At 38.0% G+C, this 51,597-nt stretch carries 47 protein-coding genes, 3 tRNA genes and 1 pseudogene; 34 read left to right on the top strand and 17 right to left on the bottom strand.

Going from position 1 to position 51,597, the window contains the following annotated elements; all coding sequences use genetic code 11:
* The 13 genes and pseudogenes from ACFILT_RS09585 to ACFILT_RS09525 form a co-directional block, all read left to right on the top strand.
* On the top strand, positions 1–618 hold a 618-nt coding region (locus tag ACFILT_RS09585), incomplete at its 5' end, for a transglycosylase SLT domain-containing protein (protein ID WP_375679993.1).
* Between the two features lie 12 nt (positions 619–630).
* Positions 631–1,635 carry a phage tail protein gene (locus ACFILT_RS09580; RefSeq protein WP_375679992.1) on the top strand — a complete coding sequence of 335 codons (1,005 nt, stop codon included), beginning with the start codon at positions 631–633 and terminating at the stop codon, positions 1,633–1,635.
* 8 nt (positions 1,636–1,643) lie between these two features.
* Entirely contained in the window at positions 1,644–2,657 is a 1,014-nt protein-coding gene (locus ACFILT_RS09575) for a phage tail protein (protein WP_375679991.1), read from the top strand.
* 7 nt (positions 2,658–2,664) lie between these two features.
* A complete protein-coding gene (locus ACFILT_RS09570) occupies positions 2,665–3,798 on the top strand; it encodes a phage tail protein (protein WP_375678330.1) in 1,134 nt (377 codons plus the stop codon).
* Positions 3,799–3,807: 9 nt separating this feature from the next.
* Positions 3,808–4,029, top strand: coding sequence for a hypothetical protein (locus tag ACFILT_RS09565; RefSeq protein ID WP_375679990.1), 222 nt, complete (start codon positions 3,808–3,810; stop codon positions 4,027–4,029).
* Between the two features lie 9 nt (positions 4,030–4,038).
* Positions 4,039–4,272 (top strand): hypothetical protein, encoded by a 234-nt coding sequence (locus ACFILT_RS09560; protein ID WP_375678331.1) that lies wholly within the window; start codon positions 4,039–4,041, stop codon positions 4,270–4,272.
* Positions 4,273–4,289: 17 nt separating this feature from the next.
* Positions 4,290–8,321, top strand: a complete 4,032-nt coding sequence (locus tag ACFILT_RS09555) for a hypothetical protein (RefSeq protein ID WP_375679989.1) — start codon at positions 4,290–4,292, stop codon at positions 8,319–8,321.
* A gap of 10 nt (positions 8,322–8,331) precedes the next feature.
* Positions 8,332–8,661, top strand: a complete 330-nt coding sequence (locus tag ACFILT_RS09550; RefSeq protein WP_375613937.1) for a hypothetical protein — start codon at positions 8,332–8,334, stop codon at positions 8,659–8,661.
* A gap of 63 nt (positions 8,662–8,724) precedes the next feature.
* Complete coding sequence (locus ACFILT_RS09545; RefSeq protein ID WP_375679988.1) at positions 8,725–9,387, top strand: lysozyme; 663 nt, start codon at positions 8,725–8,727, stop codon at positions 9,385–9,387.
* Positions 9,384–9,611, top strand: a complete 228-nt coding sequence (locus tag ACFILT_RS09540; RefSeq protein WP_375630758.1) for a hypothetical protein — start codon at positions 9,384–9,386, stop codon at positions 9,609–9,611. The genes ACFILT_RS09545 and ACFILT_RS09540 overlap by 4 nt, the downstream gene beginning before the upstream one ends.
* Positions 9,612–9,739: 128 nt before the next feature.
* Entirely contained in the window at positions 9,740–9,925 is a 186-nt protein-coding gene (locus ACFILT_RS09535) for a hypothetical protein (RefSeq protein WP_375679995.1), read from the top strand.
* The gene (locus ACFILT_RS09530) at positions 9,885–10,115 is read left to right on the top strand and encodes a hypothetical protein (protein ID WP_375679987.1); all 231 of its coding nucleotides are present in this window, start codon (positions 9,885–9,887) and stop codon (positions 10,113–10,115) included. Before ACFILT_RS09535 ends, ACFILT_RS09530 begins: the two co-directional genes overlap by 41 nt.
* Positions 10,030–10,305 (top strand): annotated as a pseudogene (locus ACFILT_RS09525) (XRE family transcriptional regulator); the annotation flags it as partial. The gene ACFILT_RS09530 and the pseudogene ACFILT_RS09525, both read left to right, overlap by 86 nt.
* 100 nt (positions 10,306–10,405) lie before the next feature.
* On the opposite strand, the gene ACFILT_RS09520 reads toward ACFILT_RS09525, so the two are convergent.
* The 3 genes from ACFILT_RS09520 to ACFILT_RS09510 form a co-directional block, all read right to left on the bottom strand.
* Positions 10,406–10,480: transfer RNA gene (locus tag ACFILT_RS09520), tRNA-Val, on the bottom strand.
* Positions 10,481–10,577: 97 nt separating this feature from the next.
* Positions 10,578–10,940 carry a cell cycle two-component system response regulator CpdR gene (gene cpdR / locus ACFILT_RS09515; RefSeq protein WP_375613077.1) on the bottom strand — a complete coding sequence of 121 codons (363 nt, stop codon included), beginning with the start codon at positions 10,938–10,940 and terminating at the stop codon, positions 10,578–10,580.
* Positions 10,941–11,777: 837 nt separating this feature from the next.
* Positions 11,778–12,695 carry a serine aminopeptidase domain-containing protein gene (locus tag ACFILT_RS09510; RefSeq protein WP_375679319.1) on the bottom strand — a complete coding sequence of 306 codons (918 nt, stop codon included), beginning with the start codon at positions 12,693–12,695 and terminating at the stop codon, positions 11,778–11,780.
* Between the two features lie 258 nt (positions 12,696–12,953).
* Here ACFILT_RS09510 and ACFILT_RS09505 point away from each other — a divergent pair, with 258 nt between their 5' ends.
* A complete protein-coding gene (locus tag ACFILT_RS09505) occupies positions 12,954–13,421 on the top strand; it encodes an Hsp20 family protein (protein WP_375613075.1) in 468 nt (155 codons plus the stop codon).
* Positions 13,422–13,672: 251 nt separating this feature from the next.
* Here ACFILT_RS09505 and ACFILT_RS09500 read toward each other — a convergent pair.
* Positions 13,673–13,749: transfer RNA gene (locus ACFILT_RS09500), tRNA-Pro, on the bottom strand.
* Positions 13,750–14,354: 605 nt separating this feature from the next.
* On the opposite strand from ACFILT_RS09500, the gene ACFILT_RS09495 reads away from it, so the two are divergent.
* The gene (locus tag ACFILT_RS09495) at positions 14,355–14,720 is read left to right on the top strand and encodes an iron-sulfur cluster assembly accessory protein (protein ID WP_273791397.1); all 366 of its coding nucleotides are present in this window, start codon (positions 14,355–14,357) and stop codon (positions 14,718–14,720) included.
* Between the two features lie 70 nt (positions 14,721–14,790).
* Here the strand turns inward: ACFILT_RS09495 and mazG are convergent, their stop codons facing one another.
* The 8 genes from mazG to ACFILT_RS09455 all read right to left on the bottom strand — a co-directional run bounded on the left by mazG (position 14,791) and on the right by ACFILT_RS09455 (position 28,386).
* A complete protein-coding gene (gene mazG, locus ACFILT_RS09490) occupies positions 14,791–15,606 on the bottom strand; it encodes a nucleoside triphosphate pyrophosphohydrolase (protein WP_375679986.1) in 816 nt (271 codons plus the stop codon).
* Between the two features lie 33 nt (positions 15,607–15,639).
* Complete coding sequence (locus ACFILT_RS09485; protein ID WP_375679994.1) at positions 15,640–16,569, bottom strand: lipid A biosynthesis lauroyl acyltransferase; 930 nt, start codon at positions 16,567–16,569, stop codon at positions 15,640–15,642.
* A 6-nt stretch (positions 16,570–16,575) separates the two neighbouring features.
* Complete coding sequence (locus ACFILT_RS09480) at positions 16,576–17,604, bottom strand: zinc-binding dehydrogenase (protein WP_375679985.1); 1,029 nt, start codon at positions 17,602–17,604, stop codon at positions 16,576–16,578.
* A gap of 57 nt (positions 17,605–17,661) precedes the next feature.
* The gene (locus tag ACFILT_RS09475) at positions 17,662–18,936 is read right to left on the bottom strand and encodes a beta-ketoacyl-ACP synthase (protein ID WP_375679315.1); all 1,275 of its coding nucleotides are present in this window, start codon (positions 18,934–18,936) and stop codon (positions 17,662–17,664) included.
* Positions 18,937–18,951: 15 nt separating this feature from the next.
* On the bottom strand, positions 18,952–20,127 hold the full coding sequence (locus ACFILT_RS09470) for a beta-ketoacyl-ACP synthase (protein WP_375679313.1): 1,176 nt from the start codon (positions 20,125–20,127) through the stop codon (positions 18,952–18,954).
* 10 nt (positions 20,128–20,137) lie between these two features.
* A complete protein-coding gene (locus ACFILT_RS09465; RefSeq protein WP_005773457.1) occupies positions 20,138–20,422 on the bottom strand; it encodes an acyl carrier protein in 285 nt (94 codons plus the stop codon).
* 189 nt (positions 20,423–20,611) lie between these two features.
* Positions 20,612–22,930, bottom strand: a complete 2,319-nt coding sequence (locus tag ACFILT_RS09460) for an NADP-dependent malic enzyme (RefSeq protein ID WP_375679984.1) — start codon at positions 22,928–22,930, stop codon at positions 20,612–20,614.
* Positions 22,931–23,826: 896 nt separating this feature from the next.
* Positions 23,827–28,386: a hypothetical protein gene (locus ACFILT_RS09455; protein ID WP_375679311.1), complete on the bottom strand. Its 4,560-nt coding sequence runs from the start codon at positions 28,384–28,386 to the stop codon at positions 23,827–23,829.
* Between the two features lie 654 nt (positions 28,387–29,040).
* Here ACFILT_RS09455 and hfq point away from each other — a divergent pair.
* From hfq to ACFILT_RS09435, 4 genes are all read left to right on the top strand, one after another.
* Positions 29,041–29,280, top strand: coding sequence for an RNA chaperone Hfq (hfq, locus tag ACFILT_RS09450; RefSeq protein WP_375677158.1), 240 nt, complete (start codon positions 29,041–29,043; stop codon positions 29,278–29,280).
* A gap of 53 nt (positions 29,281–29,333) precedes the next feature.
* Positions 29,334–30,677, top strand: a complete 1,344-nt coding sequence (gene hflX, locus ACFILT_RS09445) for a GTPase HflX (protein ID WP_375679982.1) — start codon at positions 29,334–29,336, stop codon at positions 30,675–30,677.
* Positions 30,678–30,821: 144 nt separating this feature from the next.
* Positions 30,822–32,648 carry a hypothetical protein gene (locus ACFILT_RS09440; RefSeq protein ID WP_375679981.1) on the top strand — a complete coding sequence of 609 codons (1,827 nt, stop codon included), beginning with the start codon at positions 30,822–30,824 and terminating at the stop codon, positions 32,646–32,648.
* A gap of 146 nt (positions 32,649–32,794) precedes the next feature.
* The gene (locus tag ACFILT_RS09435; RefSeq protein WP_375679320.1) at positions 32,795–33,871 is read left to right on the top strand and encodes a COX15/CtaA family protein; all 1,077 of its coding nucleotides are present in this window, start codon (positions 32,795–32,797) and stop codon (positions 33,869–33,871) included.
* Positions 33,872–33,891: 20 nt separating this feature from the next.
* Here the strand turns inward: ACFILT_RS09435 and argC are convergent, their stop codons facing one another.
* Positions 33,892–34,824 carry an N-acetyl-gamma-glutamyl-phosphate reductase gene (argC, locus tag ACFILT_RS09430; RefSeq protein WP_375679308.1) on the bottom strand — a complete coding sequence of 311 codons (933 nt, stop codon included), beginning with the start codon at positions 34,822–34,824 and terminating at the stop codon, positions 33,892–33,894.
* Between the two features lie 322 nt (positions 34,825–35,146).
* Between argC and glyA the strand changes: the two genes are divergently transcribed.
* From glyA to nusB, 6 genes are all read left to right on the top strand, one after another.
* A complete protein-coding gene (glyA, locus tag ACFILT_RS09425) occupies positions 35,147–36,460 on the top strand; it encodes a serine hydroxymethyltransferase (protein ID WP_375611569.1) in 1,314 nt (437 codons plus the stop codon).
* An 11-nt stretch (positions 36,461–36,471) separates the two neighbouring features.
* On the top strand, positions 36,472–36,954 hold the full coding sequence (nrdR, locus tag ACFILT_RS09420; RefSeq protein ID WP_375611570.1) for a transcriptional regulator NrdR: 483 nt from the start codon (positions 36,472–36,474) through the stop codon (positions 36,952–36,954).
* The gene (ribD, locus tag ACFILT_RS09415; protein WP_375679307.1) at positions 36,947–38,077 is read left to right on the top strand and encodes a bifunctional diaminohydroxyphosphoribosylaminopyrimidine deaminase/5-amino-6-(5-phosphoribosylamino)uracil reductase RibD; all 1,131 of its coding nucleotides are present in this window, start codon (positions 36,947–36,949) and stop codon (positions 38,075–38,077) included. Before nrdR ends, ribD begins: the two co-directional genes overlap by 8 nt.
* The gene (locus ACFILT_RS09410) at positions 38,059–38,676 is read left to right on the top strand and encodes a riboflavin synthase (protein WP_375613061.1); all 618 of its coding nucleotides are present in this window, start codon (positions 38,059–38,061) and stop codon (positions 38,674–38,676) included. The genes ribD and ACFILT_RS09410 overlap by 19 nt, the downstream gene beginning before the upstream one ends.
* 81 nt (positions 38,677–38,757) lie before the next feature.
* Complete coding sequence (locus ACFILT_RS09405; RefSeq protein WP_375679306.1) at positions 38,758–39,213, top strand: 6,7-dimethyl-8-ribityllumazine synthase; 456 nt, start codon at positions 38,758–38,760, stop codon at positions 39,211–39,213.
* Between the two features lie 2 nt (positions 39,214–39,215).
* On the top strand, positions 39,216–39,686 hold the full coding sequence (gene nusB, locus ACFILT_RS09400; protein WP_015856452.1) for a transcription antitermination factor NusB: 471 nt from the start codon (positions 39,216–39,218) through the stop codon (positions 39,684–39,686).
* A gap of 76 nt (positions 39,687–39,762) precedes the next feature.
* On the opposite strand, the gene ACFILT_RS09395 is transcribed toward nusB, so the two are convergent.
* The gene (locus ACFILT_RS09395; RefSeq protein WP_375613146.1) at positions 39,763–40,242 is read right to left on the bottom strand and encodes an outer membrane protein assembly factor BamE; all 480 of its coding nucleotides are present in this window, start codon (positions 40,240–40,242) and stop codon (positions 39,763–39,765) included.
* 221 nt (positions 40,243–40,463) lie between these two features.
* Between ACFILT_RS09395 and ACFILT_RS09390 the strand changes: the two genes are divergently transcribed.
* From ACFILT_RS09390 to ACFILT_RS09370, 5 genes are all read left to right on the top strand, one after another.
* Complete coding sequence (locus ACFILT_RS09390) at positions 40,464–41,021, top strand: DUF177 domain-containing protein (protein WP_375679305.1); 558 nt, start codon at positions 40,464–40,466, stop codon at positions 41,019–41,021.
* A 149-nt stretch (positions 41,022–41,170) separates the two neighbouring features.
* Positions 41,171–42,241, top strand: coding sequence for a phosphate acyltransferase PlsX (gene plsX / locus ACFILT_RS09385; protein ID WP_375613059.1), 1,071 nt, complete (start codon positions 41,171–41,173; stop codon positions 42,239–42,241).
* Positions 42,242–42,290: 49 nt separating this feature from the next.
* On the top strand, positions 42,291–43,268 hold the full coding sequence (locus ACFILT_RS09380; RefSeq protein WP_375679304.1) for a beta-ketoacyl-ACP synthase III: 978 nt from the start codon (positions 42,291–42,293) through the stop codon (positions 43,266–43,268).
* 77 nt (positions 43,269–43,345) lie between these two features.
* Entirely contained in the window at positions 43,346–43,660 is a 315-nt protein-coding gene (locus tag ACFILT_RS09375) for an integration host factor subunit alpha (protein ID WP_273791377.1), read from the top strand.
* Positions 43,661–43,856: 196 nt separating this feature from the next.
* Positions 43,857–44,360 carry a MerR family transcriptional regulator gene (locus ACFILT_RS09370; protein ID WP_375679980.1) on the top strand — a complete coding sequence of 168 codons (504 nt, stop codon included), beginning with the start codon at positions 43,857–43,859 and terminating at the stop codon, positions 44,358–44,360.
* 1,051 nt (positions 44,361–45,411) lie between these two features.
* Here the strand turns inward: ACFILT_RS09370 and thrS are convergent.
* From thrS to ACFILT_RS09355, 3 genes are all read right to left on the bottom strand, one after another.
* Positions 45,412–47,388 carry a threonine--tRNA ligase gene (gene thrS, locus ACFILT_RS09365; protein ID WP_375679303.1) on the bottom strand — a complete coding sequence of 659 codons (1,977 nt, stop codon included), beginning with the start codon at positions 47,386–47,388 and terminating at the stop codon, positions 45,412–45,414.
* 111 nt (positions 47,389–47,499) lie between these two features.
* Complete coding sequence (gene yidD, locus ACFILT_RS09360; protein WP_375607118.1) at positions 47,500–47,850, bottom strand: membrane protein insertion efficiency factor YidD; 351 nt, start codon at positions 47,848–47,850, stop codon at positions 47,500–47,502.
* Positions 47,851–48,279: an iron-sulfur cluster assembly scaffold protein gene (locus tag ACFILT_RS09355; protein ID WP_375679302.1), complete on the bottom strand. Its 429-nt coding sequence runs from the start codon at positions 48,277–48,279 to the stop codon at positions 47,851–47,853. It lies immediately after the preceding gene.
* A 125-nt stretch (positions 48,280–48,404) separates the two neighbouring features.
* Between ACFILT_RS09355 and folE the strand changes: the two genes are divergently transcribed.
* The 4 genes from folE to ACFILT_RS09335 all read left to right on the top strand — a co-directional run bounded on the left by folE (position 48,405) and on the right by ACFILT_RS09335 (position 51,248).
* Entirely contained in the window at positions 48,405–49,016 is a 612-nt protein-coding gene (gene folE / locus ACFILT_RS09350; RefSeq protein ID WP_375679301.1) for a GTP cyclohydrolase I FolE, read from the top strand.
* A 137-nt stretch (positions 49,017–49,153) separates the two neighbouring features.
* Positions 49,154–49,238, top strand: a tRNA-Leu gene (locus ACFILT_RS09345).
* A gap of 193 nt (positions 49,239–49,431) precedes the next feature.
* The gene (locus tag ACFILT_RS09340; protein ID WP_375679300.1) at positions 49,432–50,604 is read left to right on the top strand and encodes an alpha/beta hydrolase; all 1,173 of its coding nucleotides are present in this window, start codon (positions 49,432–49,434) and stop codon (positions 50,602–50,604) included.
* Positions 50,605–50,741: 137 nt separating this feature from the next.
* Positions 50,742–51,248, top strand: coding sequence for a hypothetical protein (locus ACFILT_RS09335; protein ID WP_375679299.1), 507 nt, complete (start codon positions 50,742–50,744; stop codon positions 51,246–51,248).
* Positions 51,249–51,597 lie beyond the last annotated feature (349 nt).

Here is a 51,597-nt window from a genome sequence, read left to right as displayed (position 1 = left end):
GCAGCGCGTTATGGTTTGCCAGAGAGTTATTTGTACCGTGTTGCGCAAGTGGAAAGTGGAGGCAATCCGAATGCAAGGAATCCCCGTTCTTCTGCTGGTGGGTTGTATCAATTTATAGACAGCACCGCCAAACAATATGGTTTGCAGGATAGGTTTGATCCCATGCAAGCGGCAGATGCCATGGGGCGGTTGACGCTTGATAATCGCAATCATTTAAGCCGCCTTTTGGGAAGAGCGCCTAATGAAGCGGAGTTGTATTTAGCACATCAACAAGGAGCAAGAGGAGCCGCGCGGCTTCTTCAAAATCCCCATGCCAATGCGGCGCAAATTGTTGGGAGCAATGCGGTTGGCTTGAATGGTGGAAACAACGCTATGCGTGCAAGTGATTTTGTCAACCGTGTATTACAGATGTATGGGGGGCAGCCTCATAGAGCAAGTCCTACAGCGCATGGTGGCATTAGAAATAGAGACAACATGTTAGAGGTTTTACGGGCATTATTAGCATCACAATTAGCATCCCAAGAAGAGCCTTCGGAAGAAGAAGAGAGTGATGAAGATGATAATCCTTTGATGATGCCCTTCATGCGGGCGTTTTACGGACCATTTTACAGAAGCTAGGATTCACGAGAAATGTCAACGATTTATGATTGGTCGCTTAGAGCGTCGGATAATACGCGTTGTGATGCTTTAATTGATTGGTCAGAAGGGCAGCATCCTAGCAGTGTGAATAAGAGCGCCCGTGTGATGATGCAACGCGTGCGTGAATATTTATCAGATACGGGTGGCACGCTTGAAGGGATTGTTACAAATGATCATGCACAACAAACGAGTACGATACGTCTTCAAAGCCAATCGCAATTTTTAGAGTATAAGAATGGGATTGTTTTGCGCTTTATGGCGACAGGTAGGAATGTTGGAGCGACCACGATTGTCTTAAATGCTTTAGATGGCAAGCCGGTTTATAAAGCAACAGAATTAGGGGTTGGTCCTTTAAAGGGAGGGGAAATCCAAGAAGGGTGCATTTATACATTGTTTTATAATGGAGATCATTGGCATCTTGTTAATCCTACCCCACTCCCTTTAGAAGAAGAAGAAAGCAGTCTTTATCCCACGGGTTTTATAGGAACGTTTGGAATGCGCTGGATTCCAAAGGATTGGTTAATTTGCGATGGGAAGGCTTATTTGCGTCGTGATTATCGTGATTTATTTGAGACGATAGGAACGGTTTGGGGAGAGGGTGATGGCGCCACGACATTTAATGTTCCCGATTTTCGAGGGATGTTTTTACGGGGGCTTGATGGAGGGCGCAATATTGATGAGGGGCGTTCTTTTGCAAGTGTGCAAACAGATTTAATCGAGTCGCATCAACATCAAGGACAGAGCCTTTCGATGTCTCATTTTACCAGCAACGAAAACTTTTGGGATGGGAATACGACGGATGTGTTGGGCTATCGTCTAGGCTTGTTTGGGGGGAGCTCTCTAGCGAATTTTATGGGCATAGAGCGTGAGAATTTAGGGGGCTACATTGTAAGTTCTCTTACTCTTGATGAGAACCAAGAGGTTGTTTTGGAGAGCACTGGTGAAGGCGAGACGCGTCCAGTTAATGTGAGTGTTCTGTTTGCGATTAAGACATGAGGTGTAAGATGTCGACGATCTATGATTGGTCTTTCAATGCCTCCTTGAATGCCTATTGTGATGATTTGATTGATTGGTCAAAAGGACAACGTCCTAGTAGTCTGAATAATAGTGCTCGTGTGATGATGCAACGTGTGCGTGAGTATTTATCGGATACGAGTGGTGTGATTGAAAGCACTTTTACGGTTGATGCTGAACACCAGACGACGTTGATAAGACTTCAAAGCCAATCGCAATTTTTAGAGTATAAGAATGGGATATCAATTTGTTTTAAAGCGAAGAGCAAGAATGTTGGGGAAACCGCAATTGCCTTGAATGATTTGGCGGCTAAACCTGTTTACAAGGCGACGGAATTAGGCATTCGTGTTTTATCTGGGGGCGAGCTTCAAAGGGGATGCATTTATAGCTTGGTTTATAGGGATCATGCTTGGCAAGTTTTAAATCCTACGCCTCTCTCTTTATCGCAAGAGCCGGTTATCCCTGTTGATCCACCAGGGACGATAGGGATTTTTGGGATGCAAGTTTTGCCAGATGGCTGGTTACCATGTGATGGGAAGGCTTATTTGCGTAGTGATTATCCTGCTCTTTATGAAGCGATAGGGATCAGGTGGGGAGGCGCTGATAGTTGGACGAAGTTTAATGTTCCCGATTTGCGTGGTGTTTTTTTACGAGGTGTTGATGATGAGCGCGAGATAGACCGCTTTCGTTATCTTGGCACTTTACAAAATGACGCAATGAGAAAGCATGATCATAGTGGTCAATCCTTTACGATTTTGAATGATGAAAATCAGGAAGAGAGTTGGCATGGTGATATGACGATCATCTGGGGATATGTGTTGAATGACCAGCAAAGATTGAAGCTTGCTGAACGTTTGGGCGTGAGAGCAGAGGATATACGCGTGCACCATAAGCTCGCCTTTCCCCATTCCCACCTTCATATGCGTGATGTTGTTTGGGCTCGTTCAGGTATAAGTGAGACGCGCCCGATTAATATGAGTGTTGTGTTTGGAATCAAGACGTGAGGTTTAGATGTCCACGATTTATGATTGGTCTTTAACGGCATCTGAGAATGGTGGTGCTGATGCTTTAATTAATTGGTCAGAGGGACAGCACCCTAACACGGTTAATAATAGCGCTCGTTTTATGATGCAACGGGTAAGTGAGTATTTATCGGATACGGGGGGTGTTCTTGAAGGGATTGTGACGGTTGATAATAACCAAAAGACGAGCGTGATAAGGCTTCTAAGCCAATCGGCATTTTTAGAGTATAAGAATGGCATATCGGTTTGTTTTAAAGCGAAGGGCAAGAATGTTGGGGCGACAACAATTGCTTTAAATAATTTAGCCGGTAAGCCCGTTTATAAGGCGACAGAAACCGGTTTATTAGCCTTATCGGGAGGAGAGATACAAGATGGCTGTCTTTATACGCTTGTGTATGATGAAGAGCTTACGGGTTGGCAAGTTCTCAACCCGACAAGGGGCAAAGTTTCTTCCTTAAAACGTTTACCTTCCGGTCTGATAGGACCGTTTGCAATGGAGCGCTTGCCGGATGGTTGGTTGCCATGTGATGGAAGTGCTTATTCACGGTATGTTTATTGGGATTTATTTTCTGCGATAGGAACGACGTGGGGAGAAGGAGATGGCGCCACGACGTTTAATGTTCCCGATTTTCGGGGGCTATTTTTACGGGGACTTGATAATGAACGCAATTTAGACCCTTGGCGTTCTTTTGCAAGTATACAATCCTGTTCTTTAAAAGCGCACGAACATTTTATAGGTCCAGCGTCATCAGAAGGTCTTTCTTCTCGAAAGAAACGGAATGTTTCTTCTACTGAAGCGCCCGTGACAAGGCGCAAGAGATCTGTAGACGAAGAGTGTGTAGGTTTGAGTGGGGATGCTTTGGACAAGTGTAATCAAGAATTTGACCAAATAGCAGGAAGTCCACAGGTAGAGACTCCCTTTTGGTTTACAGAAAAAGACAAGCCGCCGCGTTTACCTTGGTTTATCAGGAGCCCCTTTGCTAATTTTTTATATTATTCAATGCCTATAACAGAAGGTCTGAATGACAGAGAGCATCATGAACATCATCTCATGGCAGAGAGGGTTGGTGGTGTTGAAACGCGCCCCGTTAATGTGAGTGTAATTTATGGGATCAAGACATGAGGAGTTGAAATGTCATTAAAACCGTTTGCGATATCAGAGATTAGCGACCCGTCTCAAGTACGGGTCGTTTTGTATTCTGGGGGAGGTTTTGTACATGCGCCGCTTACTGGCGTTTTTGATTTACTGAAAGCAGCATTGAAAACAGAGCTTGATGGTTCACTGAAAGATTTAGAGAAGCGCTTAGAGGCGTTAAGCGAAGAGCTTGAAGATTTGAAAGAGTGTTCATTTTAGGTTTAATGGNTGTCATTAAAACCGTTTGCGATATCAGAGATTAGCGACCCGTCTCAAGTACGGGTCGTTTTGTATTCTGGGGGAGGTTTTGTGCATGCGCCGCTTACTGGCGTTTTTGATTTACTGAAAGCCGCTTTGAAAACGGAGCTTGATGGATCTGTGAAAGATTTAGAGAAGCGCTTAGAGGCATTAAGAGAAGAGCTTGAAGATTTGAAAGAGTGTTCATTGGATGAAGCCCTCTGAATGAAGGAATAAAGCAGATGAAAATACCTGATCATAGTCATGAGTATCTGATACCAATAGCCACGAAAGAGGAAATCAGAGAAGGAACTTCGCAAGATAGCGTTGTTGTTCCGAAGCTTTTAGGGACGGCATCTTTGTATTCGTATGAAACCTTTGCGCCGTTAGAGCAGGTTGTTAATGCAAGACAAGAAGCAGAAAAAGCCATGTCGCGTGCGAATGGTGCGCAACAGGTTGCAGAAGAGGCGAAAAAAGTATCGGAAAGAGCGCTTACAGAAGTTACCAAAACGGGTGAAGCGGTTACAGCAGTAACAACAACGGCTAATCTTGCAAAAGATACAGCAGATACAGCCAAGGGATTAGCCGAAGAAGCCAAGAGTGCCTCTGATGCCGCCAAGCAAATGGCAGAAGAGGCGAAGGCAGGATTTGATAGAGCTACAGGGGAAATAAGTAGTACGAAAGGTTCATTGTCTACGGCATTGCAAAGTTTTGTAGAGGTCAAGCAGGCAAGTGAGAACGCCGTCCATGTCTCGACAGAAGCAAAGAGATTAGCCGATGAATCGAAATCCATTGCTGAACGTGCAGAACAAACAGCGAGAGATGCTTCCCAAACAGCAACAGAGACGACGCAAGTAGCCGCAACAGCGGTAGCAACGTGTCATGAAGTTAAGACAGTAGCGACACAAGCAAGTATGAAGGCAGATGGAGCCAAACAGACAGCCGCTGATGCGAAGGATATTGCCGAAGAAGCAAAAGGTTTATCGGAACGGGCGACATCTTCTGTTACAGAACTTACAAAAACAGCGTCTCAAGTACAAACGGCAGTAGAGAAGGCATTAACGGAGTCAAGAGAATCCAAACAGATAGCAGAGTCATCTAAGACACTCTCAGAAGAAGCCAAACAACTTGCAACAGAAGCCCAAAATTCCTCTACCAATGCGCTTACAGAAGCGAATGCAGCGAAGGATAAAGCATCTACAGCGCTTACCTTAGTCAATGATGTCAAGAATATTTCTGAAGAAGTGAAAGGTATTGCAGAAACGGCATTATCGACCGCTACCACAGCTAAACAGGCTGGTGATGAGATCGGGCAAAAAGCTTTAGAAGCGTTAACGAAGTCGAGTGAAGCTAAGAGCACAGCAGAGACGGCAGAAGAGAAAGCCGCAAGAGCCGAAAAGAAGGCGGATGATGCGACAGTTACAGCTTCTGAAGCCAAGACTATGGTGCAAGAAGCAAAACAGGCGTTAGAGACATCAACAGCGCAACAAGATGCTTCAGAAGCACTGTCTAAAGCCGCTGAAGCGAAGAAAGTAGCAGATCAGGCAGCAACGTTAGCCAATGAAAGTAAAACGACAGCTGTTGAGGCAAAAGGTTTAGTGGAGGAAGTAAAACAATCGGTAGCGACAGCGACAGAAACAGCAGAGAGCGTAGCTAAGGAAGCCAAAGTAGCATCAGAAAGCGCTGTTACAGTTGCGAATGCAGCGAAGAGCACAGCAGAAGAAGCCAAGAGTGCAGCGGATAGTGCAACAGAGAAAGTAGAGCAAGCTGTAAGAGAGGCTAGCGATGCGAAATCTAAAGCGGAAAGTTTAAAGACTGTTGCGACTGAAGCGAAATCCACGAGTGAACAAGCAAGTCAAACAGCCTCTAATGCTAAAAGTTTATCAGAAGAAGCAAAGGTTAAAGCAGAAAGTGTAGAGAGAGTTGCGAATGAAGCAAATCAAACAGCGACTTCTTCGAAGATCGTATCAGAAGAAGCAAAAGAAGAGGCAAGTAATGCCAAAGCGATAGCCTTAGAAGCGAAAAGTGCAGCAGATAGTGCAATAGCGAAAGCGGAGCAAGCCCAACAGAGCACAACAGAAGCCTCTAGAATAGCTTTGGAAGCGAAAGCGGTAGCAGAGTCTGCGGTGCGTTCAGGAGAGACGGCAGGGCAGGTGAGTGGGGAAGCGGTGAAGGGCATAGCACAAGAGGCGAAGCGTAAAGCGGAAGAAGCCGAGAAAATAGCACAAGAAGCCAAACAGACAGCAGGTTATGCCAAGCATGATGCGGAGCAAGCGCGTAGTGAGGTGGAAAATGCAAAAAGCACAGCGAATGCAGCGTGGAATAAAGCCCACAAAGCGAATGAAACAGCAGATAGTGCTAAGCTTACAGCAAGTTTAGCAGAAACGGCAGGCGAAGAAGCCAAGAAAATAGCGGAGAAAGCCAATAACTACGCGTATGAAGCAAAAGATGAAGCCGAAAAAGCCAAGGAAATAGCTAATAGTGCAAAATATGCAGCAGGAGAGGCGCAAAAGGCAGCTGAAACAGCGGGTAAAAAAGCCGCGTCTTTAGAAGCAGCCGCAGAAGAAGCACAAAAAATAGCACAAGAAGCCAAACAGACAGCAGGTTATGCCAAGCATGATGCGGAGCAAGCGCGTAGTGAGGTGGAAAAAGTAAAAAGCACAGCGAATGAAGCGTGGAGTAAAGCTTACGACGCGAATGAAGCAGCCAATAACGCTAAGACTATAGCAAGATTAGCAGAAATGGCAGGTGAAGAAGCCAAGAAAATAGCAGAGAAAGCCGATGACCGAGCGTATGAAGCCAAGAATGAAGTAGAAAAAGCCAAGGAAATAGCCAATAATGCAAAATATATAGCAGGAGAGGCGCAGAGGGCAGCCGAAACAGCGGGTAAGAAAGCCGCGTCTTTAGAAGAAGAAGCGGAAGAGGCACAAAAAATAGCCAAGGAAGCCAAGGAGTCTGCTGGTTATGCAAGACATGATGCGACGCAAGCGCGCAATCAGGCAGAAAATGCAGAGAAAATAGCCTCGTCTGCGAGGAGTAGGGTTATCGATATCAACCAAGTGGTTGAGAATTTTAAAGCTCCCGTAAGTTTAGCGCGGATGTACTCAGACGAAGCCAAGAAAAAAGCCGAGTCGGCAGATTCACAAGCCTATCAAGCCAAGAGCGAAGCTGAAAAAGCCAAGGAAGTAGCTGATAGAGCGAAAAGGACAGCAGAAGAAGCCAAAAAAACAGCCGATACGACGAAGCAAGAGCTTGGAGGGATCAAGAGTTCCCTAGCAACGGCAACAACAGCCCATACAGTAGCTTCACAGGCAAAAGCGCTAGCGGAAGAGGTAAACAATTCACTGAAACAGTCCAATTTAACGGTTCTTTCAATTTCCACACCGTTTCTTGTAGCGACAGGCAAAGCGCAATTAACCTTGAAAAAAGGAACACGCATAACTTTGGCATTAGGCAATGATACTTTGGTTGCAAGTTATACGGCAGATACAAGAATAAGCATGCCGTCTCTTTCTGCGGGCAAGGATTATTATCTTTATTTGGTACCGGAGGGAGATTCTCATAAAATTGTTGTATCAGAAAACTCTACGTATCCAAACGGTTACAGCGTCAATAATTCGCGCAAGATAGGAGGTGTTCATACGCTTTGTGCGGATGTTGGTACGATTTCTGGTCATCCATTGTCTGGTTATAGAGCAGGGGATATTTTACCCAATTCAGTTTGGTGTTTAAATCACCGTCCGCATAGTTCACCAGAAGGTATGGTTTATGACCCCTCTACAGATCTTTGGGTTGATATTTATCTTCAGTCAGGCACCGGTGAAAATACGCGCTCGGCATATGGTGTTCCGATCACAACAGGTCGTACCTATACAGATCATGTAACGGATATGATGCGTGTCAAGAAATCCTTACTGAGTGATGTGGAATTTGCTTCAACCATGTATGGAAGTAATGACAAAACAAGTATTAAAGGTAAGTCTCCCCCCTCTCCTAAGACTTCAGGAGGTCACGTTGATACAGCAAATCGTCGTATGATCTCGCATATCGGTTGTGAGGAAGGTTGCGGTTATGTTTGGCAGTTTTTAGCAGGAACGTTTCCTATGCAAATAACGAATAGGGGGCAGGCTAGGTTAGAAATGAGATGGTTATCAGGAGGAGGAGGGTGGAGTCATGGTGTAGATAGCGGATGTTTTGCACGCTCCACGGTATCTTCTTCTAGAGGTAATGAACAATTATGTGCGCGTGGGTGTAGCCATTCCCGTGATTTGTGAGGAGGGGTAGATGATAGATTATCCAGAACATTTAAATAGCAAGCAAGATTATCTGAACATGCTTTCTTTTGACAAAGTTGAAACGGTAAGAAGGCTAGAGATGCTTTTAGCAACACGTTTTTATTGGGTTTTTGTCAAAGAGCTTGGAGAGGGAGAAGAGGGGATTGAAGATGACACGCATAAGGTTTGTCTAACAACAACCATGCCGTTTGATTTAAATGGTGATTTTGTAGAAAAGCGTTGTCAGTATGAATTACAGGAAAGCGACTATGCGCCGCTCTTTCAACTTGGTTTTCGTGTTGAAGAAGTCGAGCAGCTGATCAAAGAGCATAGCCAATAGAGATCATAAGAAAACATTTTTATCCAGCTCCACTTTTGTGGGGCTTTTTTTATGGAGCGTCAGATGAGAAAGATATCGAAAGAAGGATTAGAGCTTATCAAACAATGGGAAGGTTTGCGTTTAGAGGCATATAGAGACACGGCATGTATCTGGACGATTGGTTATGGTCACACCAGCAATGCGGGTCACCCCCTTGTCAAAAAAGGCATGTGTATTAGCCAAAAGCAAGCAGAAGAAATCCTTTGTGAAGACTTAAAGCAATTTGAGCAGACGGTAGAGGAATCGGTGACGGTTTCGTTAACGGATTGCCAATTCGCGGCATTGGTCTCATTTTGCTATAATGTAGGAACAGCTGCTTTTCGCAAGTCAACCTTGTTGAAGAAGCTTAATCAAGGGGATTATGAAGCCGTACCCTTAGAATTACAGAAATGGAATAAGGTCGGTGGGAAGCCTCTTGCGGGTTTAGCCAACCGTCGAGCAGCAGAAGCGGGATTATGGGTAAAAGGGGCTTATGTTTCTTCGAATTATCAAAGGGTAGAAACGAAAACGGCAACCGGACTGCTTAAAATAGAAGCACTTGCCCCGATTATAGGGTCTTGTTCGGGGTTTGGTGGCTTGTTAGCAGGCAATGGTCCGGTGCAATGGGCTTTAGCAGGCATCATGGTTTTAGCGGCTGTAACGGGCATAGTGATTGTCGCCAAGCGGTTTGGGGAGCAACGCTTATGATTTTTTGGCTAAAGAAATATTCTCTGATGTTTACAGCGGCTTTAGCCGTTTTTTTTATGGCTTTAGCCAAGGCGTTTCAGCTTGGCAAGCAAAGCGAACGGCAAAAGCAAACAGAGAATGCTTTAAAGACAGCAACAACCCGTCTTGAGGTAGAAAATGAAGTTAATCAAAAAAGTGATGGTGGTGTGCGCTCTGAACTTTCTCGTTGGGTGCGCGGCAAATAGGTCTGTTTCTTGTGGTGGCTGGTTGCCCATTTATTTAGATAATAAGGATGTTGCGGTCATCAGTTCCAACCTTGCAAGAGATATTTTGAAGCATAACAAGCAGGGAGCCCATTTATGTGGTTGGAAAGATGGTCAAGAAACGAAGCAGCAAAGATAAAGATCTTACAGAAACAGAACAACAGCTCCTTCACGAGATGATAGAGACCTATCAAGGCTTAAAGATGATGTCACGCATCATGAAATTGATTGCCTTCATTCNGGGAGCCCATTTATGTGGTTGGAAAGATGGTCAAGAAACGAAGCAGCAAAGATAAAGATCTTACAGAAACAGAACAACAGCTTCTTCATGAGATGATAGAGACCTATCAAGGCTTAAAGATGATGTCACGCTTTATGAAGTGGATTGCCTTCATTGNTATCATTTTTATCTTCTGTCGAGATTGGCAAAAAATCTGTTCCTGTAGGACTGGAGGAAAAAATCATAGAGCTTTATGGTTTAGATAAAGAGAAGGCTTTACTCTTAAGGAAAGCAGCTTATGCTTGTCGCAAAAGTTTTACAATCAAGACTTCTGATCCGTTGAGACGTGAAGCTGTTGGTGAGTTTGTTAGAAATTTAGAGAATTTTTCACGACAAAACTTAGCAGAATTAAAAGACTTTCTTGAGAAAGTTTGCAAAAAAAGAGGCGTCCTATAGAGATAGGTTGAAAAATCCTATTCCCTAACTTTTATTTACGCGTCCCTCACTGTAAAAAATATATGGAAAATCAATAAATTATTGTTGATATAAAATGCAATGGTGGGCGTGACAGGGATTGAACCTGTGACCCCTACGATGTCAACGTAGTGCTCTCCCGCTGAGCTACACGCCCATTCATTGATGTTGCATACACCATATAGAATGCCAAACGTCAATGCCTAATTTCATTTTCTCTTTCAACAGATGCAAATAACTTTAAAAAATACTTTTTAAGCAGCGATAAGGATTTTTTCAACCTCATTGACGAGTTCACGTAAGTGAAATGGCTTAGAGAGAACCTTTGCATCAGGAGGGGTATCACTATTTGAATTGAGTGCTACCGCTGCAAAACCCGTAATGAACATTACTCGTAAATCAGGGTCAATCTCAGTAGCACGTCGTGCGAGTTCGATTCCGTCCATCTCTGGCATGACAATATCAGTCAGGAGAAGGGAAAATGGCTCTTCTTGTAAACGTTCATATGCGCTAATACCATTATCGAAATCGGCGACTTCGTAGCCTGCACGTTCTAGGGCTTTTACGAGAAAGCGACGCATATCGTTATCATCTTCTGCGAGCAGGATTCGTTTCATGATTATATTCCAATGGCTCCATTTGTCAGAGTTTTGCCGCATCAATTATACAATATAGAGTATTTATAAAAAAGATGGTAAAATGCTCATAATTGAAATGAATGGCAAAATGGTTAATTCTTACATTCTGATTCAAAATACAGCATATTCGTTGTGAGTTGGTTAAATTCGAAATATATGTGATTTTGAAAAAAGAAGGGGTTCTCTAAAACTACTAAGATGATTCATTACTATCTTTTCTTTTAAAGTTACTGATTATTATCAGAATTCCATTAAAAAACTTATGAAAACCGTTATTGTAGGGACTTCCTATATCGAGAAATTAAAAGAATATTATGTTAATTTATTGTTTTTAAAAAGTTCTCCTAAGAAATAGAAATTTTATAGTTATTTGTTTTTATAGAGATTTGTAATAAATATTATAAATGCGCTTTATTTCCAGTTTTTTCCTTAAATAGATGAAAACTATTGTTTTCCTAGATATAATATTAAATTATCACTTAATAACAGATCAAAAATAGTATTTTGATGCTTTATTTGTAAATATGTATCATGTTATATTAAGATAAATTTATTATTTATATAAATAGTTTTTTTATTAAGTTATTTTTTATGATGTAAAATAATATTGTTTAATGTAATGATATACTTTGTATATTATTTTTTTTATTAGAATGCATGGTGAATATTTAGGTCATGGCTTGTCTGTAGAGGCTAGAAAACGAATCATATGAGTGGTTGGAAAGAAAAATCTATTATATTTAAAAGTTTTTGTAGATCCAATGCTCGTAGAAAAATTCTTTTTTGATGGGGCGGAGCGGAAATTAAGGTTTAGTGCTATTTTACAGATACATTATCGGGAATAAATGCATCAAATGCAGCCCAAAATTGCTTTTTATAATCTTCGTTAACCATAATTGTATCCAGTTCAGCGCCTGTAATAGTAATACTTTCTGTTAGACGTGTGTGTTGGCATAATTGCCGCACTTCAATGTTGTTTGCAATATTGTTTTGATTGGCAAGAATAAAGAGTGTTGGGATTCGTAAATCTCCATGAAGTACATTTCTCTTCATAGAATCAATCGCATTAAATACTGAAGCCATCCATTGGGATGTTGGGGGCTTAATGGAAGGGAGCGGCACTTTATGTATGTGTCCCAATTGTATATTTTTTTGTTTTGTCTTGTTTAATTTTTTCCCATCTTTCACTGGTATAAAGCCAAGACCTATATCAGAAAGAAATTGTGTTAATTTATGTTGAAAACTATTCGTTTTATTGCCGAATGGAGCAAAAAGGGGAGAAACACAGAGCAATCTATTAAACTGATGATTAATGAGATCTAATCCGCTAAGTGCTATCAATCCACCTATGCCATAGGCGAGCATAGAATAAGGCGGCGGACAATTAGGATAAACAATACTTTTAAGAAATTTATATAAGTCATTAATATCATTATTTATATCAAAACAATGATGTCGGCTTTGTTTTCTTATCTTGAAGGATGTTTTTTCTTGATCAAAGCAGTCAAATATTGCTGTATGAAAACCGCGTTTAGAAATTTCATTTATTAATAAAAAATATTTTTCTAAAGTATTTGCGTAGCTTTTGAGAATAACAATTGTTCCCTTAGATTTTTCCATCTCAGGATATGTTATAGCAAAACGAATTTCGTGATCTATTGCTATTTTAAGAGTATCATGATGGATATTAAGAAAAGTGGAACCCCAGTCTATGGGATAAAGAGGTGTTTCCAATTGAAATCCTTTACAGTGTATTTGCCGCTTAGTGCTTTGACATTTATGTAATGAAGAAAGAGGATTAAAAAAGGGGTATATTGCTTTTTAGATAGTTTTTATCAATTTAGGTCCCAAAGAGTTGAAATAAAGAAAAACGATTACTAGATAATATAATGCGGTTGCCATGATGGGGCCGCAGGTTCACAAGTAAGTTTGCCATATGGGAACTTTGTGAATTAATTATAAATTATAGTCGCTCTAGAGGAGGGCAATATTATGCGTCAAGTAGATTTTTCACCATTTTATCGTTCCACAGTAGGTTTTGATCATCTTTTTAACTGGTTTGATTCTAGAACACAACCAGACGAAGTTTCTTCTTATCCCCCTTATAATATCGAGCGTTTAACTGAAGATTCTTATAGAATTTCTATGGCTGTTGCTGGTTTTTCTCAAGATGAAATTGATATTGAAACGCATTGTAACCAGCTGATCGTTAAGGGAGACAGAAAGTCTAAAAATGATGATGAAGAGCGAGAATTCCTTTATCGAGGTATTGCTTCGCGCGCTTTTGAACGGCGTTTTCATTTGGCTGATCATGTTAAGGTTATTGGGGCAGAACTTGGAGATGGGCTTCTTCATATTCAGCTTAAAAGGGAAATGCCAGCTGAATTAAAACCCAAAAAGATAACCGTACAGATGTCACCATCCATTACAAAAAATGATAACAGCGACGTTATCGTGTAAAGAAAATTTAGAAAATATGAGATCGGATAATTATAAATTTTTCTGAAAAATAAAAAACGCGAGGCAAAAGGTCTCGCGTTTCGTATGTGTTTTCCTAAGAACGAAGCGCATTTTAATAAAAAAGCTTATCTCGAATTTATGATAAAATATCATTGCACATTATTCTACGTTGAAGAAAAAGTTCATGTGTGTGCAATTGAAATGCATAATGATTCACTTTTTAAGTAAGCTTATTTATAGCATTTTAAAAATGGTCGGAGCGGCGGGATTTGAACCCACGACCCCTTGACCCCCAGTCAAGTGCGCTACCAAGCTGCGCTACGCTCCGAGTTCGTGTAAAACGATTAAATGACTGTTTCTTTAAAGGCAAGAGAAAAAATAAACAGAATAAAATCTAAAATGCTCTTGCACTTAGAGCTTTTGAAAGTAAAAATTTTGGACATCAATATTTTGTTGTTAATTCAAGATAAATAACGAATTTGTAAAATTCTTTGTGATCATTAAATTTTTAGCTCTATAGTTAATAGATGTATGCATTTAATTACTTTTGAGATTGTGAGGAGGGGGGTAAGATTGGTGTAGAGGTATGAATTGGAGCAAATGAGTGCTGAAGGTATATTTTTTTCTTACCTAATCGTTACTTTTCTAAAAAGATAAAGATTTTCAAAAGAAGAGGAGTGAATGTATGGTTTTGAAAAGTTTTCGTTTTTTAGAGTTTTATAGACGAGGTATTTTCATTTTATATGGATAAAAAATTGTAAGTTCTGGATTGTGTAATCACAAATCTCATTTTACGGGTATGTATTTTTATCCAAATAAACAAGATCAGAATGCTTTAATTTATGTTTTGTTGTTTTTTTTCTAAAATATCAGATAAAATATTATAGAGGAAAAACTTTCAAAGTGTCTATTGAACTAAGAAAAGAGTAAAGGATGAGCCGTTTTTCGGTAATAAATTTGACGCAAGCAGCAGTGGATCGTGTTAAAGCGATTATGGATGCAAAAGATGCACAGGGTATTCTTGTTGGTATCAAAAAAGGTGGTTGTGCAGGGATGGAGTATACAATTACTCTTGTCAAAGAAAAGGGGATAGATGCGGATGTTGTTGAAGTGAATGGTGCCCGTGTTTTTGTAGCACATGATGCGGTATTATTTTTATTAGGGACGCAGATGGATTATGAAGTGACAACGCTGCGGTCTGGTTTTATCTTTAAAAATCCTAATCAAGTTTCAGCATGCGGGTGTGGCGAATCGGTGGAACTTCGTCCTGCTACGCAGGATCAATATAAAACAAATTGAGCTGAGCTAAATTATAATTTAGTAATTTTAGAGGGGCTTGTTCTTTTAGGTAGAAGAAATCTACTATTTTTTATTGTTCATTTTTAGCTTGCTTCCAAAGTGCTTCCATTTCATTCAAGGATGCGTCAGTGAGTGTTTTAGATTGAGTGGATAGCTTTTCTTCAATATAGGTGAAACGATTTCGAAATTTTATATTCGTTTTTTTTAATGCTTTTTGTGAATCAATCGCTAAGTAGCGCGCGAGGTTAAGGAGTATAAAGTAGAGATCTCCAAATTTTGCTTCTATCTCTGAGTTTTGTTTATTTTTTATGGCTTCTTTGAGCTCTTCCAGTTCTTCTTCTATTTTTTCAAAAACTTTATCACTTTTTTGCCAATCAAAACTTACTTTAGCTGCTGCTTCTTGTAAAGCAAGTGCCTCTTGGTTTGCTGGCTGGATTTGTTTTACTGTTGCGAGTATGCTTATGGAGGAATTGTTGTTTTTTTCTTCGCACATTCTTTTTTGTTCAACCTGTTCTCTTTTTTTTATATATTCCCACTCCTCTTTTATAAATCCTCGTTTTTTTTGCTCGGCATTTCCAAAAACATGAGGATGGCGTCGAATCATTTTTTCCGTGATTGCATAAACAACATCTTCAAAAGTAAAGCTGCCTTCTTCTTGTGCTATGGTAGCATGATAGACAACTTGTAAAAGAAGATCCCCAAGTTCTTCACAGAGATCCTTTCGATTCTTTCGTTCAATGGCATCGATGACTTCGTAAACTTCTTCGAGCATATAGGGTATGAGGGATTCAAAAGTTTGTTTTTTATGCCAGATACAACCATTATCAGAGTTTCGTAATGCAGTGATAATTGCAGTGAGATCTTTGATATCTTTTGAGGCTAACATTTTGCACTTCCTTTGTAAGCAATAGAGCTTATGTTAGATGTCCCAACGTCTATGTAACCACATCCATTGTCCAGGATATTCACGGACCCAAGATTCAACAATATCATTTAATTTTTGCGTAGAAGCAGCTATATCGATATCATTTTTTTCATCACGTGGAAGTTCTACATGTTCATATAACTCTAAACGATGACGTCCACTAGGCAAACGAACACAACGTGCTGGATAAATATCACAGTCATATTGTCGAGCAAGTTTTATAATTAAGGGGTTTGTTTTAAGAGGTCTGTTAAAAAATGTTCCCATGATACCGCGGCGAAATTTTTGATCAACGAGCATACCAACATTTTCACCTTCTTCTAATTTGGCTGCTAATGCCCATGCGGCACCGGCCTTGGAGGGAACAAGATGTCCCATAGAAGTTTGTCGTGCTTTAAGGATTCGTTTGGCAACATAGGGATTATTGGGTGGTCTAAATAATACCGTAACATTAAGATCAAAACTTTGTGCACAAATAGGCAGAAGTTCAAAATTTCCAGTATGTGCGGTGAAAAAAATATGTGGTTTTTTTTCATTTTTTAATCGCTCAAATATTTCAATGCCTTTAACCTCAATGAAACCTAGCTCGTCTGCATGAGGATCAAAATCAAAAATTTTATCAAGAAAAATATATTCGGCTAGGAAACGTCCTATATTTTCCCACATTTCTATTGCAATCGCACGGAGTTCTTGCTCTGTTTTTTCTGGATATGCACTCCTAAGGTTTGCGAGTGTGATTTGATGACGATGTACAAGGGGACCAATTTTTTTTGCTAACCAAGCAAAAAAAGAAATTCCCATTTTGGCTGGAAAACATTTTAGAATAAATAAAGAACCAAAGAGTAGATATGCCCATAACAAGTAGGATATTTTTTTAGCTATAATTTTAATACGATATATGAGATTTTTAAGAGAAAGCTTCATCATGATTTAATCGATTTTAAGGATAATTTTACCAAAAACGTCACGACTCTCCATTCGTTTTAAAGCTGTATCAATTTCATCCAGCCCAACAATTGTATCAATGACAGGGTGTACGGCTTTTTGTGCCATTTTTTGCATGGCATTTTTCATATTTTCCATACGGCAGCCAAATGAACCGAATATCTTAAGCTGTTGCTGGAATAATTGCATGAGATTTATTGATGCTGAAACACCAGAGGTAGAACCGCAAGTCACTAAGCGTGCTCCTTTTTTCATACATAACAGAGAACCGTTCCATGTATCGACACCAACATGCTCAAAAACAACGTCAACACCTTTTTTTTGGGTTAATTTACGCACTACACCTTCAAAACGATCTTTACGATAATTAATCACATGATCTGCCCCAAGAGAGTGTGCTTTTGCAATTTTTTCATCTGAACCTACAGTTGTGATAACTGTACAGCCCATGTGTTTTGCAAGTTGAATGGCTGCAGAACCAATACCTGAGCCACCAGCCTGTACTAGGATTGTTTCTCCTGCTTGTAGTTTTGCGTTATCGAAAAGCATATGTTCTACGGTACCAAAAGTAATTGGAGCAACTGCTGCTTGCAATTCATCACATTGGGGAGGTGATGGAACTAATAAACGTGCTGGCAAATTGACAAGCTCACACGCAAATCCATCAAGGTGAAAACCATAGACTCCCTTTACATTACTGCAAAGATTATCCCGTCCTTCATGACAAGCTCGGCATACTCCGCAGGTTTGTGCACCATAAATTGAGACAATCTGTCCAAGTTGGAGATGTTCAACGCCATCTCCTATTTGTATAACCTCACCAGAGGCTTCTGCACCAATGATGAGTGGCATTTTTCTTTTCGCAAAAGCCATGCCACGCCATCCCCATACATCAATATGATTAAGAGCAACGGCTTTTATCCGCACAGTTACTTCACCTATACTAGGTGAAGATGGCGGGGAAATATTGGTGATTTCAAGCCGACGATCATCGAAGAGTTGCAGTGCACGCATTATCATCCCCCTTAAATATATTATTGGTTAGCGTTATAAAATTTTATTATTACAGGATTATCCTTTATATGCAGTGATAACAAGACTCATATTTTGACCACCAAATCCAAATGAGTTTGACAAAACCGCATTGACACAGGACTTACGGCTATGATGAGGAACAACATCTAAGGGGATAGTAGGGTCAGGATTATCATAATTTATTGTTGGTGGAAGTATTCCCGATTGAATGGTTAAAAGCGAAAAAACCGCTTCTATTGCACCAGCAGCAGTTAATGTATGCCCAATCATTGATTTATTAGAAGAGACAGGAATATGCTCTAAAAGATCACCGAATACTGTTGATAATGCAAGATATTCCATTTTCTCATTTTCAGGTGTTGAAGTTCCGTGGGCATTAATATAGTCAATTTCATTGATGGTTATTTTTGCATCGTCTAAAGCTTTGCGAACGGATTCAATTGCTGGTGATGCATCGGGTTTTGAACGTGTACGGTGAAAGTCATCGGCGGTTTCTCCACAGCCAGCTAAAATTCCTAAAACTGTAGCATTACGGTTTAATGCGCTTTGAAGAGATTCAAGAATAAGAGCGCCTGAGCCTTCTGCCATAACAAAACCATCTCGATCACGGCTAAAGGGTTTTGCTGCTTTTTCTGGAGGCTCATTCTGAGTTGAAAGAGCAGATAGTAGCGAAAAACGAATAAGAGATTCTGCTGAAACCGATCCATCTGTCGCAATTATGAGAGCTCTATTTGTCTCTCTCCGTCTAATAGACTCAACACCTAATTGAATTGCTGTTGCACCAGATGCACAGGCAGTGGAAAGTGTAACAGGAAGTCCTTTTGTGCCAAATGTTTTTTGAAGTTTTTCTGCAATTGCACCAAATTGTGTGGATTCAAAAAGCGTCTCATGGAGTTTATCCTTACAGACTTTAAGAAGATGTGCATAAGAAGGCTCATTATTGAATTCTTTCTCTTGATCAAGACTAAAACGTGCTTTCCATTCAAGTTCAACAGGAGGAGCAGCTAGAAAGAGTGGTCCATTAAAATTTTTTTTATCAATAGCAGCTTGTTCTAAAGCTTCTTCAGCAGAAAGATATGCAAGCTTCTCAGAGAGAGCTGAAGCACCAAGTGTACTTTCTTTAAGAAAATCAATTGTTCCAGCAATATATGTATTTAATCCCTCAACGGGAAAACGTGTTATTTTGTGGATACCACTTACACCACTTGTTAATTTTTGCCAATTTTCATGTTTCCCTTGTCCCAGTGATGTGACAATGCCTGCACCAGTTATTGCTACAAGTGGACGCCCAAAATGATCATGATATTTCACTATAGAAATTCCCCTTCAAACAGCAGTAAGACGCACAATACCTTCAGCTCTTTTTATACCAATCGTTGTAACAAATATTTCACGTACTTCTTTAGAAAAAGGTTTTTCATGAGGACTTAACGCTGGAAAACCGCGTTTTTTTTCAATTGAAAGTGCTGCAAGAGCTAGAGCTAGAGGAAATTGTGCTTCCCGCATATAACCAAATAATGTTGTAATGCCACGGTAAGATAGATCAGCATTATCAAGAGCATTTTGTTCTGCTTTTGTTGCTTCGTGAGCTCCTGAGGCTGCTGAAATGGCTAAGGCAGATTTAGCGCCAGCAGTTTTCAACATTGTTGCAATTGACTCTCTAAGTGGAATTTTGGTTCTATCTGTTTGGTCTGTAATAATTTGGCTAATTTCAGCATAAGCACGTGCGTTGCGTTTTTTGGCATGTTCTCCACTTTCAATAACTAGGAAGATACCACCAGAACCGGCTATGATACCGCCGCCGGGGTGGATTTCACGATCCCACACTGGGCTCCATCCATTATGGGTTAAAAGACCACCAAGCTCATGCGCCAACAACATATCATAACTTTGTGCATTATAGGAACTTCCTACAAGAGCATGGGTGCTTTGACCTGATTTAATACGAGCTACAGCAATTTGAAGTGCAGAAAGACCACTGCCTTCTTCTCCCATAAATGTACGAGATGATCCAGTGACTTTATGAACAATTGAAATGTTTCCTGCCAAAAGGTTTGAAAGTTGTGCTAAAAATAATGTTGGACGAAGTTCAGTTGAAAGAGCAACATTTAACATAGAAGCATGATCGGCAACTGCGCGCGCTTTAGAAAGAATCTGTGTATCAACAGTAATATCACGTTCTCCCCCACTTGCCGCTACGATCATATCCATTGTTGAAGTGAGTTGTTCATTATTTTTCATGCCGGCATCATCAAGAGCAAGACCAGCTGCATAGGTACCAAGACGCTGCCATGTTCCCATTTGCCGTTGATCACTTTTTTTAGGAATTTGTAAACTCCAATCAACTTCGGGCAATTTATGAACCGTGTAAGGTGAAAAAGTTGTATAATCTAGGTTTGGTGTACGGATTGGATCATTTAAGAGTTTCCAATGTTGATCAGTTCCTTCCCCCAGAGAGCTTATGAGACCTATACCAGTGATGAATACAGATTGATCATGCATGGCGAAAAAACTACTCCGCCTGTTTTAAGGCAACGAGATCATCAATTTTTGCACAAAGGTTTTTAAGAACAAAGTATTCTTCTGTTGCAACGGTACCTTCGTTGACTTCTTGTGTCCATTGTTCTAGAGGGACTTTTATTCCGAAAGCTTTATCAATAGCGAAAACAATATCAAGAAAATCAAGACTGTCGATTCCTAAATCGTCAATTGTATGACTCTCAGGTGTAATTGTATTGCGATCAATTTCACTGATTTCTGCAATGATATCAGCAACTTTATCAAACGTGGAAGGCAATGTACGGATTCCTTATTATAGAGTTAGTAAATTCAAAATACATTTAATATTATTCTTCTAGCCTTTTTTCTCTTTAAAAAAAAGACTTAATCCAGAATATAGCTGTCTTTATCTATAGAGAAAAGAGGTTTACAGTACATGAAATACTATATCTCAATATTTAAAAAACTTTGAAATTTTATTACGCATTTATTTTACGAGACTATTTTTTCTATTGGCAGCAAGGACAGCAAGGGCTGTTATATTAACAACTCCCCGGGAAGTTACTGAAGGTGTTAAGATATGGGCGGGACGTGCTGCCCCGATTAGAATAGGACCAACATGGAGTGCATTTGTGAGGCTTTTAACAGTGTTGAGCGTGATATTGGCTGAATCAAGTGTTGGAAAGACAAGCAAATTAGCTTCACTTTTAAGACGAGAATTAGGAAAAACACGATCACGAAAAACTTTGGAAAGGGCAGCATCAGCATGCATTTCACCATCTGCTTCTAAATCAGGGTGTAATTTGGCAAGAATTTCTGTTGCACGTCGCATTTTACGCGCACTTTCTGTGTTTTTAGAACCAAAGTTTGAGTGTGATAATAAGGCTGCTTTTGGTGTTATTCCAAATGCTTCAACTTCTTGAGCTGCCAACACAGTCATTTCAGCGATTTCTTCTGCAGAAGGATTTTCATTGACGTAAGTATCTGTAAGGAAAAGAGTACGTTGTTGAGAGATAAGCAAACTCATAGCAGAAAAACGGTGAACATGAGGATCAAGACCGATAATTTGTTCAATCAATTCAAGTTGGCGTTCAAAGCGTCCTTCTAAGCCGCAAATCATTGCATCTGCTTCTTCACGCATAACGGCAAGGGCAGCAATAGCCGTTGTTGATGTTCTCACTACTGTTTTTGCCATTTCAGGCGTAACTCCACGCCTTCCTGTATAATGAAAAAATAAATTAACATAATCACGAAAACGTGGATCATCTTCAGGGTTTGTTAATTCAAAATCTATACCGGGACGAATTCTTAAACCAAAGCGTTTTAATCTTGCTTCTACGACATGTGGACGGCCGATAAGGAGGGGCGTTGCTGTTTGTTCTTCAATGACAACTTGTGCCGCACGAAGGACGCGTTCATCTTCACCATTGGCATAGATGACGCGTTTACGTTTTGCTGTTTTTGCTGCAGCAAAAACAGGTTTCATTGTTAAACCAGAAAGAAAGACAAATCGATTGAGGATATCATAGTAGGCCTCCATATCTTCAATGGGACGAATGGCGACACCAGTTGTCATTGCTGCTTTAGCAACAGCGGGAGCAATACGCAGTATTAAACGCGGATCAAAAGGAGAGGGGATTAGATAGTCTGGTCCAAAATTGGGTGGTTCTTTCGAGTATGCACGTGCTACAACATCTGAAGTTTCTTCACGTGCAAGGGCAGCAATCGCATGAACAGCGGCCATTTTCATTTCTTCATTAATTGCACTAGCACCTACGTCTAATGCACCACGGAAGATATAGGGAAAACAAAGGACATTATTAACTTGATTGGGATAATCAGAGCGTCCTGTGCAGATCATTGCATCTGGTCGTATAGAGCGTGCTTCTTCAGGCATAATTTCTGGTACTGGATTAGCCAGTGCTAAAATGAGTGGATTTTGAGCCATTCTTTTAAGATATTCAGGCTTTAAAACACCACCTGCAGATAGGCCTAGAAAAATATCCGCATCATCAATAATATCAGATAAAGTTCGTGCGTCCGTTTTTTGTGCGTAATTGATTTTCCAACGATCCATAAGGGTCTTGCGACCTTCATAAACAACTCCCTCTAAGTCACTAAGCCAAATATTTTCAACTTTTGCCCCAAGACGAACCAAAAGATTAAGGCAAGCGAGGGCAGCAGCACCTGCACCTGAGGTAACTATTTTTGCATTTTCAATTTTTTTTCCTGAAAGATTTAAGGCATTTAATACAGCCGCAGAAACAATAATGGCAGTTCCATGTTGGTCATCATGAAAAACTGGAATTTTCATTTTAGCACGAAGCTTTTCTTCGATGTCAAAACATTCAGGAGCCTTAATGTCTTCAAGATTAATACCACCAAATGTAGGTTCTAAAGTCGATACCGTTTGTACCATTTGTTCTATATCGGATGCATCAATTTCAATATCAAAGACATCAATATTCGCAAATTTTTTGAATAAAACGGCTTTACCTTCCATAACTGGCTTTGAAGCAAGAGGGCCAATATTTCCTAAACCAAGAACAGCAGTTCCATTGGATATAACAGCGACTAAATTAGAACGGGAGGTATATTGAGCAGCAAGATTAGGATCTTCATGAATTGCAAGACATGGTGCAGCAACACCTGGAGAATAAGCAAGAGCTAAATCACGTTGGTTATCAAGAGGTTTTGTTGCTTGTATTTCCAATTTTCCAGGTTTAGGGTACTGGTGATAAAAAAGTGCGGCACTGTCAAGTTCAGCTTTTTGTGAACTGAAATCACTATTTCGTTCTCTAGACATTTTTATGATATCCAAGTTAGCGTATGTGTATATGAGATGTTCCATCTACGATAAGGTTTTGTCCACTAATAAATCCTCATTTCTCTGAATATCAAAATGCATGAGTATGAGAAAATTCTTCTGGATCGTAAAACCAGTTTGATGATTCTTTTTGTTTGTGTGCATGAATAATTTCATTGATAGCAGCACGATTAGTTTTTTCTTTCCTTAATAAAACCCGTAAAAATTGATTAGTCTACAAACAAATAAAATATTACTAATAATTACATTACCAAGCCATTATTTTTTTTGCAATGCTTACAACTTAAGGAAAGAAAAGAAGAGTGTTTTCTATTAACTTCATCTTCTTTATTTAAATTTCTATAGGGAGGTAGAAGAAATTTTAAATAACAATTTGCAATTTATAAATTATTTTTGCAGCTATTTAAAAGGAAATTGGAACTTTAAAAATGGGAGTTGTTTTGTTTATTATTCAATTGAACTCTTAATAATGCAAACTTTATAATTTATAATGAATCATCTCGTATGTTGAATGAGAAATTTGAATACAATAAGATTCTTTTAGCTCAAACTCATCTAATATAATAAAAAATATTTACTTACATAATTCAAACGAGAGTAATATGTGGATAAAAAACATTAAAAAAAATAAATAGAAGTGTTTCTATGAGCTATTTTAATACAAAAGCATGAATTTTTTTCACAATTAATAAAAATTTGATAAGCCATTACTCTTCTTTAGGGTTATTGCTTAGGATATCAAAGAAAACCGCATGCCAATTATCCCAACCTTTGAAGTACAAAGCTACAGTTGAAAAAAAAGCATTCTATGATGAGCCATTAAAACAACTGGAGAGAGAAAGTGGAAAAAATATCTTTTTCCACTTTCTTATTTGTTATTGGATTCGACCACTTGCATGAGCAAGCATAGTATAAACTTTTCCGGTATCTGATATCAAGTACTTGCGAACTGAGTTGGAAGAGCCAGAACTGCGCGATATATCACGTAAGAGCTTTTCGAAATCTGTAACATATTGATTCACTGAACGTTTAAACCCAAAATCGCTCATATATTTTTTCTTAATCATTTCAAATATTTTTTGTCCATTTAAGGTATAAAGGCGTTCTGTTACGATGTTTTTTTGTCCACGTTGATAATGATCCCATAGCTCAACAATGGCATTGTGATTAATAGCTTGCACTATACCAGACGCTAATGAATTAAGAGAGCAGTTTGCAGGAGATGGTTTTGTTTGCACTGATGTTAAAACATCATCACTAGGGGGAGCATCATAAAATGTTTCTTCACGTGAAGCTCTTTCTAAGAGATTTGATACCCATTTATTTGGTCTTTTTTTGCTTTGATCTTGTTGCAAAATAGGCTTAGGTGGCACAATCTTTTTAACAGACTCAGTGGAACTGTCACTTTTTTGATTAAACATTGATGATGTAGGAAATGCTGATATTAGCTGTTTTTGTGCGCTCTTTTGATCATTTTGTATAACACTGACTAAATCTTGTAACGCTGTAATCTGTTCATTCAAAGCTGTGCGAATTGTTTGCGTTGTTTCTTTTGTTTTTTCTGGAAGTTTTTTTACATTTTCATTGATATCATTATTAATCTTTGAAAGCTCTAAACGAACTTCATCAGCGGAGCGACGTATATCTTCTGCTGCTTCTGAAAAACGCGTTGATGCTTCACTAACAAGCTTATTAAGTGATTGTTGGAATGAATTTGTGGAGTTACGCGCATTCTTATCAGAGCGTTCAAGTGCTAAGTTGAAGATTTTTTCATAATGCCCAATCATTTGATTAATTTCATGAGACTTTGAAACAAGAGCATCGCTTAATACAGAAAGCGTATTATGTTTTTCTTCAAGTGTTGCACTAAGTGAATTTTCAGACTGTTCAAGAACATGAATAGTTTGGGAAAGTGTCTTTGCATGTTCACCAAAACTGCTCGTTATATGATTAATTTGTTCAAAGGTACTCTTTGAAAGTCCTTGCAGAATTTCAACATTAGTATTGAGCGCTTGATTTGAGGCTGACAAACGCTCTGCTACTTGGTCCGTGTTGCGGAAAAAATTATTCGTACTCTCATTAAACTGCCCATCAATATTTTGAACAGCCGATAATAAAACATTACTATTTTCGTGAAAATTGTAAATTGATTGATTCAACTGTGTTAAGATGGATGAGACATTATTAACAAGCTCTTCCTTCATAATCGTTATTGTTTGAAGTGTTTCAGAGTTAGCTTTGGTTAAGCTATTCACTAAAGATTCATTATGTGCATAAATTCTTTGTTCAGCATCTTGTGTGGAAAGAGAGAGTTGTTCACCGATATGCTGTGTTAAAGAATCAATTGATTCTGTCGTATTTTGCGCTGCTTGATTTAAGTGATTTGTAAGCTCTGTTATTTTTCCAACATGTTGTGAAATTTGTGTTGTTGTTTGATTTCCAGCATCTTCCAGACGGCTCGTTACATCAGAGAGCTGATATCCTAAATTATTTTTAAGATTTTGCATAGAGTGATGAAGAACATCACAGCGTTCATTAAGAACTTGTTCTATTGCTGTTGTTGATGTGTGAATAGTTTCATTCAATAATGCTTGTGCATTATGGCTGGCTGTTGCGAAAGCTTCGACAGTATGCGCTGTTTGTTCAGACAGAACTGACAGAACTTTTTCACTGGTATCATAAACAGTTTTTTTGACATTTGATACAATGCGATTGCCTGATTCTGAGAGAATATTTTCTGCTTGTGCAGTAACATTTGTAACAGATGAAAGAATTTGTTCACTCGTAGAAGAAAGAATATCAGAAGCTTTTATAATCTTATTATGCAGGTTATCTGTCACTGTATTAACAGAGTCTTCTAAGGTTACACGCATATTGTCAACACTGCTTTCCAGCGCTTGTTGAATTATCTGACTTTGCTCATTACTAATCATGAGAGACGTTTTTAATGTGTCAGAACGTTCCTCAATAACAGATGTTTGCATATCAATGGCTTCACAGATTTGGCTAAATTTTTCAGATAATGTTTCCTCTAGCGTTGTTGTCCGTTCAAAAATTTTGTGTGCACGATCTTCTAGATCTGTATCGAATGATTCCATACGTGTTTCAAGGGTTTCAAAGAAAACACCACTCGATTGAGAGAGAGTATTCTTTAAAATTTCGGCATGGCTTTCAAGGTTTTTGATATGATCTTGAACCGTTTCAGTAATGTTTTTATTATTGGCGACAATTGCACTCTCAACTAAATCTATTTGTTGTTTCAATGCAACATCGACACGTATATCACTTTTTGCAATGAGATTATGGATTGTTTCCATGCGTTGTTCAAGTGTGCGTGCTTGATCGGCAAGAACTTCATTGAGAGAAAAACTATTAATCGCTAAAGAATCGCGCAGAGCATCGGCACGGATATCAATATTTCTCGCTTGTGCTTCTAAAGCATCTTGGGTTGTATTACAACTTTGTACAATGACATCTTGTAACTTTTCAGTGCATTGAATGATGTTTGTAATATGATTTTCAGCTTGTTTATCAACGACTTGAACATTATCAGCCAAAACTTTTTCAATATGAGAAGTATTTTGGGACAAAACATCAATTTGTTTTCTTAATGTATCCGCAATTTTATTTTTCTCGTTATCGAGCATGTCTGCCATAAGAGCTCGTTGATCAGAAAGTTGTACTTTAAAATCTTGTGAACGTTCTTGTATGATATCAACAATGGCATTGTCGACATATTGAATTTCTTCTCTCAGACTTTCCTTACTTTTATCAATTGCAGAAAGAATAGCTTCACGTCCATTTGTAAATGCATGGGTAATGTCTGCTGTTTTTTCTTGGAGGTTCTCATTTATTTTCAAGACATGAGCTTCCAAGAAGTTACCAAGTTTTTCAGCATTATCCTCTAAAGCCTGACTGCGTTCTATAAAGGAATCAATGATGGAATCACTATGTTCTTTAAGAGAAAGATCAACAGTTGCTAAACGTTGTTCAAAGGCTCCAATTGCTTGCGAGGTTACGTTATCAAATTTAGAAGAGAGTTTATGTGCTTGGTCGTCGAGCTTTAAGATCTTCTCATCAAAATTCTGTAGAGATTGATTATTACGATCAATAAGAGCTTTATCCAAGGCTTTAAACTTTTCATCGACAGCGTGCAAAGTTTGATCTGTTACTGCTTGTATATGTGTTGCAATTTTAGCAACATGTACTTCCGCTTTTTCAGCTGTTTCATTAAAGGTTTTTTCTATTTGTTTTTCATTATGATCAAATCGTTTTGCAAAACCATCAAAGTTTTTTCCTAATTCATGAAAAAATTCCGTGTTTTTCTGCTGAATTTGTGTTGTTGTTTTGTTAAATTTTTCAACAAGTTGATTTGTTACGCCATCACCGGCATAGGAAAGTTTTTCAACAAGGTCTTCACCTTGTTTTTGTAAAGTTTGAGAAAGGGTTTGTGCAAGCTTTTCAACATTGGTCACAATGTTAGAGGTAACCAAACCAAATTCATCACTCAGTTGTTCTTGGGTTCCTTTAATTGTTGATTGTACGCGATCTGCGTGATTCAAAATGGCTATGCGTTCATTACTCAATTCTTTGATTAATGTGTGAATGCGTGATTCATTCTCAGCATAGGCTTGTTCTAGATTGTGAACTTCACCTTGTATGATTGCTTCAAGTTCAACAGCACGTCCGAGGGTACGTTCAATACCTTCGTTCATTGCCGCTACTTCTTCACGAATGGTTTGCCCTATAGCAATAGCTTGTTTTTCAGATAGATGTTGTGGTTCACTAAGGCGCTGTGCAGCATTGGTCATAAGAAGCGCAATATTATGCAAGTCGTTTGAACGTTTTGTTAATTGAGCAACGCCCCAAGATATAAGGATAGGAATTGCTGTTCCGGCTGCTACAGCAAGTCCTGTTGGGGATGTAACAAAAGTGCTGATATTGGATAAGGAGCTGAGTCCGGTAGGTGCGAGTTTATGCGCAATAAAAGCTCCTCCCGTTGCCCATAAAGCACTAAGCGCTGTTGTATACCAGTAGACTCGAGAGGAAGAACGTTGCTTGAATGGTCCAAAATTTACAGGGGTTGTTATATCATCATTTGCAGGAAGAAGTTTTGTAGGCAATAATGTATTATGAACAGTTCCACCTGAAATATCAGGTGAAGGTTTTGGAGCAAAAAGCTGTTCAACAACGGATTTATCAACAACAGCTTCATCATGAATATTAGAAACAAAAGTTGACGTACCGTTTTCAGCAAAAAATTCTTCTTCTGCCATTGCAATTTTTTGAATCAGATCATCGACATTAACAACATTTTCAGAATTATTGGATGATATCGTTTCAAATCCTGTGTCATCGAAATCAAAGTTCATAGCTTTTGTGAGGGCTTCTTCAACTTCAACTTCAAATGTTTGCAATTTTGTTCTGCGTGCCATACTCGCCTCGTACTCTTACAGCCGGAAAAGGGATACGTCCTCTTCCACATAATTTCTACATACTAGCTGTTAATTATTTAGAAAGGAATATGCTTAGGGAAAAATTTTAAAAACTTATCAAGATAAAGTTAACGCGGTTTCTTGTACCCTGTTTAAAAATGTTATAAAATATAGTAAAAACAATTTATTATTTAAATCTAACTAAAACAAAAATACTGTTTACAACTTGTGTTTATAGAAAGCTTTATAAGCCGGCAGTCTTTGAAATAAGGACAATTTAATAGCGGTTATATATACAGTAAGGTGCGAATGTCTCTCTTTAATATCGATAATCGTTAATAAATGTTGTTGTCCGCTTACTTTTATTGATTCTAAACGAAGCAGATTCATCATCACATATAGTCTGTAATAGCTTAGGATGTATAAAAGTATGCCTTTGAATTGTAAGCTCATAAAAAAGTAAACGTGGAAAAATTTTTAATTTAATATAGCTTTTCGTAAGTTGTACTTTATTATTGTCTTAAAGAGCTGTTTTTTCTCTAATTTCAGTTGTTTGTTGCTGAATTTTTAAGCTTCTACGTTGACAATTGGATATTTTTCAGTCGATATGCATGCACGAATATTTTATGCAATCTAGATAAAGGTGTAAGAATAATGGCAGAGCGATCACAACACCTGCAAGATGTGTTTTTAAATACGGTGCGTAAGCAAAAAATTTCCCTTACAATTTTTCTTGTCAATGGCGTTAAACTCACGGGTATTGTAACTTCATTTGATAATTTTTGTGTTCTTTTGCGCCGAGATGGACACGCGCAATTGGTTTATAAGCATGCTATTTCTACGATTATGCCTGGACAGCCTGTACAGATGTTTGAGAGTGAAAGTCCTGAGTAAACATATCATTTTAAGATAGACCTCTTATCCCATTTAAAAGTACTTAGATTGCTATGATAAATGAAAATGAGAGATTAGGAGGGGTATTTTCGCAGAATACAGAACAGGTGCGCGCACTTGTTCTGATACCGATTTTTCAAGAAAATAGAAGTGAAAGCTCTTTGAGAGAGTGTTCTATATCTTCTCGTGTTAAAGAATCATTGGGGTTAGCGCGTGCTATAAGGTTAGAAGTTGTTAATTATGAAACGATTAATATTGCAACGCCTCGCTCTGCGACTCTCTTTGGAAAAGGTAAAGTAGATGCGTTAACCTGTTATATAGATGAATATTCTATTGAGCTTGCGATTGTAGATCACTTTTTAACGCCAGTACAGCAGCGTAATTTAGAAAAATTATGGAATTGCAAAGTTATCGATAGAACGGCTTTGATTCTTGAAATTTTTGGGGATCGTGCACGAACAAAAGAAGGAGTTTTGCAAGTAGAGTTAGCGCGTTTGTCCTATCAAAAAGGGAGGCTTGTACGGAGTTGGACGCACTTGGAAAGGCAACGGGGGGGGCGTGGCTTCCTAGGTGGACCTGGTGAGACGCAAATTGAAGCAGATAGGCGTCTTTTACAAGAGAAAATTATTCGTATTCGCCGCGAATTAGAAACGGTTATTAAAACACGTGCACTTCATAGAGCAAAAAGGAAAAAAACATCTTATCCTGTTGTGGCACTGGTAGGATATACGAATACAGGAAAGTCAACTCTTTTTAACCGTTTAAGCGGTGCAGATGTTTTAGCAAAGAATATGTTATTTGCAACGCTTGATCCGACTTTGCGCAAAGTTGTTCTTCCCCATGGAAAAACTGTTCTTTTGTCTGATACTGTAGGGTTTATTTCTAATTTGCCAACGAATTTGATTGCAGCTTTTAGAGCAACCCTTGAAGAAGTGGTTGAAGCAGATCTCATTCTTCATGTAAGAGATATGTCAGATCTTGATCATCGAGCACATGCCCAAGATGTTTTAGAAGTGCTTTCAAGTCTTGATATCGATATTGATGATATGGAGCATATCATAGAAGTTTGGAATAAGATTGATATGTTAGATGAGCAAGCATTGAATGTTTTACAAACAAGTGCAAAGACGCGATTAAATCCTGCTCTCATGGTATCAGCACTTAAGGGGGATGGACTCGATCAATTATTAAAAGCCATTGAAAAGCGAATTTTTGGAGAGGTGCAAAGCATTGAATATCTTTTACAACCTCATGAAATGTCGCTTATTGATTGGTTTTATGAAAACTCTGCGGAAATAGTGCAAGAAGGGCATGATGATGGGTCTATTACCATTAGAGCGGTTGTTACTTCTGAAGCAAAAAAACAACTAGAGAGCCTCAAAAAAAATATGAATTAAGTTCTTTAAAGCTATTGTTGAACATTTGTGCTTAAATTTTATATTTTTATTATCCCAAAATAATATGACAGCAAGTTAAGAGGATAGTTACTACTTTCTCTTAATAAAACAATATGAAGAAGTATTTTGCTGGTTAAAATAAAGATGAGTCTTACATGTAATAAAAGACTATTCGTACGTACCGTATGGCGAAGCATTTTGATTGTTTTGCTATTACAAATGCTATGTGTATCTTTGATTTGGTTGTATTATTTTGTCCAGCCCCGTGGTTACCAAGCAACTTTAACATTTTCATTATCTGATTCTGTAGGAAAGCCATTACCAATTAAAAAGCAAGACAATGTTATCGCCTTTTTGTTTTCACAGCCTATGTTCTTCAATGATTCGAATTTTTCTTTAAGTGCTTCTTATAAGAAAAAAAATCATGAAAATATCCGTTTATCGCGTCATGGTGATTTTATCGATCTTACTTTTGAAGCCGAGACACTTGAAGCAGCTCAACGTGGGTTGGAAACTTGGTTTTCCGCATTTTCACAAGCAATCATAAAACAGAAACAATTCTTGTTAAATGATAAATTAGAAGACAAACAATATGATAATATTGCAATCCTTAATATCGTGCAGGAATTTCGTAAATCTATTGATTCTTTTATTCAGCGTGGTGTAAAACAAACAGAGCTTCATGATCTTTCGATGCAATTAATGCAAGCAACTTTAAAGCGTATTCATTTAACAAGTTTGAATTCAACGATTAACATGATGCGTGAAAATGGGCAGTCTTTACTGTCTTTATCGTTTATTGCAGGCAATTCAGCAATTGCTGCTCTGGAATCTAAACGTGATCTCTTGGAAACACAAAGAGCACATATGGCTGTGCAATTAGGGTGGACACATCCTCAAATTAAAGCGATGACTGCAGAATTAGAGACAGTTTCTCATCAATTAAAAAATAAAATTTTACAAATCGTTTATCAAGTTCATTCAGATGAGGTTATTGCAACGGAATTAGAAAAACAGCTCAAAAAAAGAATGAACTTTTTTGTAAAAGATCAATCCCAATCTTTGAATGAAATATTTAACGAGTTTGAAAATAAAATAAAAGCAGCAGTCGATGCCCAAAATGAAGCGATGAGCAAGTCTGCTCAACGAAGAGAAAAAATTATTGATTCATATCGGAGATTGAGTGATGATCCTCTTCTCTTACAAAATACAAATATCCACGTGGTCACGCCAACAACGTTAGCACCAATTTCTTTTATGGCTCTTTATGGAAAAAATATTCTTGTGAGTGCATTGGTCAGCTTCCTTACTCTTTTGCTAGGAATATTGTTATTCTATACGTGCTTTAAAAGGAAAAAAGACCAAATCTCAGAAGAGGATTTGAGATCAAAAGAAAATGATCTTAAGAAGAATGAGAGTATTTTAGTCTCTCAAGAAATGAAAAATTTTGAAGCTTTTATTACGATAGAGGGATTATCTGATGTTTTGAAATGGCGTGCTTCAACCATTATTTCAATCATTGGACCAGAAGCTGCACGGACAGCGGCAAAGCTTTCACTTCATCTCACAAAAGAGAACAAAACAATTTTGTTGGTCGATATTTCTGGTCAACAAATAGAGAAAGTCATTGGCCCACATCGCGGACTGAGTGATATTTTAACGGGCAATGCCAAGTTGCATGATGTTATTTACCGTGATTATGATACGGGGGTTGATATTCTTCCTCAGGGGTTAACAAGTGCTATTTCTGCACAAGATTTTTCAAATGATATTTCTCATATATTACAAGAATTTAAAAAAGAATATGATTTTATCATCCTAGAGATGGCAAGCGAACCAAAATATGGGTTTGAGCAATTTGCAGAGCTAACAGACTATTATATTTGTAATACTGTTCTTAATGAACAAGAATGGATGATGCGTATGGTAGACAGCTTTCCAAAGACTGTTTATCGCGTTGTAGCATCATAAGTTTCGTAAAAAAGAAATATGTATCGCATGTTATAGTGGTACGCTTGTTTTTTGCTAAAGTTGTAGTACATACTAAAATAGACAAAGAGTTAATGTTTAAATTTTAAAATGCATTTTAGTTGGAGAGAAGCGTGGGGCAATCAGAGATGGCAGTAAAGAGATTAAACAATAGCGTTTTAACGCCTGTGCAAAAGGAAAATAGAAAACATATACAGGTGTGGCTTTACTCTATTTTATTGCTTTGTTTGGCAATTGTCTTAGTGGGTGGTGCTACTCGTTTGACGGGATCAGGATTATCTATAACGGAATGGAAGCCAATACACGGCGTTATTCCACCGATTGGTGAGGATCAATGGCAAGAGGAATTTTTAAAATATCAACAAATAGCACAATATAAGCTGCTTAATCCTGATATGACCTTAAGTGCTTTTAAGATTATTTTTTGGTGGGAATGGGCGCATCGTGTTCTTGGGCGTCTTGTTGGTCTTGTCGCTTTATTGGGGCTCATTTGGTTTTGGGCGTCTAAGCGTGTTGAAAAAAATATCTTACTCCCGCTTATTGTTGTACCTATTCTTATCGCCTTTCAAGGCTTTATTGGTTGGTGGATGGTTGCTTCAGGGATTGGGCAAAGTAATTTAACAAGTGTGAGCCAATATCGTTTGGCATTTCATCTTATAACGGCATGTTTTGTTATTGTTTTTGTTACTTATTTATCTCGAGGGCTTGCAGAATATTCAGAAAAACCAGCAAATAAAAAGGTGCAATATTTTGCGGCATGGCTTGTTATTCTCGTCTTGATAGAGATTTATTTCGGAGCTTTGGTTGCAGGGCTTCATGCTGGAAAAGTCTATAATACATGGCCCCTTATGGATGGGCAGATTATTCCTGATGGATTGTTGCAGCATCGTCCTGTTTGGCTCAATTTATTCGAAAATTCCTTAATGGTTCAATTTATTCATCGGTTTTTTGCTTATTTTTTATTGATTGCCTCGGCTATTCATGCTTTCTATGTACAAAAAAATGCTCCACATTCAACTCATTCTCGTCGTGCATTTCTTATCTGTGTTATGATTATTATCCAAGCAGTCTTGGGTATCTTAACACTGTTACATGAGGTTCCGATAAGTTTGGGGCTCATTCATCAAAGTATGGCATTAGTCGTGTTGTGTTTTGTTGTTGCACATTGGCGAGCAACAAAAGGGGCTTATCGCGTTGTTGAATAAAAGTTTGTGGGTAGGGAGGTTTAGTCGCTTGAAAGCATTAAATCGAGGTTTTGGATAGCTGCAGCTGATGCGCCTTTTCCTAAATTATCGAATATGGCGCTGAGATTAAAAATACCTTCACGATCATTTCCAAATACGAACAGTTTCATACCATCTTTATTGGCTAAACACTCTGGATTAAGTCTTTGAAGTGAAGAAGTTTCTTCTTGTGATGCAACTAAAATGGTATTTTGTCCATCGTAATGGTTTGCGAGAATTTCGCGCAAATCAGAACAGTTTGCTGATTTTGTGAATAAATGGCGATGCAGAGGAAGATTCACAATCATTCCTTGGGGAAAACGACCCACACTTGGTATAAAAACTGGGGGTTGATTGATTTGTCCATAGATTTTAATTTCTGGCACATGTTTGTGTTCAAGATTAAGACCATAGATAAAATAATTGTCCTGAATATTTTGTTGAGATTGATTTTCCATTTGTAAAATCAACTGTTTTCCACCACCGGTATAGCCGGAGATTGCATTAATCGAGATGGGATAATCGGCGTCTAGCAGTCCTGCTTCACGGAGTGGGCGAATCAAACTAATGGCACCGGTAGGATAGCATCCGGGATTGGTTATATAATGTGCTGCTTGGATGCGCTTTCTTTGTCCTGCTGTCATTTCAGGAAAACCGTAAACCCAGTCTGGTGCAACACGGTGGGCTGTCGAGCTATCAATAATCCTAATGTTTTTATTTTTTTGAAGCCAATGAACTGTTTCGCGTGCAGCATCATCTGGAAGACACAAAATAGCAATATCGGCTTGATTAAGATAGTCTTGTCGCAGATGAACATTATGGCGATCTTTATGAGCAAGAGAGAGTAGTTTTAAATCTGTACGCCTTTCTAAGCGTTTTTGTATTTGTAGTCCGGTTGTGCCATGTTCACCATCAATAAAAACTTTGGTTAGCATTCTTATTTGCCTTCGTATTAACTTTGCCTATTATATTCAGCTTTTCACATTATAAATTATTTTTAATCATTAAATTATTGAATTTCTTTAGATTATAGATATTTTTTGTAAAAGGTGTAAACAAATAAGAGTGTAAAAAAAGAAATGTAATCTCATTTTTTACTATTCTCGAGAGGAAAGTTTTTCGCTGTTTTTATAACAAAGAATAAGATAAATATTTGCCTCATTATTTTTGAGTGTAAGTAGTTTAAAATGTTTGGTTTGCATGGTTTGCTGTGTTATCGTTCCTTGACTTTATTTTTTTATGTTAGGAATGTGTTTTATGACTCAGCAAGAAAATGACGCACAAAAGCGCTTTTTTAATGATAATTTACAAACTGTTGATGGTGCAATTTTTGACGCAATTAGAGGGGAGTTTGAGCGTCAACAACATGAAATTGAGCTTATTGCTTCAGAGAATATTGTTTCAAGAGCGGTCCTTGAAGCGCAGGGGTCTGTTTTAACCAATAAGTATGCAGAAGGTTATCCAAGAAAGCGCTACTATGGTGGGTGTCAATTTGTTGATGTCGTTGAAGATTTAGCTATTGAAAGGGCAAAACAGCTTTTCGGTGCTGCGTTTGCGAATGTACAGCCTAATTCTGGTAGCCAAATGAATCAAGCTGTCTTTTTAGCTTTACTTCAGCCTGGTGACACATTTATGGGGTTGGATTTAAATGCTGGAGGTCACCTTACGCATGGTTCACCTGTTAATATGTCAGGAAAATGGTTTGATGTTGTTTCCTATGGTGTGCGTCAAGAAGATCAGATTATTGATATGGATGAGGTTGAGCAGCTTGCAAAAGAACGTAAGCCAAAACTTATTATAGCAGGGGGCTCATCTTATCCACGGCTATGGGATTGGGAAAGATTCCGTGAAATTGCAGATGAAATCGGTGCTCATTTACTCGTTGATATGTCTCATATTGCTGGTCTTGTTGCTGGTGGCGTGCATCCTTCACCTGTTCCACATGCGCATATTGTAACAACAACAACACATAAATCGCTTCGAGGTCCCCGGGGTGGTTTAATATTGACAAATGATGAGGCTTTATCCAGAAAAATTAATTCTGCAATTTTTCCTGGTCTTCAAGGTGGTCCTTTAATGCATGTGATTGCCGCAAAGGCTGTTGCGTTTGAGGAGGCTTTGCGTCCCTCTTTCAAGAGTTACAGTGCCAATGTTGTCGCTAATGCGAAAACTTTAGCAAAAACATTACAGGGTAATGGTTTTAATATTGTTTCTGGTGGTACAGATAATCATTTGTTGTTGGTTGATTTACGTTCCAAAAATCTAACAGGTAAACGTGCGGAATTGGCTTTGGGACGCGCTCATATTACCTGCAATAAAAATGGCATTCCTTTTGATTCTGAAACGCCATCTATAACATCGGGAATTCGTTTGGGATCACCTGCTGCCACGACGCGTGGTTTTTTAGAAAAAGAGTTTATTCAAGTTGGTCATCTGATTTCAGAAGTTCTTGATGGTCTTCGGAGTGCAAAAAGTGATGAAGATAATCATGCCGTTGAAATGGCTGTTGAGAAAAAGGTAAAAGATATAACGAATCAATTTCCTCTTTACTCTTATCTTACCACTCGTTAAGGATACAAAGGATGCGCTGTCCTTACTGCCAATATGAGGATACACAGGTCAAAGACTCACGTCCAGCAGAAGAGGGGGCAGTGATTCGCCGCCGCCGTGTGTGTTCTGTTTGTGGTGGTCGTTTTACAACTTTTGAACGTGTTCAGTTGCGTGAGCTCTTGGTTGCTAAAAAAAGTGGACGATGTGAACCCTTCGATCGTGATAAGTTAATGCGATCAGTTGATGTGGCTGTACGTAAGCGCAATATTGATCCTGATCATATTGAACGAGCAATTTCTGGCATTGTACGCCAGCTTGAAAGTTTGGGAGAACCAGAGATTTCTTCAGAAAAAATTGGGCATCTTGTGATGGAAGCATTGAAAAGAATTGATGATATTGCTTATATTCGTTTTGCTTCTGTGTATCGAGATTTTCGTAATGCAAGCGATTTTCACGATGTTATAGATGAATTGTCAAAGGGTATCGCGGATACAGAATCTCGTTTTGATGAATAAAAAAGTGCAAGATGAACGGTTTATGGCTGCAGCTATTCGTTTAGCAGAACGTCATGTCGGTCTTACAGGTGAGAATCCTTCCGTTGGTACGTTAATTGTGCGAAACGATAATGGTGCTGTGGGGGCTTTTATTGTTGGCTATGGCGTAACAGCTATTCATGGGAGTCCTCATGCGGAAGTGCAAGCTTTACACATGGCAGGTTCTTTGGCTCAAGGAGCGACTGCTTATGTTACTTTAGAACCTTGTGCGCATTATGGAAAAACTTCGCCGTGTGTGAATGCGCTTATTAATTCAGGTGTTTCTCGAGTTGTTATTGCGCTGACTGATTGTGACAAGCGTGTTGATGGTCATGGTATTGCTCTTTTGCGAGCGGCGGGTATTGAAGTGGTTGAGGGCATTTTAGCTGAAGAGGCTTTTGAATCCTTATGGACGCATTGGTGCATAAGGAAGATACAACGCTGTGCGGTCACTTTTAAAATGGCAATTTCTGCCGATAATGGTGTTGGAAAAAGAGAGAAGGGCAGCGTAAAAATTAGTGGAACACTTTCTCATGCCCATACGCATATTCTACGTGCTCAAAATAATGCTATCCTCGTTGGTATTGGTACTATATTAGCAGATGATCCACAACTCAATTGCCGCTTGCCAGGGATGGAGATGCGCTCACCAATTCGTATTATTTTGGATGCAGATTTATCTATCCCCCTTGATGCAAAAGTTGTCCAAACAGCCATAAAAATTCCTACATGGGTTATTTGTGATGTGGATATTTCAAAGAAAAGCAAAAAAAATGCATTGGAGCAATATGGTGTGTCTGTTTATTCGGTCGAGATGAACAATGGTTGTGTAGAACCCTTTGCTCTTTTACAGATGCTTTATAAACATGGGATTAATAGTGTTTTATTGGAAGGGGGCGTCAAGACAGGGGAAAAATTTTTGAATGCTGGTTGTGTTGATCATTTGATATGTTTTCATACCCCCATTGTTTTAGGCAAAAATCGTATTGAAGCCCCTCATTTTGGAAATTATCTCTCGCAGTTTCATGAGATTGAGACAAGAATGTTTGGAAATGACCGTTTTTATAAGTGGAGACGTAAGACATTATGTTCACAGGAATTATAACGGATATTGGTTGTGTTGAAGATGTTCAACCTTTAAAGCAGGGGATGCGTTTAAAGATTTCTACCCGCTATGCTATAGAAAGCTTAGCAATTGGCGCGTCAATTGCTTGTTCAGGAATTTGTCTGACAATTGTAGAGCGAGGATTAAAGCAAGAAGATTCCAATTGGTTTGTTGTCGAGGCGTGGGAAGAAACATTACGTTTAACGAATCTTGCACAATGGATAAAAGGAACTTTTGTTAATTTGGAACGTTCGCTTCGATTGGGTGATGAAATGGGAGGACATTTAGTTTCTGGTCATATTGATGGTTTGGCTGAAATCATTGATCAAAAAAATGAAGGGGATGCAATTCGCTTTTATTTAAAAGTTTCAAGACAATTTATGCCTTTCATTGTTAATAAGGGATCTATTGCACTTAATGGGACATCTTTGACTGTTAATGGTGTTGAGGATTGTGTTTTTGATGTTCTTATTATTCGCCATACACTTGAAATGACAACGTGGGGACAAGCTAAAATTGGAGATCGGGTCAATTTGGAAATTGATCAACTTGCTCGTTATGCTGCAAAACTTTTTGCTTTAAAAAGAGAAGATGAATAAGCCAACACTCTATTGATCGTTTTCAGAATTTTATGCTTTATAACTTTGATTTTTTTGATTCGTTTTTTGTGGAATTCCATTATGATGAAAGAGATAGGTAAAAAGCCTCACGTATTGATTGTTGAGGCACGTTTTTATGAGGGGATTTCTGATGCACTTTTGAGAGGTGCAGTGAATACTTTGCAAAAATCTGAAGCAAGTTATGATGTTGTAACGGTTCCTGGAGCATTAGAAATACCAAGTGCAATAGCTTTTGCTGAACAAAACAAGATATCGTATGATGGTTATGTTGCTCTTGGTTGTGTTATTCGGGGTGAAACATATCACTTTGAAATTGTTGCTAATGATTCTTGTCGTGCATTGATGGATTTAACTGTTCATCAGCACTTGGCTATTGGAAATGGTATTTTGACTGTTGAAAACGAAGAACAAGCATGGGTGCGTGCAAAACTAGATGACAAAAATAAAGGTGGTTTTGCGGCTGAAGCTGCTTTATGTATGATCGCTCTAAAAAAGAGATTTGGAGATAATCGTTAAATATGGCTGATATAAAAAGCAGACATTTTCCGCGTTCAGCCAATAAACGTGGAGCAGCAAGACTCGCTGCAGTTCAAGCACTCTATCAAATGGATATCGTGGGTTCGGGGGTGATGGAAACGGCAGCTGAGTATGAGGCTTATCGTTTGGGAAAAGATATTGATGGAGACCAATATCTTGAAGCTGATTTTCAATGGTTTTTGGCTATTATAACGGGTGTTGTAAAAGATCAAAAGCAGCTTGATCCGCTGCTTCATCAACAGCTTTCTGCAGAGTGGTCTCTTTCACGTCTTGATTCTATATTGCGAGCAATTTTACGAGCAGGTTTATGGGAGTTGATCAACCGTAAAGATGTTCCCGTTGCGGTTGTCATGAATGAGTATGTTGACATAGCAAAGGCGTTTTTTGAAGGTGATGAGCCAAAACTTGTTAATGCAGTTCTTGACAGTATGGCAAAAAAAGTTCGCCTCTAAGAGTTACAAATCCCCCCTATTATAGATCTGATATTATCAGACCTATAATATTGAAACGGTATGCAGACTATATAATTTAGTTATGGGGTGGCAAATTCGCAGGGCCTTTTATAATTTGAATTAAGAAAGGATGTTCTTTCGTTACAGTTGGTGTTGTTTGTGTAATAAAATCAAACACTTGACCGTCTTGTAATCCGTAATTTGCAACTTTTGTAACCTGATTATTTTTACTGAAGTAAATGGCTAAAACTTTGCGATCAATAATCTTTGTTTTCATAAACTGCATCCCACGATAACGTGTCTGTGAGATGTAATAAAAAACTTCATTATCATATTTTGTTTTTAATGAAGGGGTCCCTAAAGTTAAAAGAACTTGCTCTTGACTCGAGCCAATAGAGATAGAACTTAGAGCATTTTTATCAAGAACATAGCCTTCTCTATAAATTTGGCTCGAACCTGAAGAATCAAGAAGGCTACACCCCGCAAGCATTCCTATGCTTGCTATTGATAGACCAATCAATAATTTACGTTTGATTAAGGCTATTATGTGAGGCATTTGAAACAATGGTATCTCCTTTTTATACTGAGATGTAGGACAAGAAGGCAACCTCAAGTTTTTTCTAATTTTAACTTAATCTACCGTAGCTTACACTGAGTTTCCCTGTTATAAAGCAAATTATGCCATATAGAATTTCTTTAGAAAAGAAAAAAATGCATAAATACTTGAGATAAATAAAAACATAGTGCTTTACGCGTTTTTATGTTTGGGAGTTGTCAATGAATGTTCAAAATGTTCCTCAAATGACATTTGCTTTGGCTTATCCAATATCTGTACGTTCTCTACCTGCTAAAGGTATAAGGGTTCATTTTTGTGCAAACAAAAAAGAATGTACACATTTAGCCCAGAACCATGATTTAATTGAAGTAAAATCTTGTGAGGGAAAATTCCATATTTTCCCGTGGAAAAAACGCGGAGTGCGTATAAAAGGTCTGTTGCAAGCGCGTATACTACAGTTATGTGTTGTTACATTAGAACCATTAGAAAATATCCTTTGTGAAAATATTGAGGTTGTTTTTGTTCCTGAAGATTCAAATTTGATGAAGCCCCAAATATCAGAGGATACAGGGGAATTGTTTTTAGATGTGGAGGGGCTTGATACTCCTGAAGTGTTTTATGATGATAAAATTGATATTGGCGCAATCATGGAAGAGTTTTTTGAGTTGTCTATTAATCATTATCCACGTAAAGAAGGGATAAAGATGAATATGGGTGAGAATTTAGAAGAAGCAGAGCGAAAATTCTCTCCATTTTCTGTTTTGAAAAATTGGAAGTGATTGTAGAAACATACAAAAAATATCTATTGTATGCTAAACGGTATTTTCTGCGGAGCGATTTTCGCAAGATGTGCTGTGTGAGTATTCAGGAGCCAAAAATCATAATATGTATTTAAAGATGTAAATGAAAAGATGTGGGATATGCAAGCGTGATTAGAATTTCTGTGGATGTCATGGGCGGTGATTACGGTCCAGAAGCAGCTATTGCAGGAGCAGCAATTGTACAAAAATATTTATCAAATATTTATTTTCTATTTTATGGAGTAGAGGAGGCTGTTCGTCCGGTTTTAAAAAAATATCCCTGTTTGGATTCTGTATCGCGCTTTTGCCCTACAGAAAGTTATACACGCATGGATGAAAAGCCAAGCCAAGCACTTCGTAATGGACGTGGTAAATCATCAATGTGGTACGCCATTGAAGCGGTAAAAAATGGTGAAGCTGATGCTTGCATTTCTGCTGGTAATACGGGTGCACTCATGGCCATGTCTTACTTTTGTTTGAAAATGCTTGCAGAGGCTGAACGTCCTGGTATTGCGGGTATCTGGCCAACACTGCGCAGTGAGAGTATTGTTTTAGATATTGGAGCAACAATTGGTGCCTCTGCTAGTCAGTTGGTTGATTTGGCGGTTATGGGAGCAGGTATGTTTCGCGCTTTATATCACACTGAAAGACCAAGTGTTGGGCTTTTAAATGTGGGGGTGGAAGAGGTTAAAGGACTTTATGAAATAAAAAAAGCAGGAATGATATTGCGTGAAGTGCAATTAGAAGGATTGGAATATAAAGGATTTGTTGAGGGCAATGACATTGGAAAAGGAACAGTCGATGTTGTTGTGACAGAGGGGTTTTCTGGTAATATTGCTTTAAAAACCGCAGAAGGAACCGCGCGACAGATAGGAGAGATTTTAAACTCTGCAATGCGCAGTTCTTTTTTAACATCTCTTGGTTATTTTTTATCACGGGGTGCTTTTCGTATACTGAAACATAAAATGGATCCTGATAGGGTGAATGGAGGAGTTCTTTTAGGTTTGAATGGTGTTGTTATAAAAAGTCATGGCAGTGCTAATGCTAATGGCTTTGCTTCTGCTATCCGCGTTGGTTATAAAATGGTTAATAATGGACTTTTACAAAAAATAACGGCTGATTTACGGCGATTTCATGAAAATAAAGCAACACTTTTTGACCAAGAAGATGAAGCGGTGATGAATGGAGAGTCCTTATGATAAGCTCTTATAATAGAAATAAAAAATTTGAAGAAAAGGTAAGAGCTGAATGATTCGGTCAATTATACGTGGTGTAGGAAGTGCTTTGCCGAAAAGAAGTTTATCAAATGATGAGATTGCAAAGTTTGTTGAAACGTCAGATTCATGGATTGTTCAGCGTACAGGAATACGCCAACGTTATATTGCCAGTGAAAATGAAACAACTGTTTCTTTAGGAGTTGAGGCTGCGCAAGCAGCACTTACAAATGCTGGTTTAACAATAAAAGACATCGATTGTATTATTTTAGCAACGTCTACCCCGAATCGTACTTTTCCTGCTTCTGCTGTTGAAATTCAGCATGCTTTGGGAATGAGCCATGGATTTGCTTTTGATATTCAAGCTGTTTGTTCTGGTTTTATTTTTGCTTTAACAACAGGAGATTCTTATTTACGATGTGGAGCGGCTAAAAGAATTTTAGTTATTGGATCCGATACATTTTCTCGAATTTTAGATTGGGAAGATCGTACGACATGTGTTTTATTTGGTGATGGTGCTGGTGCTGTTATTTTGGAAGCACTAGAAACTGAGGGGGGTATTGCTTTTGAGCGGCGTGGTATATTGTCTGCGAAATTGCGCTCTAATGGTGCTTATATAGATAAGCTATATGTTGATGGTGGACCTTCAACAACACAAACGACAGGCTATTTGCGTATGGAAGGACGAGAAGTTTTTAAATATGCTGTTGGTATGATAACGGATGTGGTTGATGATTGTTTTGCAGCTGCAGGTATGGATTCTTCACAACTAGATTGGTTTGTACCTCATCAGGCTAATAAGCGCATTATTGAAGCATCTGCTAAAAAGCTGGGAATTTCACTAGATAAAGTTGTGATTACCGTTGATCAACATGGTAATACGTCTGCTGCATCAGTTCCGTTGGCTTTAACAACAGCTGTTTGCGATGGAAAAATAAAAGAAGGAGATCTTATCATGTTAGAAGCCATGGGAGGTGGATTTACATGGGGAGCAATTCTTATTCGTTGGTAAATTATGGCTACTTGACCATATTTCAAGAAAACGTATAAGTCATTTTGTAATTTTTAATATTTTAATAGGTGGTTATAATGACAAGTAAGACAGTAACGCGTGCAGATTTAGCGAGCGTAGTTTGTAAAAGAGTGGGCTTGTCACATACTGAATCAGCAGCTTTAGTCGAATTGGTTTTGGATGAGATTTGCAACTCACTTGTAAGAGGTGAAGCGGTTAAATTATCTTCTTTTGCAACTTTTCAGGTTCGCAGTAAAAATGAACGTGTTGGACGCAATCCAAAAACAGGTGTTGAAGCACCGATTCCGCCGCGACGTGTTGTGACGTTTAAGGCTGCCAATGTCCTTAAACAGAGAATTTTAGATTCGCATCGTGCAAAACAGAAAAAATGATATCTCATAAATAAATGCCATGGTATGTTTGGTATTTGTTAAAGAAATGTATAAAATAAGGGTCTTTATTTTTTAGAAAAAGACTGGTGAGTAAGGTATCAATGATGGTCTTATTTTTGACTAATCTTGTTGAGAAATTGAGACAGAATGAGCCATTGTGAAGTAATTTATTTTGTTTTAAATAAGGTGTTACAAAATGGATAAAAGCTCTGATGCTTTTCGCACAATTAGCGAAGTAGCGGAGTTATTGGAGCTTCCGCAGCATGTCTTAAGATTTTGGGAAACACGTTTTAGGCAGATTAAACCAATGAAACGTGGGGGAGGAAGGCGCTATTATCGTCCGGTCGATGTTGATTTGCTCAATGGTATTAAGCAGTTACTATATGATCAGGGTTATACTATAAAAGGTGTGCAACGCCTTTTGAAAGAAAATGGTGTTGCTTTTGTGATTGCATTGGGTAATGGTGATCTTGATGCTATGAATGTGGTCATAGAGAAGAAACATGCAGGACAAACTTCTGAAAATGCTAGCAATAAGCCTAAGAAATCTTCTTTTGGGCTTTTGAGTTTCATGAGGAATGAGGGAGAAACATCTGTCGGTTCTGTGAATCTTTACAAAGATAAAACTGATAAAGCATTGTTACAAGAAATTCTGTTTGAACTCATTGAATGTAAGCGTGTTCTTGATAGAGCACGATAATAATATTTTTTTTTATTTTATATGTGTTTCGTAGATATTTAGATGTTTTATGGATGTACACAGAATTTAATACGTTCAACGAGTGGTCATGTATCGTATGTGTATATTTAACGAGTTTTTTATAAGAGTTTTTCATTTGGTAAAATATGAAGAAGGGAAAGAGTAAATGCTGAGCTTTGCCATTTTTTTTGATTTGGCTTTATAAAAATTAAGGCAATATCTCATCAGTGTAGATTGCGGGATGTAGAATGCCATTAGCTTACCAATTCATGTGCTTGTTTTAAAGAGATGTTTCTTAAGGCTTCTTAATCTTATTTTACCATAATGCCTCGTGAATGATTAATGGTAAACTCGTTGAGTACCGCTATTTTTATACTTATGAAGGTTCAAGTCGGCATCATCATTATAATTATAGCTTGTTCTCAATGACTGCAACAATTCTTAGCACTTTAGGCGGTTCATTGTAGGCATTTTAAAAGTCCTTTCTCAATAATTTTTATCCACACACTCATTCCGCTTGTTTCGTGCAAGCAAATGATTTTGATAGATTCAACATAAACATATTAAAAATAAGAGAAGCCTATGATATTCGAAACCTTATTTAATATGAATAACGATATATTATCATTATAAATCAATATCTTGTCCTTTTTATAAGGGCTTATCTTACGAATAAGAAATATCATTGTTCAGCTAATTTTACATATTTTTTATTAATAAATATAATCTTGTTTTCAGTTTTCTTGCTTGATGTTGCTATAATTATTGTAATGATCTATCCATGATAATAGCAGCATCTTTTCATTATAAAGGTAAAAGATTAATGTTATTATTAATATTCAATTGTCTATGATTTTTGCAATTTAAACAGCTCATAGCTTACATTCAACTTTTTCACCAATCTACCTTGTAGAGGAAGAGCACGTTATTCTTTCTGGTGATAGGTCATTGTGCATGAAACAAAAACACACTACAATATCAAATTATTTTATTTTGTACAAAAACTGAAGATTTATAGTAAAAAATTAACGTATTACCATCTTCTGTGGTATTATGCATTTATTACACGTTGCAAATCTGGAGGTGTTGCTTCATTTGAGAGTTGTTTAATCACATCTTCTACAGATAAAAGGGTTTGATTTGTACTTCCTAAGCGGCGCATATTTACGCTGTTTGTTTCAGCTTCACGTTTGCCACATACCAAAATTACGGGGACTTTTTGTAAAGAATGTTCTCGTATTTTATAGTTAATTTTTTCATTGCGGAGATCTATTGTTGCGGAAAGCCCAACAGCTTTAAGTTTTGCTGTTATTTTTTTGGCATATTCATTTGCTTCGGATGTAATTGTTGCAACAACAATTTGTTCAGGAGCAAGCCAAAGTGGCATATGTCCAGCAAAATTTTCAATTAATATACCAAGAAAACGCTCCATTGATCCAAAAATAGCACGGTGGATCATAACAGGTTGACGTTTTTCTGAATCTTTATCAATATAGAATGCACCAAAACGTTCAGGGAGATTAAAGTCTATTTGTGTTGTTCCACATTGCCATTCACGACCGATAGCATCCTTTAATGTATATTCAAATTTTGGACCATAAAATGCTCCTTCACCTGGAAGGATGCTTGTTTTGATTTGTCCTGCAAATTTTGTTTCAATCGTTTTAAGGACAGATTCCATGATACTTTCTGCATGATCCCATAATGCATCAGATCCAACTCGTTTTTCTGGACGTGTTGAAAGCTTAAGACTAATTTCTTTAAAACCAAAATCAGCATAAGTTGATAAAATAAGATCATTAATACTGAGACATTCATCGGCTAATTGTTCATCAGTACAAAAAATATGCGCATCATCTTGTGTAAAACCACGCACACGCATAAGACCATGTAAAGAGCCTGAAGGCTCATAACGATGAACAAGTCCAAATTCAGCAAGTCTAATAGGCAAATCACGATAAGATTTTAAACCATGTTTAAAAATTTGCACATGACCAGGGCAATTCATTGGTTTAAGGGCATAAACATTCCCATGATCTGAATCTTCTTCTGCTGAAATTACTTTGAACATATTCTCCTTATACCAACCCCAATGGCCAGATATTTCCCAGAGTGACCTATCGAGAACTTGTGGTGCATTAACTTCAGCATATTGATGATCATCAAGGCGTCTACGCATATAGCTGATCAAATTTTGGAACATTTTCCAACCTTTTTTGTGCCAAAAAATCATTCCTGGCCCTTCTTCTTGAAAGTGAAATAAGTCCATTTCACGTCCCAAGCGGCGATGATCACGTTTTTCAGCTTCTTCTAGCATATGGAGGTAGGCTTTTAAGTCATTTTCATTTGCAAATGCTGTTCCATAAATTCTCGTGAGCATTGGATTATTGGCATCGCCACGCCAATAAGCTCCTGCAACTTTCATTAATTTGAAAGCATTCCCAATTTGCCCTGTAGATTGCATGTGCGGTCCGCGACAAAGATCAAACCACTCCCCTTGATAATAGATTTTTAAATCTTGATTTTCAGGAATGCTATCAATAAGTTCAACTTTATAAAATTCCTTTTTCTCAGAAAAAACTTTTCTTGCTTTTTCACGAGACCAAATTTCTTTTCTAAAAGGTTTATTGCGTTGGATAATTTCACGCATTTTCTTTTCAATGACGGTGAGATCATCTAATGTGAAAGGTTGTTGGCGTGCAAAATCATAATAGAATCCGTTCTCAATGACAGGACCTATTGTTACTTGCGTTTCAGGAAAAAGCTCTTGCACTGCTTCAGCAAGGACATGGGCGCAATCATGCCTTATGAGCTCAAGAGCGCGTGAATCTTCTCGGGTAATAATCTCTACTTGACCAGATTGTCCCAATGGATCCGATAAGTCTCGCGTGATACCATCAAGACTATAGGCGACTGCTTTTTTTGCAAGTGATTTAGAAATAGATTCTGCTAATTCCAAGCCTGTCATTTCGGCGGGGTAATTACGTTTTGAACCATCGGGAAAAAAAAGAGAAATAGAGCAAGACATAAAAACACCCTTTTAATCCAATTCCGCTAACGATTGCGGATGGTTTCGTGAAAATTGAGTAAAAAGCTTATAGACTAATTTTTTATCAATACATGTGAAAAAAGAAAAGGATTATTTGTTGTGTTTGTCAGAAATTTTCCAGTAACGCCAAGGTTTATAAAAACAGCAAGAATTTCCAAGCGATGGAGGGACTGGATCAAAGCCATCTGTTCCAAAGGGCCCACAACGCATGATACGAAAGAGTCCCATCCATGCACCAGCCCAAAGCCCATGGCGTGCAATCGCTTCATATGTATATTCTGAACAAGTCGGGGCATGGCGACATTGATTGCCTATAAGGCTCGAAAGTGTTATTTGATAGAACCGTATTAAGAAAATACCCAATAATCGTCCGGGTGTTTTTTGCCAAGTGCCTGTGTAATTCCGAGTCAACTTTTTTTGTCTAGATTGTGATTTGAACATTTATTTTTCTTCAATTTTTTGAATGCAGTCTATCGTTGCATCAAAGGGTAGTAGTGTTGCTGCATGGCGCACTTTATAGTCTTTAATGGGCTGTAAGCAAGAAAAATCCTCAAATGGAGCTTGAGGAGAAGGACCATTTTGCGTTAGCATTTGGTAGATAACTTCACGCAATATTTTAAGATCTTGAGTTGTTTGTCCGATGATATGAGATGCTAAAAGTGAAGCTGAAGCTTGCCCTAGCACACATGCATGTATTTCGTGAGCAAAATCGGTAATAATACCATTTTCCACTTTTAAATCTACAGTGATTGTCGAACCACAAAGGTGTGCATGTTTTCTTGATGTTGCATCAGGATTATTAAGACGCCCAATTTTGCCTATATGTGCAGCATATTTAAGTATTTTATCATTATAGATATTATCAATCATGCGCTATTGCCTGAAATTTTGAGAGTCGTGATTGTTTAAACTTTTAATTCGCTTATATAGAGATTATACAAAATGAGATAGGTATGGAGCAAATGCTTTGTATAGAGTAAGCTTGGAGTTTTTGAATGCGTAATGTTGTTAAAGAAGACGCAAATTTATCTGAAGAAAAGCGTCCGAGTATTGAAAAGGTGGAAGAAGCGATTCGTACATTACTCTTATGGATAGGGGAAAATCCAAATAGAGAAGGGCTTTTAGATACTCCAAAACGTATAGCCAAGGCATATCGCGAGCTTTTTAATGGTTATAGTCAATCGGTTAAAGAAACCTTAGGTACAGTTTTTGAAGAGGTTTCAGGATACAATGAAGCCGTAATCGTAAAGAATATACCTTTTTATTCACACTGTGAGCATCACATGATCCCAATTATTGGGAAAGCACATATAGCATATCTTCCTAATGCAAAAATTGTTGGTCTTTCAAAAATTGTACGTGTTGTAGATATTTTTTCTCGTCGTTTACAAACTCAAGAAGCTATGACAGCGCAAGTGGCTCACGCGTTAAAAACGTATCTGAAGCCTCATGGTGTAGCAGTATTGATTGAGGCTGAGCACATGTGTATGGCTATGAGAGGAATCCAAAAACAGGGCTCTACAACAATTACAAAAAACTTTCATGGTTATTATGAAAAAGATCAAGCGGCACAAGCACATTTTATGATGATGATTCAAAGGTCATAGTAAAGCCCATATTTCTCGTAATCTCTATTAAGTTATAAAGCATCCGGATAAAATAAATTATGAGAAAAAGAAAATTGGCTTGTACCTTTCTTTATGATTTGTTAAAGGCTAAAAACCAAGATTTTTTCTTTCCACGTGCGGTCGTGGCGGAATTGGTAGACGCGCAGCGTTGAGGTCGCTGTGGGGCAACCCGTGGAAGTTCGAGTCTTCTCGACCGCACCAGTTAGCAGTGAGTCTCTCCATAATGAGATGAAGTTATGTTAGAGAGAGGGGATTTATAGGCATTATAGAGAAATCTTTTTTGTATGTTATTTGTTGGTGTGTTGCCAATAATGTTTCGTTTTTTATTACTTTATCTATGCATTTGAAATGTTATATTTTTATAAGGTGGGGTGAAGTTGCAGTGAGAAGTATAATGATTCTGAGATATTTAACACTTCTTATTTGTATTTCTTTATTATCAGCGTGTAGTGATTCACGTGCTGTACTTTGGCATGGGGTGCATGCAACACCTTCTATGACTGCCGTAGAAAGGGAAGTTGAAGGGAAACCAGTTTCTCCAAAAGCCATCGTTCCAGTGTATGTTGCAACAAGTCGTATGATGCAAAATAATTACGCTCAACCTTATGGTGCAGAGCGATCAAATAAAGTTCATTATAATCGTGTTGACGTAGGAATTCCTCAGCAACATGTAAAGGGAGTTGTTGAAATAAATGCCTATAAACCTACGCATGATAAGTATTTTTCAGCAGTAGCATTGCAAAAATACGATAATAAAGAACAGTTTAAACAGCAATTAAATGCTGCTTTAGCAAAAAAGCCAAAAGGAAAAAGAGAAATTTTTCTTTTTATCCATGGGTATAATAATAATTTTGCAGATGGTACATTTCGTACAGCACAGTTTACACACGATTATTCTTTAAATGTTGTCGCTGTGCATTATTCTTGGCCTTCGGCCGGATCAGTTCCTCTTTATATTTATGATCGTGACAGTGCTAATTTTGCCCGTGACGGATTGATAGAGCTTTTAACACTTATTAGTGAAACCAATGCTGATCAAATTTCGGTTATTGCACATTCTATGGGCAATTTTGTTATAATGGAAGCATTTAGAACGTTAGCGTTACAGGAAAAATATAGGCCTATTCGTCGTATTACAAGTTTATTAATGGCTGCACCAGATATTGATGTTGATGTATTTGAGCGCCAACTTAATGATATAAAAAAACTCCCGCAGCCAACCGCTATTTTAGTATCCAGAGCAGATAAAGCTCTTGCGGTTTCAGGACGTCTTACGGGTGGACATCATCGTGTGGGCGATGGCTCAGATATTGAAATGTTGCGTAAAAATGGAATAGCTGTTCTTGATTTTTCTCATGTGGATGGGGGAGCACACAATGTCTTTGCATCTTCGCCAACGTTGATGGCTCTTTCTCGAGAAGGTTCTTTGGCTTCCACAATTATGCAAGGTACAGAATTGTCACCTAGTCAAGCCCTTCTTGCTGATGGCAGTAGTGTGTTGGAAAAAACAACACATCTTATCCTTTATACACCTGTACGTTTTCTCTCTCCACGGATTCCACGTTGATCGTGAAAAGAGAGAAGGGGCTCCATCGAATAATGTATTGGAGGTAATATTTTTTAGCACTTTCTTTAGAATGGTCTTGTAAAATGAAAAATAAATAGCGGGATGAATGTAAAAAACAGTCATTAGGTGAGTTTGTGATGATTGCACGGAAACGCTATGTTAATACGCCTACAGTTGTTGATTATTTATCTCATTCCGCAATTAAGTTATTAAACATTCATGCTATGCTTGTGAAGGTGAGAAAAGGTGATATGGGGGAAAAACCAAATTTATTGCGTCAAATTGATTCTACAAAAAAACAGTTAGATGAGATAAGCCATGCTCTTATTTTAGAATATCGTAAACGCCAAGAAAATGAGCGTTTTTTAAAACAAATTCTGCTATCCATTTCTGATCAACTTTTTGCACTTAATAATGGTTTTAAGGAAACAGGACGTCTTTTTTTTCAAGAAGTTAGAATACTTCAATCTCAGATGCAATGTTTGTATGAGGGAAAGGAGAGGCTGCATTTGTTGAATAGCCAAGAATCTTTTTGTTCTCCATCAAAGATTGATGAAGTCATTAAACAGTTACAAAAAGCACGAGAAAAGCTTATTCTTGAAAGCCCACATCTCTTTGAAAAAAGCACAAAAGCTAAACAATAAAAGTTCTTTAGTTGAGCAGATAGATAATTTGAATTTTACAGCAAAAACGCTGTTAGATAGAAGGCTATAACCTTTTTAAAGAAAAAAATTTGCTTTAATAAATGAAACACATGCCTTATATCTTTGCTAAAGTTAAGGCTGATGAATTAGGTGGCTTTATTGAAAAAAAATGTTTGTGGAAAGAATTTTACAAAAAACTTTCTGATTCTTTTAATAATAGCCCGCCGGATAATTTTACCAATGTCATAAAGTTGTTAGTATATTCATTAGGCAAATAAAAAGCAAGTAAAATAAAATAGTTATGTCTAATATAAGGGAATAGGTGAATCTTGATTCTATTGAGTTTTTT

The sequence above is a fragment of the Bartonella sp. AP7XZML genome, assembly GCF_042195745.1.
Lineage (GTDB): Bacteria > Pseudomonadota > Alphaproteobacteria > Rhizobiales > Rhizobiaceae > Bartonella.
The sequence above is the reverse complement of the archived record's forward strand: the minus strand, read 5'-3'. Positions and strand labels throughout refer to the sequence as shown.

Bases quoted from the DNA above. Each gene is read 5' to 3' on its own strand.
- ACFILT_RS09580 (WP_375679992.1), top strand. From the start codon at position 631: ATGTCAACGATTTATGATTGGTCGCTTAGAGCGTCGGATAATACGCGT.
- ACFILT_RS09575 (WP_375679991.1), top strand. From the start codon at position 1,644: ATGTCGACGATCTATGATTGGTCTTTCAATGCCTCCTTGAATGCCTAT.
- ACFILT_RS09570 (WP_375678330.1), top strand. From the start codon at position 2,665: ATGTCCACGATTTATGATTGGTCTTTAACGGCATCTGAGAATGGTGGT.
- ACFILT_RS09565 (WP_375679990.1), top strand. From the start codon at position 3,808: ATGTCATTAAAACCGTTTGCGATATCAGAGATTAGCGACCCGTCTCAA.
- ACFILT_RS09555 (WP_375679989.1), top strand. From the start codon at position 4,290: ATGAAAATACCTGATCATAGTCATGAGTATCTGATACCAATAGCCACG.
- ACFILT_RS09550 (WP_375613937.1), top strand. From the start codon at position 8,332: ATGATAGATTATCCAGAACATTTAAATAGCAAGCAAGATTATCTGAAC.
- ACFILT_RS09545 (WP_375679988.1), top strand. From the start codon at position 8,725: ATGAGAAAGATATCGAAAGAAGGATTAGAGCTTATCAAACAATGGGAA.
- ACFILT_RS09540 (WP_375630758.1), top strand. From the start codon at position 9,384: ATGATTTTTTGGCTAAAGAAATATTCTCTGATGTTTACAGCGGCTTTA.
- cpdR (WP_375613077.1), bottom strand. From the start codon at position 10,940: ATGAAACGAATCCTGCTCGCAGAAGATGATAACGATATGCGTCGCTTT.
- ACFILT_RS09505 (WP_375613075.1), top strand. From the start codon at position 12,954: ATGCGTCAAGTAGATTTTTCACCATTTTATCGTTCCACAGTAGGTTTT.
- ACFILT_RS09495 (WP_273791397.1), top strand. From the start codon at position 14,355: ATGAGCCGTTTTTCGGTAATAAATTTGACGCAAGCAGCAGTGGATCGT.
- mazG (WP_375679986.1), bottom strand. From the start codon at position 15,606: ATGTTAGCCTCAAAAGATATCAAAGATCTCACTGCAATTATCACTGCA.
- ACFILT_RS09485 (WP_375679994.1), bottom strand. From the start codon at position 16,569: ATGAAGCTTTCTCTTAAAAATCTCATATATCGTATTAAAATTATAGCT.
- ACFILT_RS09480 (WP_375679985.1), bottom strand. From the start codon at position 17,604: ATGCGTGCACTGCAACTCTTCGATGATCGTCGGCTTGAAATCACCAAT.
- ACFILT_RS09470 (WP_375679313.1), bottom strand. From the start codon at position 20,127: ATGCATGATCAATCTGTATTCATCACTGGTATAGGTCTCATAAGCTCT.
- ACFILT_RS09460 (WP_375679984.1), bottom strand. From the start codon at position 22,930: ATGTCTAGAGAACGAAATAGTGATTTCAGTTCACAAAAAGCTGAACTT.
- ACFILT_RS09455 (WP_375679311.1), bottom strand. From the start codon at position 28,386: ATGGCACGCAGAACAAAATTGCAAACATTTGAAGTTGAAGTTGAAGAA.
- hfq (WP_375677158.1), top strand. From the start codon at position 29,041: ATGGCAGAGCGATCACAACACCTGCAAGATGTGTTTTTAAATACGGTG.
- hflX (WP_375679982.1), top strand. From the start codon at position 29,334: ATGATAAATGAAAATGAGAGATTAGGAGGGGTATTTTCGCAGAATACA.
- ACFILT_RS09440 (WP_375679981.1), top strand. From the start codon at position 30,822: ATGAGTCTTACATGTAATAAAAGACTATTCGTACGTACCGTATGGCGA.
- ACFILT_RS09435 (WP_375679320.1), top strand. From the start codon at position 32,795: ATGGCAGTAAAGAGATTAAACAATAGCGTTTTAACGCCTGTGCAAAAG.
- argC (WP_375679308.1), bottom strand. From the start codon at position 34,824: ATGCTAACCAAAGTTTTTATTGATGGTGAACATGGCACAACCGGACTA.
- glyA (WP_375611569.1), top strand. From the start codon at position 35,147: ATGACTCAGCAAGAAAATGACGCACAAAAGCGCTTTTTTAATGATAAT.
- nrdR (WP_375611570.1), top strand. From the start codon at position 36,472: ATGCGCTGTCCTTACTGCCAATATGAGGATACACAGGTCAAAGACTCA.
- ribD (WP_375679307.1), top strand. From the start codon at position 36,947: ATGAATAAAAAAGTGCAAGATGAACGGTTTATGGCTGCAGCTATTCGT.
- ACFILT_RS09410 (WP_375613061.1), top strand. From the start codon at position 38,059: ATGTTCACAGGAATTATAACGGATATTGGTTGTGTTGAAGATGTTCAA.
- ACFILT_RS09405 (WP_375679306.1), top strand. From the start codon at position 38,758: ATGATGAAAGAGATAGGTAAAAAGCCTCACGTATTGATTGTTGAGGCA.
- nusB (WP_015856452.1), top strand. From the start codon at position 39,216: ATGGCTGATATAAAAAGCAGACATTTTCCGCGTTCAGCCAATAAACGT.
- ACFILT_RS09395 (WP_375613146.1), bottom strand. From the start codon at position 40,242: ATGCCTCACATAATAGCCTTAATCAAACGTAAATTATTGATTGGTCTA.
- ACFILT_RS09390 (WP_375679305.1), top strand. From the start codon at position 40,464: ATGAATGTTCAAAATGTTCCTCAAATGACATTTGCTTTGGCTTATCCA.
- ACFILT_RS09380 (WP_375679304.1), top strand. From the start codon at position 42,291: ATGATTCGGTCAATTATACGTGGTGTAGGAAGTGCTTTGCCGAAAAGA.
- ACFILT_RS09375 (WP_273791377.1), top strand. From the start codon at position 43,346: ATGACAAGTAAGACAGTAACGCGTGCAGATTTAGCGAGCGTAGTTTGT.
- ACFILT_RS09370 (WP_375679980.1), top strand. From the start codon at position 43,857: ATGGATAAAAGCTCTGATGCTTTTCGCACAATTAGCGAAGTAGCGGAG.
- thrS (WP_375679303.1), bottom strand. From the start codon at position 47,388: ATGTCTTGCTCTATTTCTCTTTTTTTTCCCGATGGTTCAAAACGTAAT.
- yidD (WP_375607118.1), bottom strand. From the start codon at position 47,850: ATGTTCAAATCACAATCTAGACAAAAAAAGTTGACTCGGAATTACACA.
- ACFILT_RS09355 (WP_375679302.1), bottom strand. From the start codon at position 48,279: ATGATTGATAATATCTATAATGATAAAATACTTAAATATGCTGCACAT.
- folE (WP_375679301.1), top strand. From the start codon at position 48,405: ATGCGTAATGTTGTTAAAGAAGACGCAAATTTATCTGAAGAAAAGCGT.
- ACFILT_RS09340 (WP_375679300.1), top strand. From the start codon at position 49,432: ATGATTCTGAGATATTTAACACTTCTTATTTGTATTTCTTTATTATCA.
- ACFILT_RS09335 (WP_375679299.1), top strand. From the start codon at position 50,742: ATGATTGCACGGAAACGCTATGTTAATACGCCTACAGTTGTTGATTAT.